We start from the raw sequence: 54,540 nt of genomic DNA on the forward strand, positions 1-54,540 counted from the left end.
AATCAGGTTTAGCCAGTTCAATTCGCTGAAGCAAATAAGGTTTAAAGGGGGATAATTTAGTCGGTTGTTGACTTCTTTTAGCATAAGTTGGCATTGTCTGTTGTTGTAAATGATGTTTTACGGTGTTACGGGATATACCCAACTCACTGGCAATTTTTCGAAGGCTTTGTCCTTGTGCAAAGCGAACATGAATATCCACAAATATCTCCTTGGTTAACATAAATTATCCGTACAAAAATGTGCGAATAATACCAAGTGGATCAGTTTTAGATGATCGTTAGTGGATCAGTTTTGCATGATCGGTGACATTAATAGAAACATTAGCCATGATTGCTATTTGCATGGTAGTGGGTAAATTAATTTCGCAATGGCTATTGGACAGTTATCAGTTTACTTTACCTATTTTTGTTTGTGTTTTATTTACTGGGGTTATCTTAAGTAATAGCTTATCATGGGTTGGTTTCTACCGAGTATTTGATCGCGCGGTTTCAGTTTTAGGCAATGTTAGTTTGTCACTTTTTTTAGCAATGGCATTGATGAGTTTAAAACTTTGGGAACTTGCTTCGTTAGCCATACCAATGCTCATTATTTTGCTGATACAAGCAATTGTCATGGGTCTTTATGCTATTTTTGTTACCTTTCCAATTATGGGCAAAAATTATGATGCAGCAGTATTAGCGGCTGGTCATTGTGGTTTTGGTTTAGGGGCAACGCCGACAGCAATTGCTAATATGCAAGCCGTAACAGAACGCTTTGGTCCTTCTCATTTAGCTTTTCTTGTCGTACCGATGGTTGGTGCTTTCTTTATTGATATTATTAATGCATTAGTGATTAAATTTTATCTATGGTTACCCATTTTTTCAGCGCCGATAATGAATGGATAACAGAAGTGTAATTGATTAATGTAACGGAGCCGCTGATTTTTAGCGGTTTTTTATTAATAACCAATTGATATGGTTAATTAATATTAAGCGTTGCTGTATTGTGAACGTTCGGGTAACCAACGTTCAATCAGAGCATTGGTATGGTTAGGATAATGTTGTTGCAAATGTTGGGCGGCATTTCTGATTTCTGGCAATAGGTCTTGATCGCGCATTAAATCAGCCACTTTGAATTCTGCATTGCCTGTTTGTCGAGTACCTAACAACTCTCCTGGGCCACGAATTTCCAAGTCTTTTTGTGCAATGACAAAGCCATCATTGCTATCTCTAAGTACCTGTAAACGTAATTTAGTCGTGTAAGTGAGTGGTGTTTTATATAGTAAAACACAATGTGAAGCAATACTTCCCCTGCCAACGCGGCCCCGTAATTGATGTAACTGGGCAAGCCCTAAACGCTCCGGGTTTTCAATAATCATTAAACTGGCATTTGGTACATCGACGCCGACTTCGATAACTGTGGTAGCGACGAGTAGTTGTAGTTTATTGGCGCTAAAATCTGCCATCACTTTTTGCTTTTCAGCCGATTTCATCCGCCCATGAACTAAGCCAATATTTAATTCAGGCAATGCGCGAGCCAGTTCTTCTTGTGTCGCTTGAGCCGCTTGTGCTTCAAGCACTTCAGAGTCATCAATTAATGTACAGACCCAATAAACTTGTCGCTTTTCTATCTGGCAGGCTTTTTTTACGCGTTGAATAACCTCATTGCGACGGGTATCAGGAATGGCTACTGTTGTGACGGGCGTTCTGCCGGGTGGTAGCTCATCGATGATTGAATTATCCAGATCCGCATAAGCTGTCATAGCCAGTGTACGTGGGATCGGCGTTGCTGTCATAATTAATTGATGGGGATAAATGCCGTGCTGCTGCCCCTTTTCCCATAGCGCCAGACGTTGATGTACACCAAAGCGATGTTGTTCATCAATGATCACTAATGCTAAGGCGTTGAATTCGACTTGCTGTTGAAAAATGGCATGAGTACCAATTATCATTGCGACTTTGCCTTTTGCAATAGCTTCTTGTTGATTTAGCCTGGATTTTCCTTTTTGTTTACCTGATAACCAACCAACTTGGATACCAAGTGGTTCAAGCCATTGGCGAAAAGTATTGGCATGCTGTTCTGCTAATAACTCGGTAGGCGCCATTAGTGCTGCCTGTTTACCATGAGCGATAGCACGAATTGCGGCAAATAGCGCTACTAATGTTTTACCAGAACCGACATCACCTTGGACTAAACGCATCATAGGGCTTGCTTTAGCCAGATCTGCTTCAATTTCACTGACAACTCTTTGTTGGGCTTTAGTTGGTGAATAGGGTAAACGTGTTAGCAATTGTTGTTTTAATTTTTCTTCTGCTGGTAGTGGCTGGGCTGAAAATTGTTGTGTTTCACTCCGAACCGTTAGCATACTTAATTGATGGGCTAATAACTCCTCAAAGATTAATCTGCGTTGCGCCGGATGTTTGCCCTTTTCCAGTATATTCAGAGGGATATCGGGTGGCGGACGATGAAGTATTTTAATAGCTTGTGGTAAGCTTATTAGCCCTTGATTAAATGGTGCTGGGATCAACTCACTGATCGCACAGCTATCAAGTAGTGTTAGCGCTTGATCAATCAGTTTGCGTAAAGTTATCTGACGTATCCCTTCAGTTATTGGATAAATTGGTGTTAGAGTATCTTGCAACTCAATCTGATCGGCATCAGGTTTTATTTTATATTCGGGATGAATAATTTCTGGTCCTAAATTGCCTCGCCGGATTTCACCATAAGCAACAATATATTTACCGGCTGCTAGACTATTCTTCATAGCGGTAGAAAAGTTAAAAAACCGCAGGGTTAATGTTCCTGAGCCGTCACTAATTTGGCAGATCATCATTCGTTTACGTCCAAAGATGATTTTAGTTTGTAATATTTTGCCGCTGACGGTTACAGTGCTGCCCGGTTGAACATCATTAATCGTATAAAGTTGAGTTTGATCTTGATAACGTAAAGGTAGATGAAAGAGGAGATCCTGGATAGTACGAAGCCCTATTTTATTGAGTTTTTCTGCTTGTGATGCGCCAACACCGTTTAGTGATGTTAATGGAATAGCATCAAGTAATTTCCCCCGCATGCAATTAGTTCTCCAGAGTGCGTTTTTTACCTGGTACTTTAGTCGATTGCATCGCTGCCCACCATGCATCACTGGCAACAATTTCGCCATGTTCGTTAATTAGTGGTCGGGGAAGTCCTTTATGTTTTGAAACGGCAGCTAATACCGGATAACCGCCCTCAAAAAGCCATTCTTGTTGTTCTTCTTCTGATAGCTGACTAAAAAGGCTGTTATACATATTGGCATTTTGTCTTTGCCGTTGCGCTTCATAAAGAATTAAAGCAGAAGCAACAGAGACATTTAATGACTGTACCATACCCATCATAGGAATATGAATATTATGATCAGCCAGCGCGAGAGCTTGTTTGGAAATACCCGTTCGTTCTTGTCCCAAAATAATACAGGTTGGTTGAGTGTAATCTATTTGACGAAAATCGATAGCTTGTTTAGTAAGATGAGCGGCTAAGATTTGCATGCCCGCAGCTTTGCAGGTAGAGATTGCCTTTTCAATAGTGGCATGGGTTTTTACTTTCACCCAATGATTACTACCAGCAGCCGCAGCAGATAAGCTTTTGGTGCTATTTTGGCACCAGATTGCATGAATTTGTGATATTCCAACCGCATCAGCGGTACGGATCACAGCAGAAATATTATGTGGCTTATGGACATTTTCAAGACAAACCGTCAGATCAGGTTGGCGCATGGCGATTATTTGGCGGATGCGAGCATAACGTTTTGAGTTCATAACTTAGTTCCGGTTACGGCTGATGCGTAAAACATCAGGCATGATACGGATTTTTTTCATAATATTAGCTAATTGAATACGATCCTTAGCGGTTAAACGAATAAATGCACAATAGACACGTCCATCTTTCTCTTCAATATTCATACTTTGAATACTAGAATTTGCACTATTAATAGCTGCGGTTAAATTAGCTAATGCCCCTTGATGATTAATCATATCGACTTTAATTTCAGCAATGAAGTTGTTATTAACGCCCTCATCCCACTCGACTTGCATAAACTTCTCTGGCTCTTTTTGATAGCCTCTGATATTACGACAAGACTCATGGTGTATAACTAAACCTTTACCTGGGCTAATATGAGCAACAATGGGATCTCCGGGAATAGGGCGACAACATTTGGCAAAGGTAATTAATACCCCTTCTGCCCCTTTAATCGGTAGTTTACTACGGTTATCACTATTATCTGTAATAACGTTATTTATACTAGCATTGCCTAATAAATTATGTGCTACAACAACACTCATAGTATTGCCAAGACCAACTTCAGCGAGCAAATCATCCATTGAGTGGAGTTTCATTCTTGCTAGTTCTTTATTGATATTTTCTTGCGGAATATCGCCTAATTTCTTGCCATTACCTAAAGCATGGTTGAGTAAGCGGCGACCTAAACTAATTGAATCTTCTCGCTTGAGGTTTTTAAGTAGTTGGCGTATTTTTGCTCTGGCTTTGGAACTAACAACGAAATTCAACCAAGCGGCATTTGGCCTTGCGCCGGGTGCAGTAATAATTTCTATGGTTTGCCCGGTACTTAACGATTGTGATAGAGGATAGGGTTGACGATCCACTCGGGCACCAACACAGGCATGGCCTATATCGGTATGTACAGCATAGGCGAAATCAACTGGGGTTGCGCCAGTAGGTAATTCGACAATTCGACCTTCGGGGGTAAAAACATAAATTTCGTCAGGAAAAAGATCAGATTTTACACTTTCAATGAATTCAAAAGAATTCCCTGCGCTTTGTTGTAGTTCCAGTAAGCTTTGCATCCAGCGTTGTGCTCTGATTTGAGCAGTTGTGCTAGATTCTGCTTGTTCTTTATATGCCCAGTGGGCAGCGACACCCATTTCGGCCATTTGATCCATATCTTCAGTACGAATTTGTACTTCAATTGGTACACCATGTGGGCCAATCATTGATGTATGTAAAGATTGATAGCCATTGGCTTTGGGGATGGCAATATAATCTTTCACTCGTCCTGGCCGAGGATTATACAAACTATGTACTTGTCCAAGAACGCGGTAACATGTATCAACATCCTTAACAATAATTCGAAAGGCATAAATATCCATAATTGAGTGGAAGCGCTGCTCTTTCAGCTGCATTTTACGATATATTGAATAGAGATGTTTTTCTCGACCAAATACTCGGCATGGGATCCTGGCTTCTAATAATCTACCTTCGATTTCTGCCAATATTTTTTGGATCATCTCTTTTCGGTTACCACGAGCTGCTTTTACTACCTCTTTAATAACTCGATAGCGATTGGGGTAGAGTGCTTCAAAGCCTAACTCTTCCAATTCAGTTTTGAGATGATGAATACCAAGACGATGTGCCAGTGGGCTATAAATTTCTAATGTTTCTCTCGCGATGCGGCGGCGCTTATCGGCACGAAGGGAACCTAAAGTACGCATATTGTGCGTTCGATCTGCGAGTTTGATTAAAATGACACGGATATCTTGTACCATGGCCATAATCATTTTGCGAAAATTTTCTGCTTGAGCTTCTTTTTTATCACGGAAATTGAGTTTATCGAGTTTTGATACCCCTTCAACTAGGCCTGCAACAGTTTTACCAAAAAGCTGTTTTATATCCTGAAAAGTTGCAGGGGTATCCTCGATAACATCATGTAGTAATGCGGCCATTAATGTTTCATGATCTAAACGCATTTCCGCTAAAATACATGCCACCGCAACTGGATGAGTTATATAAGGTTCACCACTTGAACGGGTTTGGCCTTCATGTGCATCCCGGGCAACAACATAAGCTTGTTTCAGTAACGATATATGCTCTTCTGGCAGATAGTCCTGAACGATTTGATTGAGGCTTTCAAACAGGTACAAGGTAAGCCTACCTTTTCAGTTAACGTCGACCTTCAGCAATAGCAGATACTGCTTGCATTTCTGCTGCTTCTTGTTCCTGTTCTTCTTGACGTTCACGGACATCAAGAATTTGAGCATTAATCAACCCTGATTCTATTTCACGCAGAGAAATAACAGTGACCTTATCATTTTCTTCTTTAACTAAAGGGCTTTTACCTTTAATCTGTAATTGACGCGCACGACGCGCTGCCACTAAAACTAAATCGAAACGATTACCAATTTTTTCTACCGCATCTTGAACTGTTACACGTGCCATAATATGACTCCAAAGATAAAGAAATGACCGGATATAATACTGAACCTTTACTCAGTCTGCCAATAGTTTATTAATTAAAGTATTATGTCGCTGAATCTGACGTTCTAAACGTAGACGCTCAGATCGAATAATAGATTGTAAATCGCCTAATGCAGTATTGAAATCATCATTAACAATAATGTAATCATATTCGTTATAATGCTTTATTTCAGAAACCGCTTGTGCCATACGCTGATTAATCGTTTCTTCACTATCTTGCCCACGACCACGTAAACGGCGTAGTAACTCATTTTTAGACGGTGGTAAGATAAAAATAGTGCGAGCGGAGGGCATTTTTTGGCGAATTTGCTGTGCGCCTTGCCAATCAATATCTAAAAATACATCGACACCACTATTAATAATTTCTTCGATAACTACCCGGGAAGTTCCATAATAATTGCCGAACACGCAGGCATATTCAAGGAAATCATTATGCTCAATCATTTGCTGAAATTTGCTTTCAGTAATGAAATAGTAATGTTCACCGTTTTTTTCACCAGGGCGTATCGCTCTAGTGGTATGCGAAATAGAAACTTGTGTGTCATATAGAGGCTGAGTTTTTAATAAAGCCTGAATAAGACTCGATTTGCCTGCACCACTTGGGGCAGACACAATATATAACGTTCCTTGAATCATGATGATTTCTTGATTAACTGGCTAATTAATTAATAAAATTTTTAAAAAGTACAAAAGCTCTTTAATAGTATACACATGCAATCAGTAACATACAGCTTTACTAACATTTTTAATGCAAGATCTGAATTATTTTTGAAAATACTTACCATTTTTGCAAAGCGCTTTGAGAAAAAATGATTATTAGATATCTTGATAATTATTTTCTATTTATGTCTTCCCAATAATTGAAATTGTATATTGAAAGTATTTTTCGTGAATGGAATAAATAGATGATTAAAATTATGCATGGATGCTGTTTATTATGAGATCTTTTATTTTTGTTTCAGTCTACTATTGTTGGCGCTTTTTTTTATTATTGTTTTTGTTAAATATAAACTCATCAATTGCGCAAAATATTCAATGCCCGGATTGGCCTAAATTAGTTTTACATAGGGAAATCAAAGCAATTAATTCAGAATTAAAACGCTGGGATGAAGCATATTATATTAATGGCCAAAGTTTGGTTAATGATGAAACTTACGATCAAATTTTTGCGTTATGGAAACATTGGTCAAATTGTCTTCGACTCCCGCCAGATAAAACGAATACGCTTTCTTTACCCATTAAAGGAAGAAAAACTCACCCAGTTATTCATACTGGCTTAAAAAAGATAACTGCTGATGAAATCGCTCGATGGATAGCAGGTCGTCATGAAGTTTGGTTACAACCAAAAGTCGATGGTGTGGCTGCTACATTGGTTTATAAAAAAGGAAAATTGGCTGCATTAATTAGTCGGGGTAATGGTATAGAAGGAATTGATTGGACGCCAAAAGCCGATTTTTTGCCAGCAATTCCCAAAACGATTCCAAATCATGCTACTCAATTAATATTACAAGGTGAATTATTTTGGTATCAGACTGGTCACCAACAAGCCATTGCCGGAGGAGCTAATGCTCGTAATAAAGTTGCTGGTTGGTTAATGCGTAAGAATTTATTGGTTCAACAAGAGGAACAAATTGGCATTTTTATTTGGAGTTGGCCTGATGGGCCGTCGAATATGCAAACACAATTTGCACAATTAGAAAGATGGGGTTTTCCGTTAACCAAACGCTACTCTCATTTAGTCACTAGTGTTGATCAAATTACACAATGGCAACGCTATTATTACAATCAGCCAATGCCTTTTGCAACAGATGGCATTGTGTTAAAACAACTGCCATATACTCTAGGCCAATACTGGCAAGCAGGTATAAATAACTGGTCCGTTGCTTGGAAATATCCGACTCAGAATCGGGTCGCTCAAGTTGCAGCTGTTAAATTTAATATCGGGAGAACCGGAAAAATTAATCCTATTATCGGTATTTTGCCTGGAGATGCAATACAAATATCATTATCTGGTCATGGGATCCCTAAATTTGACAAGATTGTTTGGCAAATTAAACAGCGGAAAATGCTGTCGGTACCAGAACAAAAAAATTATCATCAATTAAGCTGTTTTTATTATTCAATGAGATGCGAAAGTCAGTTTGTTGCTCGTTTAGTTTGGTTGGCGAAACAGCTTAAGATGGAAGGGATCAACGAAAAAGGCTGGTTGGCTTTAATAAGAGCTGGGAAAATAACCAATTTAATGGATTGGTCTAGGTTAACATTGGAACAAATCACTGAAGTGGCAATGTTTAAAGCTAATAAAGGAAAATTTATTTATCAACAATTTCTATCAGCGCAAAAACGTCCCTTTTCTGAATGGTTAAAAGGGCTAGGCGTACCACTACCAGAAAAACTTTTTAGCAAAATAAACTGTTGGAATGATTTATCCTCTAAAGAAATAAACAGCGCTATTTTGTCGCGTAAACAACAAAAAAAATTAGTGCAATTTATTGAGAATAAAGATGTTAAACAGCTAGTAAAGGTTTTGGGCCAACATAAAATAAATGGATTTTTTAATGAAAATTAGTCCAAGTAATAACATGCTGATTTAATTAGATATATATGGAAATCTTAATCATTATTCTCATAATTAAATACAGGTAATCCTAATCGATAACGAATGGCAAGTAGACGTCCAGTTAAACCAGCTATTAAGGTAATGATTATAACCATATCTTTAGGTAAGGGGGTATATAGTATTAATCCGATATAGAGCCATGCCGCAGCAAAAGAGATGCCAGCATATATCTCTTTTTGAAAAACAAGGGGGATTGTATTACATAACATATCACGCAGTACGCCACCGAAAACACCGGTAATGACGGCTGCAATAGCGGCGATGATATAACTATAATTCATATCGAGCGCTATTTGAGCGCCAATAATGGAAAAGACAATAAGACCAATGGCATCCAAAATTAAAAATAATCGTCGCAAATGTTTCATCATTGGTGCAAGCCAGATAGTAATAACTGCGGCACAAGCGACAATGACAATATATTCAGGATGCTTAACCCAACCTAGAGGATAGTGTCCTAATAAGATATCGCGTACAGAACCGCCCCCAATTGCGGTTGCTGAGGCAATAATAATAACGCCAAAAACATCCATTTTACGGCGACCAGCGGCTAAAGCTCCGGTCATGGCTTCAGCTGTAATTCCAATTATATAAAGTATGCTAAGTAACATAATGATTTTTTAGATACGGCAAACCTTAAGACATAAAGTTGTATTATAAAAATAAAGTATTGACTAATATTTTTGTCGTGTTCACATAATTACACTATTTTTTATCGCCCACGACAAAAGAGTGCGGATAATAAAATGACTTACCAAGAACAGCAAATTACTTTTGATAAACGCAATCACCAACTGACTAATATAAATGTATGGACATCAGATAGCCAGTGGCTAGTTTTTGATGTACGCCCAAATAGTGCTTCCTTTACAGGATTAACAATAGAAAAAGTTAATATTAAAACGCAACAACAAAAACAGATCTATTGCGCCAAAAATGGCGCGTATGTTGGTGTTGCTACAGTTAGTAGTGAAAACCCATCTAGATATGCTTTTATTCATGGCTCAGAAGATCCCGATGAAAATTGGCATTATGATTTTCATCATCGTCGAGGGGTAATTGTCAGCGATATAAAAACCAATGTAGCCGAAAATATTGAAGCTATGTGCATTACGCCGCCTTTTTTAGCGGGTGCATTGAGAGGAGGCACGCATGTTCATGTATTTAGTCCAGATAATAGCAGGCTTAGTTTTACTTACAATGATCACGTGATGCATGAATATGATTCGGCGCTTGATTTACGTAATGTGGCAATTGCGATCCCATATCATACTATTAATGTTGGCACCTTGGGGCAGAAAAAACATCAACGTGAGTATAATGGCCATTATTATTGTGTCGTGATCAGTGAAACAACGCCTATACCAAAACCGGGTAGTGATGAAATCAGCCGTGCTTATGAAGAAGGCTGGATTGGTCATAATGGGTATCAGAGAGCAAATGGGGACAAGCAACGTTGGGCGATTGCATTTATTGGTGATACTTACTCTTTACAAGGAGAAATTGTAGCAGAAATTTTTATTGTTGATTTACCTGAATCTGCTGAGAAGTATGCTATTGCCGGCAATAAGCCAATCCAGGGTACCGAAACTAGCATGCCAGCGCCACCTAAAGGGATTAAACAACGTCGTTTAACCTATACTCATCAACGTAAGTATCCAGGAGTGGTTAATCAGCCACGTCATTGGCTGCGTTCTTCACCTGATGGCAGTAAAATCGGTTATTTAATGAAAGATGATAACGGCATTGTCCAGTTTTGGCTGGTTTCTCCAGTTAGTGGCATAATGCAGCAAATAACCCAGTCTGCGTGGGATATTCAGTCAGCGTTTAGCTGGGATAGTCAAGGTCGCTATGTGGCGTTTATTTGCGATAATAGCGTAATGTTATGTGAAATTTCTGCTGGCAAACTAATTCGTTTGACTGTTCGCAGTGATGTGCCGCCATCAGGTGATGCTGTGGTGATTTCCCCCGATGACAGCAATATTGCTTATTTACGTGATATTGATGGTTATCAACAAATCTTTATTGTAGCAACCGGAATTGTTTGATTTTAAAAATTTTTGTCGTTATTGATATCAAAAGTGATAAGTTGCACTTAACATAATATCATGGGTTCTGACTTTGGTTTTTGAGTTAAACTCGGTTCCAATCGAATCGAAATGGTATACTTCAGCCTGGCCAGCATCCAGATATTTGTAACTCAAATCAAATGAAAAATCTTGATTAATCGAGTACTTGATACCTGTGCCAGCACTCCAGGCAAAGTTGTTGGTGGCATGAGAGCGTGACCAAAGGGGAATAGTAAGTGAGTTAACATTTATTTTAAAGATATTAGATGTTTTTTGACTTATATAAGCATAACCTAACCCGGCAGAGAGATAAGGTGTGAAATCGGTTGAGTTTTTAAAGTCATAATAAGCGTTAAGCATTAATGTATTTAGTTCAATTTTATTCTTAACCGTGGTATTACCAGGAAAGAAATTTTCATCATAACCTGAATAGTTATAGTCAGCTTTTGCCCGACTAGTAAAGTCTAGTTCGGTTCTGACAGGAAGGTTAAATTTTTCATAAAAATCATAACCTAAAGTGAGCCCAGCACCAAATACGGCGGTTCTATGGTTATCTCCCTTTAGTTTTTTTTCAAAGGTTACTTCATCACCGCCAATTTCCAATGTATAAAAAGTTGGATAAAATTGCCCCTTCATTTGCTGGATTGAGGCACCCATTTTTGCGCTGACGTAAACACCACTTTTACTTTCATTTGCTAGAGCAATGGATGGAATTAAACTGATAATGGATAAGGTCAATATTATTTTTTTCATTCTCTATTTCTCTAATATTAAAGTAAAGAAATTTGTGTTTATCTGCTAAAAATAAGAATAGCTGACAAATTAAAAATTACATTAGTTTATTTATAATATAATTATCAAGATAAGCAATTCCCTATGTCAGCATCCTTAAGGGGATTAAACAGCGACGTTTAACCTATACTCATCAACGTAAATATCCCGGGGTGATTAATCAGCCACGCCATTGGCTCCGCTCTACGCCTGATGGCAGTAAAATCGATTTTTTAATGAAAGATGATAACGGCATTGTCCAGTTTTGGCTGGTTTCTCCAGTTAGTGGCATAATGCAGCAAATAACCCAGTCTGCGTGGGATATTCAGTCAGCGTTTAGCTGGGATAGTCAAGGTCGCTATGTGGCGTTTATTTGCGATAATAGCGTAATGTTATGTGAAATTTCTGCTGGCAAACTAATTCGTTTGACTGTTCGCAGTGATGTGCCGCCATCAGGTGATGCTGTGGTGATTTCCCCCGATGACAGCAATATTGCTTATTTACGTGATATTGATGGTTATCAACAAATCTTTATTGTAGCAACCGGAATTGTTTGATTTTAAAAATTTTTGTCGTTATTGATATCAAAAGTGATAAGTTGCACTTAACATAATATCATGGGTTCTGACTTTGGTTTTTACATTAGTTTCTACGCCATCAAGATTGAAATAATCTACTTCAGCTTGGCCTGCATCCAGATATTTATAGCTAAGATCGAATGAAAAATCTTGACTAACTGTATATTTGATACCTGCGCCAGCACTCCAGGCAAAGTTGTTGGTGGCGTGAGAGCGTGTTTGGAGAGTTTCGGTGCTAGTTTTCCCTCCTGATATACCCAAGGTTGCTATTTGAGATGTTTTTTGGCTTAAATAAGCATAACCTAAGCCAGCAGAGAGATAAGGAGTGAAATCAGATGGATTTTTAAAATCATAATAAGCGTTAAACATCAATGTATTTGCTTCTATTTGATTTTTAATAGTATTTCTAAGAAAAAAAATGGAATTTTCTTGAGATTTTGAATAGTTGTAATCAGCGTTTGCCCGGCTAGTAAAGTCTAATTCAGCTCTGACGGGAAGATTGAAATTATCATAAAAATCATAGCCTAAAGAGAGGCCAGTACCAAATACGGCAGTTCTATGGTTATCCCCTTTTTGTTTCTCATTAATGTTGTTTGGGAAAACAATATATGGAAAAAATTGCCCCTTCATTTACAAAATAGAGGCACCCATTTTTGCGCTGATATAAACACCATTTTTACTATTATCGGCTAGTGCCAGTGGTGCAATTAAACTAATTAATGATAAAACTAAAAATTTCTTCATAATTAATTTCTATTCTATTAATAAGATATCTATTATTTTGTTAATTGTAGATAGTATTTTTTATTTTTTATTTTTTATTTTTTATTTTTTATTTTTTATTTTTTATTTTTTATTTTTTATTTTTTATTTTTTCTGTATTAATGCCGAAAAATAGATTCAGCTTTAGTTAGTAGGGCTGTGGAGTCTAAATTGATGGTTATTTTATTAGGCTTTACTAAGTAAATAGCAAAAAGGTAACAATAAGCCATGTTTTGCGCTTTATTTGGGATTGCTAATTTTATGGAATAAAAATATTTACCTGTAGCAATTAAATTTTTCGCTAACACTTTTTGCCTCTGATTGAAATAAATTTTTATTGTTTATTGTGCTAAGCATTGACAATATGAACAGTAATTTTCTTTCCCGGAGGGTTCTGTGATTGTTTTATTTGGAGGTCGTTGGCGGTATATTCGCCACTTGTTTCTTTTCCCAATCATGAACGCGCTTTTTTGGTGAGGGGGGCGATACAACTTTGTCAACCTGAAAATAATCATACGGAAGTAAAATGGTATCAAGTAGCGCAGAAAAAGGTAAATCAATCATGGCAAGGGGTTTTATCACCCAGCCGGTATCGCCATCTTTAAGTATTCGGGTATCGGCTTTGGTGCCGGAATAGTAACCTTGATGAGGACCAACATGGGTCATAATACTTGAGCAGCCGCTTAACAGTATCAAGCAGCTGAAAATATTTAAACAGATGGTATTATAGATAACGAGGATTAATCTTCTCATTAAAGGTATAAGCCTAACTTCTCCAAGCGAATATGAAATTTTAATGATAAACATTAATGTTAAAAATACCAGCTTGTGAATAGAAATAAACCTTTTTAACCATTATTTTCTGCTGTATGTCCTAGATAGAGTACAGTTAATGGAAAATTGGTTACATAAAAGTTTATTTGTCTTTGCAATGGTGATTGGTTTAAAGAGATTGATTAACAATTTATATATTTCTTTGGGGTTAGTCCAATCGCTTTTTTAAGAATAAGGTAGATAAAGATAATCCCAGGTGGTTAAAAATTCATTAATCGGTAAAGACGTGGATGATAAAAATGTTGAGCACCTTTTAGCCTTTTTCTGTAACTTATCCAGTGAATCGTCTTTCTCATCTCTTTTTTTAAAATCTGTTTACAGGTTTAAATATGAGGTATTAACAGTGTCAACTTAATGTCTTATATTCTGTCAACTGTTATAGCTGGAGTATTAATCAAATGATTAGATTATAATTAAATTAAAAAATAATAGTTCGAAATAGTGGTAAAAATATCAATTTATTATTTAATTAAAAGAACACTAAATATGCTGTAATACTTACGGTGTCAAAGATCTCGGAAAATAGATCATTTCATTCAGCAATACTCTTGAATATGATCCCGTTAACTTTACAATTCAAAGTCCTCGTTATTATTTTATCACCTCTTATCTTGTATATGATAAGAGGTTTTTTTTATCATATATAGAATTATATTTTTAATATATTTAATAAAACTATTTAATGTATGCTATTGATAGGCAATTTCAATTTCATTTGCTAAAATCGCAATCCCTTGCTCTATTTTTTCCAGTGGTAGAATATAGTTCATTCGCATACATTGATGGGCATGAGGCCAATATTGATTAAGTCCTGGGAAAAAATAATCTCCTGGCACCATTAATACACCGCGTTTTTTAAGACGTGAATAAAGTGTTTGACTATCAATTGGTAAATTTTTAAACCAAAGCCATAGAAATATTGCGCCTTCAGGTTTATGGATCAGGCAGCGACTTTCTGGTATATAACGGCGAATAATTTTTATGGTTTCAGTAACGCGTTGTTGATAAAAAGGTTTTATTACAGTTTGTGAAAGTTTCAATAGATCATTACGTTTTAGGATCGCTTGCATTAATGCTGGGCCTATACTACCGGGGGATAAACTAATGATGCCATTCATGTTACTGATCGCGCTGATAATAGTTTCGTTTGCAATAATAATACCGCAGCGACAGCCAGGTAATCCTAATTTGGATAGGCTCATAGATAAAATAATATTTTCATTCCAGATTGGTGTTGCTTGATTAAAAATAATACCTGGAAAGGGAATACCATAAGCACTGTCAATCAAAAGAGGAATAGCATGCTGTTTGGCCAAAGTATCTAATTGCATCATTTCTTCATCGGTAATGACATTTCCAGTCGGATTGGTGGGTCTGGAAACGCAAATGACACCAATATCATCGGTTATTTTCAGCGATCCAAAATTAATTCGATATTTAAATTGACCACTAGGCAGGATATCAATTTGCGGTTTATTGGCAACAAAAATATCATCATCAAGTCCAGTATCGGTATAGCCAACATATTCTGGTGTTAAAGGGAAAAGAACTTTTCGTTTTATTCCTTGTTCACAACGGCCTGCTAGGATATTAAATAGATAAAAAAAAGCACTCTGACTGCCATTAGTTAATGCGATATTTTTAGCGCTAATATTCCAGCCAATTTGCTCATTTAACGTATTTGCTAATCCTTGCAGCATGGCATCTTTTCCTTGTGGGCCATCATAGTTGCATAAGGCTTCATTGAGCTGGCCGCTTTTAGCCATATCTATCAATAATTGCTGAAAATATTGATCCATTTCAGGAATGTGTGCTGGGTTACCATCACCGAGCATAATGACATCAGGTGTGCGTAAGCCCTCATTTAGATCTTTCATTAAAAGAGAGATGCTCGATGAACTGGAAAATTTTTTACCAAATTGTGAATGTATCATGCTTTTCTTCATAACTATGCAAAGGACTAGTAAACAAACCAGCATACTATTCTACTGAAATTAATAGAATAATGGCTTGGTTAACAAATTAATTACCAGATATTATAAATTTTTTATATTTATGTGATTATAAATTTATCATAATGATATTTTTATTACTCGTTTTTTTTCTGCCGGCAAATACAATTGCTTAAATGGTCGTTAACCATACCGGTTGCTTGCATAAATGCGTAACAGATGGTGCTACCAACAAATTTAAAGCCACGTTTTTTTAAGGCAAGAGAAAGATGTTTAGAGATAACGGTATCAGTAGGTATTTCACTTTTATGTTGCCAATGATTGATTTGCGTTTTTCCATCGACAAATTGCCAGAGAAATTGGCTAAAATCCTCACCTGATTGGATCATCGTTAAGTAAGCTTGGGCATTGGTAATGATAGCATTGATTTTCATGCGATTACGCACGATACGGGGTTCTTGCATTAGACGATCGACATCCTGCTGAGTCATTTTGGCAATTAGAACGGGATCAAATTGATAAAAACAGTCACGATATAGCCAGCACGTTTTTTCAAAATAGTATACCAAGAGAGACCGGCTTGTTGACCTTCAAGGCAGAGCATTTCGAATAATCTTTGACTATCTTTTTCTGCTTTTCCCCACTCTTTATCATGATAGGCAATATATTCCTCATCGGTAGTTACCCAATGGCAACGTATTAGTGTCATTTTTTTATTACTCCTATATGAGGTATCGGATATTGATAAGTTTATGATAGGAATTTTAATCAGTATTGCTATTACTTGGCATAACAATAATATCGGTAATTTTTCTTTAAGCTATGGGATGGTATTAAACAGGTAATGCATTTGATTGCGGAAAATAGCTATTTTAATCAATTGAGAAATAGGTAAATTATCATTTATTTTAAATTTTATAAGGTTGACAATGCAATATTTAAACAAGTTTATTAGTACATTTTATTATGATCATTTTTAGTGGTTAGTAAAATAATATTGATTTTATCATTTAAATGTTAAAGTTAATCATGTGTTAGTTAATTAACCTATTTATAAACAAAAGGTTATAATAAATACATCACCTGCGAAATTAACAATTGATTATTTTAATTAAGATTATTTAATTTATTTTTTGTTATTTTAATATTTGATAAATGTAATTTGAGCTTGTTTAGCTAAAAACATTTTTTTAAATTGCCATTCAATAACCGCGGTTGCTCCTTGTGCTTTGAGCTTATTTTTAACCATAAGCCAAAAATTGACATTATCGGTATAAATAATAATTTTATAGGCGTTAGCGAGTGCATAATAATAAACAGGAGATGCTTGTTCAGCGGTGGCAGGAAAAAATGTCGAATATTGCCATTTTTGGCCACGATCAGAAGAAGCGTTGAGCTGCTGAATATGACTAATGTTCAACAGAGCTGAACGGTTAAATTCACCACTCTTTTTGTTAAGATCAATCAATGCTGACTGTGGCTGTGAAGTGCAGCTGGTTAGCATTAATAATGTCAGTATTAAAAATAATATTTTCATGTTAAATACATCTATTTATGCAACTTTAATTTAACGGCTTGCTTCTGACTAAATCATTTTTTAGTGCAATATTTTATTCTTGATCAACGAACTAAGGCCTGTTATATCATAAGGCTTAGTTAATTACCTTGATAGAGAATGAGTGAATAAATATCATATCTTACTATGTTACTATTTGGAAGCGAGTGTTTTTGTGAATTGAGTTAGCTAAGTTGTACCAAGCCATTAGTGAGTATTAATAGCAATAAAACCTAGTGTAAATTTATTAGTAATAAAACCAAATAAATATTGGTTCTTGTGACCTCTTGCGCTCCCCAAAATAGTAGATAATTGGCTACTTAGGTTGAGTAAAATAATACACTATATTAGCGTTTTTTATTATTCCATGACGGATTTGTAAAAGTTGGCAAGCTGCCTATTTGGCGCTAATTTACAAATTAACTAATATAATTAACTTTTTGATTTGAAATAACATTTCTTATCTTATATCAATTTTATTACATGATTTTGTTGAATTGACAGTGCCTTGGATCATTGTATTTAAGGTTATATGGATATAAGACAAATTTAGTCGCAATTGTTGTCATTCATTTATTATTCTATTTTTATTTATTTTTCATTAATTTTTAACAAAAAATTAACAATAATTTTTGAAAGAATATATAATAAAAAATCCATTATAATTTATGTAATTTTAAGGTAAATATTAATGAAAGTAGCGTCTAATGCTTTTAAACTTAATTATATTTCAGTGGATGATAAAGTTAGTAATAAAAAGGAGTTATTTGAAAAAAATAATAATCAAGAAATACTTAATGAAGTAAATTCAGGCGTTGTCAATTTAGATGAAAAAAATGTTAATACTAATAATCTTTCTTTAATAATAAATCAGAATATTAGTAAAGAACGAGAAATTAGAGAAGCAAGTTTACCAAAGTTTCATAACTCAATTAAAATTGATAAGCTAATAAATTTAATTATAAAAATAATATTAATAAGCAAATCGATATAAAAAATACTAATGAATATATTGAATTAAAAACGGAAATTTATAAATTAAGAAAAAAAATATCAAACGATAAAATATTAGCTTCAGGATTAGAAGACCTAACTAATGTTAATAATTTATTAAAAAAAGAGATACAAGCACATGAGTATGATGCGGCTATTTATTCTAGGATTTTAAATTTAGCACAAGAATCGACAACGATAAATCAAATATATAATATGGGGAATCAAATAAATTCAGAACCTCTATCTAGCATAAAGGGTAAAATATATGAAATTGCGAATATTATTTTATCATTTAGTGATATAAATGAAAACGAAAGTGAAGAAAACATTAATAAACAAAAAGAAATATTAATTAAAAAGTTAGATGATTTTCTTATATCAATAGATTCTTCACATTTGTTAGTTGAAAATCAATTTTTAAATACTGTGGAAAATGATATTAACAATAAGCTCAATAATATATCTTCTACACCGATTAGATTTGAATTAAATAAAATTTATCAAGAAGTAATTAACTCTTATTTTGATAAAATTGATATTAATGAACAAAGGGAGCTGCTAGTAAATATTCACAAAATAAATATTGTTACTCGGCTATTTAATGAAAAATATCGTTTTAATCAAAACAGTGATAAACATAATTTGCCAATTGAAGTTATCAGTGTTTATGCATTATGGTTACTTTATTCTATCTATGAGACTGACCAACATGCTTTTGGTAATTTATCCATAGAAGATGTTGTTAATACAGAGATAATATATAATTATATTGATGATAATAACAATATTAAATTTGATACTTTTAATATTTTTGAATATTTAACACGACATATTGAAGAAATTAACTCACCTTTAATAAATAAAAAGAATATTAATATAAAATTCCCAACAGAATATCGTGCTGAATTAATTAATTAATTAATTATTTGAATGAGGAAGCAATAAATTTAAAGAAACAAGTTGATATGCTAAAAAGTATTGATTTATTAAAACAAAAAAAAGATAAGTTACTAGAAAAAATGCCACATCTGGAAAATTATTTAGCAAAATATTTAGTCCAACAAAGTGAAAAATATAATATTAATCATACCTCCTTAGATGATCTGGTCACATTTTACTATAAATCTTATTCATTTAACCCAGAAGTGGAAAGTCTGCAAAAGTATTATTATCCTCCGATCGAAAAAACGTACACTGTGCGCGATATTTTATTAGGCAGAGAGCGAAAATGGTTATCTGAAAATCTAGATTATAAATTAGATGAAGTGTTAGGTGCGATATATCCTGCTCAATATACAAAACCACTTATTAATAAAATAAATTCTGCTAATATTCAAAATAGTTATATTGATGAAATGGAAAAAATTAAAAAAAATGATGAGATAAAAAAGCAGTTTTATGACTATTTAGAGCATGTATTAACCACTTACGGTAAAAAAGACGTTTTATACTACTTAGTGGAAAATAGCCCGGGATTGTTAGTATTTCCTGATAAAGATCGCGGACCTGTTACTGGTATTGATAAAACTATTAATGGCATTAATTCAGAAAATACGCCTGTTGCGGTAATATCCATTTTTACCGGTGAATGTCTTCATTATCCTTCATTCCGTGATTTTAAACGAGCAATTACTAAAAGTGAAAAGTTAAAATCATGGGCAAATTTTCATTTTGATAATTATAGCGAGCTTGACCATTCAAAACTTAAATTAAATAGAGAAAATATAGACTACTCTTTTTTATTTGAATCTATTATCGATTTTAATATAAAAAAAAGCAGATATATTAATCAAAACACACACTGAAGCGTTACTTATTGAATTATTTAGTCGTTTAGAAAATATAATATTTCTTTACTCTCTTTTTTCTATTGCCATGGGCCCTGTAACAGGGTTTATATACAGTTCTATTTTGGCTGCATCACCAGCATTTATGAAAGCAGCAATTAGTGATAAGGAAGAGGAATATAAAAATTATTTAAAAGAAGGGATAATGAATGTTTTAGCCGAAATTGCTGGTACTGTTACATCAGAGGTTATAACAAGATCCCTAACGAAAGTAGTTAGCCTTTATTCAGAATTTAAATTTAAAAGAAGAGTAATTCATTATGATAAAAAGGGGATGACAAGACTAATTCATGATTTTCAAAAAGATCATTTTGATATGAAGATTACTTTGTCACCAGAAAAAAACGAAAATCGAGTTTTATTGGGAGTTGAAGAAAAGTTCAACCCAAATAATCTGACCGCTGATATTCCGGCAGAAAAGTATTTAACTGAACTACATTCAAATCCCTCAATTGCGAAAAAAATTGATGAGCCAATTACAGAAGATGATTCATCAATAACTGCTATTGCGAAATATATGCACGATCATGACATGATAGATATTAGATATCGAGGGGTATCTATTTGGAATAATGCACAAGATGAAAGTCCTATGAATCATTTAACTGTAGTTGGCAAAAAAGATAATAAGGAATATGTTTTTGACTTAACTGCCCATCGTTTTAAAAATATTGACAACTCATCTTTAGATGGCCCACTTATTTTAGAGGAATCCATGTGGGAAAAAAGATACCGTGAAGCTTTCCCTAAAAAATTAATTAAATATAAAGATTTTGCTGGTGAGCAAATGGCTGTAGCAAATTTTAGATTATATTTCAATCAATCTGCTATTGACATTATTGACGTTATTGAAGGTACTAAAACATTAAACTCACCAGATTGGTATATAAAAGAACTAACAACAAAGACTGATATTAATCCTACAATTAATTATATAATTAATAAAAATCCACTTCTCAATGTCGTTCATGCAATTGAACTTCATGGTACAACTTATAAAAATAATTGGGAATATATTAGCGATGTATTATATCGTTCTCATAAAATAGATGAACAATATAAGGAGCCATTAATTCGTGGATTATCAGCAATAGCGCGAGATTCAAATGCTAAGAATATCTTTGATCCATCGATGCGTATATTGCGTAGTTACCGGCAAGTTAGAAGCATGAATGACTTAATACAAGCTAAAGCTGGAGAAATTTTATTTTTTTATACTGAGAACGACAAATTGGTTTATATGTTAGTGAGCTTAGGCAATGGCCTATTTAGTGGTAATAATAATAGTAAACTAGGCGCTTATCTCAATAATAGTAATAGCATTATTATGGCAGAACAGATTGGTAACTTTGTCGATGATAAAATAGAGCGATATGCTCCAGAATTAGGTAAATTAAAGGTATATGCAGCCCAGCCATATGGTAGCACATTGCCCCAAAACACGATTAAAGACGTTGCTCTGGAAGCTTTAAAAAAAGAATCAATCGACTCAGAGTTACCTGAGTTTATGACTCGAATTTTAGGCGATGCTCAAGAGTTAACATCTGAACAAATAGCCGTCTTTCAAGAAGATTTGCGGGCAATCTTAACGGCAGACAATAATAAAACCAGTGTTAGTAGTTTGTTAACAAATATAAAAAATATAGACAATGTTACCCAATTATCAGCATTGCCATCGGGTCGATTGATATTTTTTTATAACTCGGATTACAGTTTAAAAAGTATGATGATAAGCCTAGGAGAAGGGAAATTTGTTATTAGTCAAGGTGATCATATAGGTTTAGCGACAAAGCAATTGCATGATATTGTTTCAGTTGATCAATTTGCCCGCGTTGCGGGTGGTAGATTTAACTATACAAATATTGTTACTGGTACTATTAATTTACAACGTATAAGGCAAAAGACGCTATTAGGTCAGAATTCAGTTTTCAATTTAGAGGGAAATAAATTATTTATTAAGCCGCAGGGAAGACCTTCAATTATAAATTATATGGATTCTACCGAGTTAAGTAATATTATTGAAGGCTTAGCAATAAAATTATATGGCCTTAATAATTGGCAAAAAGTAGAGACCATTGAGTTACAATCTTGCTTTGGTGGATTAGGTTCAATTCCTTCCGGTCAAGTGATAGCACATAAATTAGATAAAACAGTAATAGTGCATGCCTTTTCCATCGAAAAGGGTTTTGTGGTAAAAAATTATGAATCAGCACCAACACCTAAAATATATGAAGCTGATGTTTATCTTAGTGATGATGATTTAAAGTTAGCCATGCAACAAAGTCTGGCAAATAGCGAGTTTTGGCAACAATTAATACTATTATTTAAAAACTCAGATAAATTAATAAATAGAGTAAACGATAACAAATTTGGATTGAAAGATGTATCAGGGCATCTTGTTTTTGATATGGCAAAATTAATTTTAAAAAAAATGGACTTAGATGATTTTTTATCTTCGCATCCAGAATATTATGGATTTAATGGTAAGGAATTTAATGATATTTTTAGGAGACTAAAAAAGATACTTGATTCTACAGAAGTTACTAATTCAGTCCAATTTGCTGAATTTATAATGAACCTCATTTCATTTAATAAATATTCATACACTATAGCAGATAAGTTTCTTAGCTCAAATCTATTAGCCGTTGAACTTATAAATAAATCCTTAGAAAATGATTCGTTAAAATAATATTGAATTATTTTAATTGATACATCGTTTATATCTTTTTTACTTTTAATATTTATTAGGAGGAGTCATGATTGAAAATTATCTAACTAAAACTTTTTCATCATATTGTAAAAAAATAATGGAACAACTTAATTATCAAAAAAGGGGATATGAGATCAAAAAAAATGAAAAACAATCTTATGATTCCTATGCAGCAAGTGAAGAGATATTGAATTCTAAAATAGCGGATAATACCACTAGTTTACCATTTAAAAAGGTTGTAATAACCTATTCATTTGGAGGTTATAACGGTAATTATGAAATTAGTTCCGTGCCAATTGAACAACAACGCTGGTTTAGCGAAGCTTTAGATGTTTGGTCTGATGTTGCTAACATTAAATTCACTTTGGTACCTAAAGTTACTCCTAGTAATATTTGCTTTAGAATTTCTTTGCACAAACCAAATGGATAAATTTCTTATTTATCAAACCAAGATATGCATTTAGATAGCATACCTTGTGTTTTTGATTTATATAAACATAATGATATATTACAACCTGAAAAGGGCAATTATGGTCAAATGGTACTAGTCCATCAAATTGGCCATGCGCTCGGTTTATCTCATCCTGGAAATTTTACTAATATCGCTTCTGATATTTATTCACCCGACTATTTGCAATGGAAAAAAGGAAGGTTAAGTTTTTGGAAAGAGGCGCGTTACCTTGAAGATACTCGCCAATATACGGTGATGAGTAATTGGAGTGAAAAATATACTAATGCTGATTTTCACGGTGCTTATCCTTATACCCCATTGATAGATGATATATACGCTATACAGCAGTTATATGGTGCTAACATGGAGGCGAGAAAAGAAGATACGGTATATGGATTCAATTCAAATACAGACAAAGATTATTATTCAATAAAAGCTAATGATAAAGTTGCTATTTTCTCTATATGGGATGCTGATGGTAATGATAGCCTTGATTTTTCTGGTTATCATCAAGATCAAAAGATAAATTTGAATCCTGATTCATTTTCTGATGTTGGTGGTTTAAAAGGAAATATATCAATAGCAAGAGACGTAATTATTGAAAATGCAATTGGTGGAAAAGGAAATGATATTATTATTGGCAATGCGTCTAATAATATTATTAAAGGTGGAGCAGGTAGTGATATTATTTATGGTGGTATGGGGCAAGATACACTTTGGGGTGAAAATAATATAGAACTATCCGCATTAACTAAAAGTATAGCCGCGATTCTTTCTTATACTTTTTTTACGCTTCCATATCAAAAACCTCAACAACCTGAACAGATAATAACAACCAATAATCTCAATAAATTACTTTTTCCTTTCTCAGAAAATGAAACACCGACTTCTAACGTTTTTGTTTATACTACTTTTGCAGAATCATTACCTACATCACCTGATATGATAATGGATTTTCGCACAAATAAAGATAAAATTGATTTGTCGGCGATTAATGTCCGTCATAATATTGCCCACAAAGACAAAAATTTTATTCATTTTGTGGAAAAATTTCGCGGTGTTCCTGGCGAAACCGTCATATCTTATAATGATAAAGACCATTTTTACCATGTTAGTATCAATGCTGATGATAATTTAGAGCCAGATTTTGTCATTAAAGTCGCTGCTGATGCTGTCGTTGCCAGTGATTTTATTGTATAAATCCTTACTCGCTCATATGAATATTGCCGAACAAAAGTATTGTAATAAGTAAAATTAGAAAATACCGCTTAATTGATAATGTTTGAATTAATTTTCAACGCTAATGATTAACTAATAATGGGGTTAATCAATCAGCTAACTTAAAATTATCAAAGATTTATACAGCTGTTTTTTCGCGTCAAATAACATCAATGTATAATCGATGCTGCATATCTGTTCGCCAAAGGGTATACTGAACCACTTTTTTAAAATCACAATCTATCTATCGCGCGAATCTAAACATGCAAAAGTTCGATACCAAAACCTTTCAGGGATTGATCCTAACATTACAGGATTACTGGGCGCGTCAAGGCTGCACCATTGTTCAACCATTGGATATGGAAGTTGGTGCAGGGACGTCGCATCCGATGACTTGCTTGCGGGCACTAGGCCCGGAGCCGATTGCTGCCGCTTATGTGCAACCCTCTCGTCGGCCAACTGATGGACGTTATGGTGAAAATCCAAATCGTCTTCAGCACTATTATCAATTTCAAGTCATTATTAAACCCTCACCAGAGAATATTCAAGAGTTATATCTTGGCTCATTACAAGCATTGGGGTTAGATCCCACGATTCATGATATTCGCTTTGTTGAAGATAACTGGGAAAATCCAACTTTAGGTGCCTGGGGTCTTGGTTGGGAAGTTTGGCTAAACGGGATGGAAGTCACCCAGTTTACCTATTTTCAGCAAGTTGGTGGTTTGGAGTGTAAACCGGTTACCGGTGAGATCACCTATGGTCTTGAGCGCTTGGCTATGTATATTCAAGGCGTTGACAGTGTGTATGATCTACTCTGGTCTGATGGCCCGTTAGGAAAAACAACCTATGGTGATATTTATCATCAAAATGAAGTTGAGCAGTCGGCTTATAATTTTGAATATGCCAATGTTGATTTTCTATTCAAATGTTTTGAAGAGTATGAAAAAGAAGCACAATATTTATTGTCGCTAGAAACGCCACTGCCTTTACCCGCTTATGAGCGTATTTTAAAAGCTGCCCATACGTTTAATTTATTAGATGCCCGTAAAGCGATTTCAGTTACTGAACGGCAACGTTATATTTTACGTATTCGCACCTTAACTAAAGGGGTTGCAGCTGCTTATTATGCTGCTCGTGAAGCACTGGGTTTTCCAATCTGTAAAAATAAGAACTAAGAGGCTGTCATTATGCAACAGACTTTCCTGGTGGAAATCGGCACAGAAGAGTTACCGCCGAAGGCTCTTCGTTTATTAGCTGAATCATTTGCGGCAAATTTTAAACATCAATTAACACAGGCTGAGCTGCCGCATGGTGAAGTGCTTTGGTATGCTTCCCCCCGCCGGTTAGCATTAAAAGTAACTGATTTGGCCGCCTATCAAGCTGATCGCGAAGTTGAGAAGCGTGGTCCGGCAATTAGTCAGGCTTTTGATGCTAGCGGTAAGCCGACTAAGGCTGCTGAAGGTTGGGCGCGTGGCTGCGGAATTAGCGTTGAACAGGTAGAACGTTTGGTTACTGATAAGGGGGAGTGGTTATTTTATCGCGCGACCAATGAAGGTCAGGCAGCGCAAGTGTTGCTTGGCGATATGGTCGTTAACGCCCTGAGTCAATTACCGATCCCAAAACTGATGCGCTGGGGAGATAAGGAAACTCAATTTGTCCGTCCTGTTCATACCGTAATTATGTTATTAGGTGATCAACTGCTTGAGGGTGAAGTATTGGGTGTTCAGAGTGGTCGCATGATCCGTGGCCATCGATTTATGGGGGAAGCTGAACTTACTATTGATTCAGCTGAGCAATACCCGGCGATATTACGTGAACGTGGTAAAGTTATTGCTGATTATGAAGAGCGTAAGGCCTTAATCAAGCATCAGGCAAATAAGGTAGCACAGCAATTAGGTGGTACTGCTGAATTGTCTGATAGTTTACTAGAAGAAGTAACATCCTTGGTTGAATGGCCAGTGGTATTAAACGCAAAATTTGAACAGAAATTTTTGTCAGTACCTGCAGAAGCTTTAGTCCATACGATGAAAAGCGATCAAAAATACTTTCCCGTTTATGATAAGGTTGGCAATTTGATGGCCAATTTTATTTTTGTCGCCAATATTGAATCTTCTGAGCCCCAGCAAATCGTTGCCGGTAATGAAAAGGTGATCCGTCCACGCCTGGCAGATGCTGAATTTTTCTTTAAAACCGATTGTAAAAAGCGTTTAGAAGAACATTTACCTCGATTGGAAACAGTTTTATTTCAAAAACAGCTGGATTCATTGCGCGATAAAACCGATCGTTTAGAAGTGTTAGCCGGCTGGATTGCGGCTAAAATTGGTGCCGATGTTAATCATGCTACTCGTGCGGGTTTGTTGTCCAAATGTGATTTGATGACCAATATGGTGTTCGAATTTACCGACACACAAGGTGTTATGGGGATGCATTATGCCCGTCGGGATGGTGAGGCTGAAGAGGTAGCGCTAGCAATCAAAGAGCAGTATCAACCTCGTTTTGCTGGTGACCAATTACCGACTAATCCTGTCGCAGTTGCATTAGCACTAGCCGATAAAATGGATACTTTGGTAGGTATTTTTGGCATTGGCCAACCGCCTAAAGGCGATAAAGATCCCTTTGCATTACGTCGTGCGGCGCTTGGCGTGTTACGTATTATTGTTGAAAAGGGTTACGATCTGGATTTATTAGCGTTAACACAGCAGACGGCTCAGTTGTATGGTGATAAATTAACCAATAAAAATGTTATCGATGATGTGGTCGAGTTTATGTTGGGTCGATTTCGCGCCTGGTATCAAGAGCAAGGATATCGCATTGATACTATCCAGGCTGTTTTGGCACGCCGGCCAACTAAACCGGCTGATTTTGATGCCCGTGTGAAAGCCGTTACCCATTTTCGGACTTTGGAAGCGGCAGAAGCACTGGCTGCTGTTAATAAACGGGTTGCCAATATTCTGACTAAGTCAGATGAGAAATTGAATGACAATGTTGCCGCTAGCGTGTTAAAAGCACCCGAAGAGGTCACCTTAGCGGCCCATTTAGTTGTTTTACAAGATAAATTAGCACCATTGTTTGCTGATGGGAAATACCAGGGCGCATTAATCGAACTGGCCTCACTGCGTGAAGTTATCGATGCTTTCTTTGATAATGTGATGGTGATGGATACTGATCAAAAAGTCAGGATCAATCGTTTGACTTTACTGAGCCAGTTGCGTGATCTGTTTTTACAGGTAGCCGATATTTCGTTATTACAGTAATTTACTTACCGATTAAAAATCCCTTGAAGGTTAATTCAAGGGATTTTTATTTATAATTAATCCTTGTCTCTGTTAGAAAAAAAACAGTCATATTATTAAAATTTATAAAAAAATTTTTATCATGACTAATGAGGGTTTTATATTAATTAGTAAATGAAGAGATTTATCACATAATATTTTTAGAAAGATCGAGTTCAATATTGCTATTAGCGTTTCGTTTATGGGGTAATACAAAGCTAAAATCAAGAAATTTACTAGATTTTAGCTTTGTTAAATCGTATTTTGGTGAAGTTAATATAAACTGATTGACAATATATGCGTTGTTTCCCTTTATGGTGACTTTTTGGCTATGATCCATAATTCCGCTATTATAAAATGTCCCATCTTTTATTTCATAAAGACCAATTTTGCTTTTTATTTTAGATTGATTATTAATATCGGCGTTATCGGCAAATATTTCTGCTATTTCTGTATTTTGGATTGTACCATTATTGTTAAATTTTCCATTTCTAATAAGAAAATGGCTATTTTTACTTTTTATTTTTTCTTGATTATCAATAGTTGAATTGATTCCAGTAATGACTAATATTTCAGTATTATTTATAGTACCGTTATTATAAAACTCTCCATTGGTTATTTCATAATGACTATTTTTATTACTGAAAAGTGTACCTGCATTATTAAATATACCATTTTTTATTGTATAATGACTATATTTGCTATTTATTGCTGAATGACTATCAATGGTTAAATTGGCATTTTTAGCTAGTATTATATTTTGCAAGATATCGTCAGTAATATTAATAAATTTGGTCGCATTAATATTATTTATAGTAGTGAAAATATTGCTGATAATATGCGTATCATGAACTGCGATGGTAATATTATTGACATTTAAATGGCTGGATTCTAACGTAACCGATCTTGCCAATAATTGTATTGTTTTAGCATCGGTAAATTTTCCTTGCTTGATATTTTTAAAATGAATGTGTTTTCCTCTTATATTATTAGTTAAGTGATTGGAGGGAATCTTAGTCTCAATTGGGTAAGTAACCAAGCTGACACGATCGGCATTAGTGAAACTACAGTGATTACTACAATTAATGCCATTAGGATTAGCAATAATTAACTGAGGCTTATTATTGCCTAAAATAGCAATATTACCATTAATGTTGGATTTTTCTGCTGAAATTACTTCAGTAATAATAATGTTAGCAGGGTTGTTAGTGGCATTATTAATTTTTATGCCATTTTCACTCACATTAAATTTATCATATTTATTATGAGAAATTTTAAACTGTCCATGAGAAACTGCGGGTAAGATATCAATTGTTAACGACTTATTCACAGAATTTAAATTAATTTTTCCGTTAGAGCTAACAATTTCAGTGGGTTGTTTTAATGGAGTGGAATTATTATTTATCCCAGATAGTTTTGACGCAAATATATTGCCAGAAAATGATATTGATACCATTATTGTTAATAAAGCTAATTTAGGGTTATTGTTTTTTGATAAACGCATGCTATATCCTTATAAAATAAATAATTTGCTATCTATAAATTTTTGGCTAATTTATTTTAACTTTTTTAAAAAGACAATTAATTTTTTTAAAACTTATTATTTTATATAGAATTTATAATATATTTAATGTGTTATTTGTATAATTCAATAATTTGTATTGATGTAAATTATGATCAATGGTGGTTTTATATTAGTGTTAATTATATTATTGTCAAAATAAATTTTCTGTTATTTACTTGCTTATTAAAAAGCATATAGTTGCTTTTTTTATCATCGTGATAGTAAATATTAACTAAAAAATTATTGACGACTTTATCATGTCGCAGTAAGATGCACACCGTTTTCGGCGAGTAGCGCAGCCTAGTAGCGCAACTGGTTTGGGACCAGTGGGTCGGAGGTTCGAATCCTCTCTCGCCGACCAGATTTCCTAGTCCTGCTTTTAGCAGGACTTTTTCATTTCTGCCTAATTAATCCTACCTATTGATTCTATAGTTTAGTTTATTATCGAACTGAATACATTAAATATAAAGCTTCAGTGTATTTTTTTCTGAATTTATTCAATAAGTATGATAATTAATTCTCCTCTTCTGGTCTTTTGTTTAATAAAGAATAAAATAGTTGCTAATTTTGATATATTTATTTTTATAAAAAATTTAATTTTATCTTTTTGTTATCTATCAGTGAAAGGAATTCACGTTCTTAATTCATAGCAAAGGAATGCTGATGAAAAAGTATTTATTTTTCTTATTATTGGCTATTTATAGTCATGGTTATGCACAAGTTGATGTTGGCAAATCACCTTTACAAGAAGCAAGGCAAGAGATCACACAACAGCAACCGGTAACTATTCCAATTAACTTAAAACAAATTAATAAAAATCAAATTTATCCCGTTGAATTTCCTTGTTTGAATATCAAATTTGTATTTTTTAATGGCCAGGAATTATTTGCTACATCATTACAGAAAAAATTATCTACATTAGCAGATAATATTATTGGTCAATGTTTAGGCGATGAGGGAGTAAAAAATTTTCTTACCAAAGTGAATTACGTATTTATTAATGCCGGCTATGTGACGACGAAAATTTCGCTACCAGAACAGAGTTTCATGTATGGTATTTTACGTATTGAACTGATCCCTGGTCTCATTTCTGATATTCGTTACGCTGATACTGGTAAAAGTCACTATTCTCTGCATACTGCTTTTCCGCAAGCAACCATTCTTAATGTTCAGGACATTGAGCAAGGATTAGAAAATTTACAGAATTCGCCTTCAACCCAACCACAAATCACTGTTGATGATGATCCTACCACGGCAAATAGTAGTATCTTAACCATTAAGCGACAGAAAAAACGGGCTATTCGCGGCCGATTTTCTCTTGATAATAGTGGTCTTAGAGATCATGCCAATCTAATGATCGATAATGTGTTAATGTTTGATAACCCCACACTATTAAATGACTTTTTCTATTTTTATATCAGTCGTGATTTAGATACCGACCATAGTCGTGGGGTTAAAATTGGCACATTCTTTTACTCACTACCTTTTCGGAACTGGCAGTTTAATTTATCAGGTAATTATCAAGATCAATATTCTGCCGATGGTATTAAAACATCGGTCGGCAATTTGTACAAAAGCAATCGTTCTAAATCATTAACTGCGCAGGGTCAATATCTGATTAAGCGACGTTATAATAGTAAGACCTACTTAAATTTTGGCACTAGTATTATGACCAATAATGGCTACATTGGTGATTATGAAATAAGTGTTTATAAGCGTAGGGCAACTTATTGGAATGTTGGTCTGAAGCATCAACAATATCTACCACGTGGTGAGCTCAATCTGGCAATGGAATATAAGCAAGGCGCTGATTGGTTTGGAGCCATGCCTTCGCCGGCAAAGGAATTAAAACGACCACAAATTTTTCAATTTTCGGCTGCTATTAATCAACCCTGGCAAATCAGTAAACAAATTTTTCTTTATGAGGCATCTGCCGCTATTCAGTTAAGTCGTTCAAAACTGGATAGCTTAATAGTAACTAATGGCATTGGTGGTAGCAATAGTGTACGTGTTGCAATGCTAACTAATACTATATCTGGCTCTAATAGTTTGCTAATTAAGAATGAAATAAGTTGGTTGACACCATTGCCCGGACATGTGCTCTATGCAACATTGGACTATGGTTCGGTTTCTGAAGATCGAGCGCGTTTTTGGCGTGATGAGTATTTGGTTGGTACATCGCTAGGACTAAAAGGCAGTTATAAACAATTGGACTATACGATTTTCGTTGGTTTCCCACTATTAAATTCGTCAGATAGCAAACAGGATCATATGGTTTCGGGTTTTCGCCTCACTTATAGTTATTGATCACTAATTAGGTATCCACTTTAGATGGATACCTGCCTGATATTAATTTTCTATTTTTATATTTCATCGTCAGTCATGAATTTATAATTTTCTGGCAAATATTGCAAAAATTAAGCAATAACTGGTTATTTATTGCTCAATTGGATGTGTAGATGAAAATAGTTGTTAATCTCTATTTAAGTTGGCTTATTTTGCGTTTATCACTAATAAATTGCAAATTAATTATATTTTATCCTATTTGTGTGAATTATAGGTTTTATCTTCGTTTCTTGGTTGCCTAAAAAAACAGCAATAAAAGTATTGACGTAGGCGGCAACTGTTGATTTATTGTTTAAGGTCGATGATAAAAATATAATTAAATCACAATATCAGTGGCACTATTTAATAAATAGCTTAAAAAATATAATAAAGTGACAACAGGGGAAGCATAATATGAAATTTTTTATGAAAAAGGCAGGGGTTTTTTCTATTAGTATCAGTTTGATTACATTAGTTATTTCTACTCATTTACAGGCAAAAACCTTAGTTTATTGCTCAGAAGGTTCACCTGAAGGATTTAATCCACAATTATTTGCATCAGGAACAACTTATGATGCCAGTTCTATCCCACTTTATAATCGACTGGTAGAGTTTAAATTGGGTACAACAGAGATAAAACCGGCATTAGCTGAACGCTGGCAAGTGAGTGATGATGGAAAAGTCTATACTTTCTATTTGCGTAAAGGTGTCAAATGGCATACTAGCAAAAACTTCAAACCAAGCCGCGAATTCAATGCTGATGATGTCATTTATACTTTTATGCGGCAAAAAGATGCAACTCATCCCTATCATAAAGTTTCTGGTGGCAGCTATGAATATTTTATTGGTATGGATATGGATAAAATCATCGATAAGATAGAAAAGGTTGATGATTATACCGTGCGTTTCACGCTTACTCGCCCTGAGGCACGCTTTTTAGCTGATATGGCAATGGATTTTGCTTCTATTTTATCGGCGGAATATGCCGAACAGATGATGAAAAAAGGTAAGCCAGAACAGGTTGATCTTGATCCGATTGGTACCGGGCCATTTCAATTAATTCAATATCAAAAAGATTCACGCATTCTTTATAAAGCTAATCGTGATTATTGGGGGGTTAAACCTAAAATTGATCGTTTAGTTTTCTCCATTACACCAGATGCTGCAGTACGTTATGCCAAGTTACAGAAAAATGAATGCCAGGTTATGGCATTCCCAAATCCAGCTGATCTTGAACGTATTAGGCAAAATAAACAAATCGTATTAATGGAACAACCGGGTCTTAATGTTGGCTATCTAGCCTTTAACACTGAGAAAAAGCCATTAGATAATGTAAAAGTCCGCCAGGCATTGACAATGGCCGTCAATAAAGATGCCATTATTGAGGTGGTTTACCAAGGGGCAGGCCAGAAAGCAAAAACGCTTATTCCATCAACAATGTGGGGATATAACCAAGCAATTAACGATCACCCGTATGATCCACAGAAAGCAAAAGCGTTACTTAAAGAAGCGGGTGTTGCAGAAGGTTCTAGTATCGATATTTGGGCAATGCCAGTACAGCGGCCCTATAACCCTAATGCCAGGCGTATGGCGGAGATGATCCAAGCCGATTGGGCAAAAGTGGGGATTAAAGCCAACATCGTTAGCTATGAATGGGGTGAATACCTTAAACGTGCCAAGAATGGAGAATCTCAAACGGTAATGATTGGTTGGACGGGGGATAATGGTGATCCCGATAACTTTTTCGCTACTTTATTTAGCTGTGCAGCCAAAGCACAAAGTATCAATTACTCCAAATGGTGTAATAAAGATTTTGAGTCTGTCATTCAGCCAGCGCGTGTGACATTCGATCATAATAAACGTATTGAATTGTATCGACAGGCTCAGGCTGTTATGCATGAGCAAGTCCCTGCTTTGATTATTGCTCACTCAACAGTATATAAGCCTATTCGTAAAGAAGTGACCGGTTTTGTTGTTGATCCGTTAGGCAAACATCACTTTGAAGTTGTTGATATTAAAAAATAAATTTTATTGTACTGAGTTGATTGTTAATTAATTACTCTATCGGGTTTACTGATAGAGTAATCATTGGTTTTGCTAGTTTGTCAATCGAATCAAATCAAACAACTTAAGTATATTAGTCAACATTTAACAGAGAAATCATCGAATGTGGCAATTTATATTTCGGCGTTTGGGTATTGTGATCCCTACGTTTATCGGTATTACCATACTGACTTTTGCGTTTATCCATATGATCCCAGGTGATCCCGTTACGATTATGGCAGGTGAACGCGGTTTAAGTCCTGAGCGTCATGCACAGATGATCTCACAATTAGGCTTGGATCAACCGTTGTGGCAACAATATTTTAATTATATTTATGATGTGTTACGAGGCGATTTGGGTGTTTCCTTAAAAAGTCGTTTGCCTGTTTGGCAAGAATTTTGGCCACGTTTTATGGCAACCTTAGAATTGGGTATCTATGCCATGATATTTGCGATTGTTGTAGGGATACCCATCGGCGTATTAGCTGCTGTTAAGCGTGGCTCTGTTTTTGATCATACCGCCATTGGAGTGTCATTAACCGGCTATTCGATGCCTATTTTTTGGTGGGGGATCATGCTCATTATGCTGGTTTCCGTACACTGGGATCTAACGCCTGTTTCAGGCCGAGTGAGTGACAGTGTTTTTCTGGATGATAGCTATCCACTGACTGGGTTTATGTTAATTGATACCTTGCTGTGGGGAGAAGCCGGCGATTTTATTGATGCACTAGCGCATTTGATCTTGCCCGCTATTGTTTTAGGCACCATACCCTTAGCGGTGATCGTGCGTATGACGCGCTCTTCAATGTTGGAAGTGCTAGGTGAAGATTATATTCGAACCGCGCGGGCAAAAGGGTTAAGCCGAGGACGAGTGATTTTGATCCACGCGTTGCGTAATGCCTTGTTGCCAGTTGTAACGGTGATTGGCTTGCAGGTTGGTACCTTATTAGCTGGTGCGATCTTGACGGAAACTATCTTCTCTTGGCCCGGTTTAGGACGTTGGTTAATTGAAGGGTTGCAGCGTCGTGATTATCCGGTGGTTCAAGGTGGGGTTTTGCTGATCGCAAGCTTGATTATATTGGTTAATCTACTGATTGATCTGTTATATGGCATCGTTGATCCACGAATTCGGCATAAAAAATAAGGAAGGCAAACATGTCTCAATTAATTGAACAACAAATAGACAAAATGCCAGCGCCATTAACACCATTACAAGAGTTTTGGCATTACTTTAGTCGCAATAAGGGGGCGGTTGCGGGCATGGGGTATATTGTCCTCATGGTCGTTATTGCTTTATTGGCTGACTTCCTTGCGCCTCATGCCCCTAATGAACAATTTCGCCAATTTTTATTGACACCACCGGCTTGGCAGGAAGGCGGCAGTTGGCAATTTATTTTAGGGACTGATGACGTCGGACGAGATCTGTTATCAAGGCTAATGCATGGTGCTCGTTTATCGTTACTGGTGGGAGGTTTAGTCGTCATTCTTTCCCTGATTATGGGTGTCTCACTGGGCTTATTCGCCGGTTATATTGGTGGTTTGGTTGATGTAACTATCATGCGGGTGGTCGATATTATGTTGGCTTTACCGAGTTTATTACTGGCCTTAGTATTAGTGGCAGTTTTTGGTCCTTCCATTGTCAATGCTTCATTGGCATTAGCTTTTGTAGCTTTACCGCACTATGTGCGATTAACGCGAGCGGCGGTATTATTGGAAATCAATCGGGAATATGTAACGGCATCTCAAGTAGTTGGTGCTAGTGCATTACGTCAAATGTTTATTAATATTCTACCTAATTGTTTTGCCCCTTTAATTGTGCAGGCTTCTCTGGGTTTTTCCAATGCTATTTTGGATATGGCAGCGTTAGGGTTTCTCGGTATGGGTGCTCAGCCACCAACTCCGGAATGGGGCACGATGTTATCGGATGTTTTACAGTTTACGCAAAGTGCATGGTGGATCGTAATATTTCCTGGTTTAGCCATTTTGCTGACAGTATTGGCATTTAATTTGATGGGCGACGGTTTGCGCGATGCCTTCGATCCTAAACTCAAGCAATAATGAGGTGATCTAATGGCATTATTAGAGATAAAAAACCTTTCGGTGCATTTTGGTGAGCAAAGTGCCCCTTTTCGTGCGGTTGATCAGATTAGTTATCAGGTAAAAGCGGGTGAGGTGGTTGGTATTGTCGGTGAATCAGGTTCAGGCAAGTCAGTCAGTTCACTGGCTATTATGGGGCTGATTGATAAGCCAGGCCATGTGATCGCCGACAGGTTAACTTTTGCTGGCCGTGATCTATTAAACATGACAGAAAAAGAGCGCTGTCAATTAATTGGTGCTGAAGTGGCGATGATTTTTCAGGATCCGATGACCAGCCTTAATCCTTGTTTTACGGTTGGTTATCAGATTATGGAAGCGCTAAAAATTCATCAAGCGGGTAGCCGTCTTGCTCGTTATCAGCGGGCGATTGATTTATTAACCATGGTTGGCATTCCTGAACCAAAATCACGGTTTGACATCTACCCGCATCAGTTATCAGGTGGTATGAGCCAGCGTGTTATGATCGCGATGGCATTGGCTTGTCGCCCTAAATTATTGATTGCGGATGAGCCAACAACGGCACTCGATGTCACTATTCAGGCACAAATTATGGAACTGTTGTTAAGTTTGCAGCAACAAGAAAATATGGCTTTAGTACTGATTACCCATGATTTAGCCTTAGTGGCACAAGCGGCTGATCATATTATTGTCATGTATGCTGGGCAGGTGGTGGAATCGGGTAAAGCCAATGATATTTACGGCTCCTCGTCACCCCTATACCCAATCACTATTGAGGGCATTACCCGAATTTGCGCTGAATAAACAGCGCTTAGCTTCGCTACCGGGTGTTGTTCCGGGGAAATATGATCGTCCGGTTGGCTGTTTACTTAATCCTCGTTGCCCTTATGTTGGTGAAAAATGTCGAACTGAGGAGCCACTATTGAATGTTATTGCTGATAGGCAAGTAAAATGTCATGTTCCACTGGATGATAACGGGAGGCCAACAATATGAATAAACTCAACTCATTAATTACTCCCTTATTAAAGGCAACGGAGCTGAAAAAATATTATCCAGTTAAAGGTGGTTTATTTTCAGCGGATAGAACACTAAAAGCCTTGGATGGCGTTTCATTTGAGCTGCAAAAAGGTAAGACATTGGCAATAGTTGGCGAGTCGGGTTGTGGTAAATCGACGTTAGGACGACTATTAACAATGATTGAAACGCCTACTGCTGGTGAACTGTATTATCTAGGACAGAATCTATTAGTTAAAGATAAAACGGCACACAAGTTGCGGCGGCAAAAGATCCAAATGGTTTTTCAAAACCCTTATGCATCGTTGAATCCACGTAAAAAAATCGCTCAAATCCTGGAAGAACCTTTATTAATTAATACTCCCCTCTCTGCTATGGAGCGTAAAGAAAAGATATTGCATATGATGGAAAAAGTAGGATTGAAGGCTGAACATTTACACCGTTATCCTCATATGTTTTCTGGCGGACAAAGGCAGCGTATTGCTATTGCTCGTGGATTGATGCTTGAGCCGGATATTGTGATTGCTGATGAACCAGTATCAGCACTGGATGTTTCTGTGCGGGCGCAGGTATTGAATTTAATGATGGATCTACAGCAGGATTTTGGTTTGTCATATGTTTTTATTTCTCATGATTTATCGGTGGTTGAGCATATCGCTGATGAGGTGATGGTAATGTATTTAGGCCGTTGTGTTGAAAAAGGCACTAAAGAACAAATTTTTAACTGTCCACGTCATCCTTACACTCAAGCATTATTATCAGCTACTCCTCGGCTCAACCCTGATTTACGTCGTGAACGGATTAAATTAACCGGTGAATTACCAAGTCCAATTGATCCACCGCCAGGTTGTGCATTTGCAGCCAGGTGTCGACATGCTTTTACACACTGTAGCCACTCACGGCCAGAGTTAAATAGCTATCATGGCCAACAGGTTGCTTGTTTTGCTGCCGATTTAAGCAATAATTTAGTGGTCACTCGCGACTAATTGTTATCTTTGTTAATTGAAGTGATAATAATATTTCTTAGTATTATTATTACTTTTTTATTATTAAGCTAATAAGCTTGTGATTATCAGATGTAGGGTAATATTTAGCTTAAATTAATTAAATAACCCACTAAATTTTTACAGCAAAAAATAAATCAGCAAAAATTATTTATAACCAGTATGATCTTTTATAATACTGATTTATTATAAATAATAAGAATATTTAAAAGCTATTTTTATTATTGAATTTTATATTAATTATAATTAATGTATTTATTATAATAATTCTATTAATAATTATATTTATGTTTTTTTATTTTATTTGACACACTACCTAGTGTTTATTTAAGATGAAAACGCTTTAGTCTAAGCGTTAATTTTATTAATTACAGGGAATGATTACATGGGAAAAAATAAATTAGGTTTTATCGCCTTAAGTATTGCTAGCATTCTTTCTTCTTTTCATACTAATGCTAGTGAAAATATTATTATTGATAATAGTAAAAAAAGAGATCTTGCGGTAGAAATTAAAAATGGCGTTGAACATATTAATATTGAAAAAGCGAATGAAAAAGGTATTTCCCATAATTATTATCAAAAGTTTAATGTCAGTGAAAAAGGCGTGGTTATTCACAATCCAAACTATTTAACGAACTCAGCAGCAAAATTTATTATTAACGAAGTCACATCTAATGAAAAAAGTTTGCTCAATGGTGAATTGCGGGTTAATGGCAATAATGCCTATTTGATGGTGGCTAATCCGAATGGTATTGAGTGTAATGGTTGTTCGTTTTCTGGGACTCAGCAACAGTTATTAGTAACAGGTAAAATTAAGTTAATTAACAATGAGGAATCAACAACACTTCCACAAGGAGATACTATTGAATATAAAAATGGCGATTTGAAAATTAATTCTTTAGCCGGAGGAAAAATTGTATTTAGCAATAGTGTTAAGCCAGTTCATGATAGAGGAGTATTAACACTTATTACTAATGAAATAGTGTTTTCTGATGGAAATCTAGAAGGAAAAATACTTAAAACCATTATTGGTAATAATGAAATCAAATTTTCACCTAAAAATCATAATTCTTATGAATCATATGTAGAATACAATTTTGCTCCCAATCAACAGATTCCCGCTAATTATTCTCTTATTCGTAAAGGAAAAGACGATAAGATGGATTTATATCGTGTAGCTGCTTATCCTGACTATGATCACTCGGTTACGGGTCACCTTGGTCAGCAGAAAAATAGCCCTTATGCAGGTTTTGTTATTAATGAAAAAGCAAGCGTAAAATTTGATGGATTAAGCATTACACAAACGGGTGATAGTCGTGTTATTAATAGAGGGCAGTTAAACGCTAAAAGGTTTTATGCCAATGTGGATAACGAGATTATTAATGTGCGAGATGCTAAATTGATGATTGGTGAAAAACGAAATGATAAATATGAAAATAAGAATTTACACAAATCGTTTATCAAATCAAAGTTATTAAAATTTGATCATGCATCTTTTAATATAAGTAATACTGAGATCAAATTTGATAATAATGAGTTTGATAGTCTTAATAGTGAGATAAATTTAAAAAATTCGATTGTTAATATGAATAGTAAAAAGTTCTCCAATGAAGACAACTATCGTAAGAATGATCAGCATCATATTGATGCAAAGCATTTATATGGTTTTATTTCACTTGATAATACTAAGTTAGTGATAAAGGGTAATGAGGTTGTGAATAAGGCGGCGGTGACGGGTGATGGTCGTCTGGAAATTAATGCAGTTTCTTATACAGGTAGAAAAAATATTAAAATAGAAGGTCAAAAAACGACTAAAATAGGGCAATCTACTATTAAAAAAAATGGGGTAGTAAATATAAAAGCTAAAGAATTGCTTGATACATATGGAAGTAAAATGGCTGCCAGTAATGGTTTAATCATTGATACACAGCAACTAAAATCTAAAGATGGTGATATTAAAATTATTAATAAAAATATTAAGCCTGTAGTTCATTTAGCAGAATTAGCTAATGAAAATTGGAAATTTGCTGATAGTAAAAAAATCGAATTGCGTTGGAAACAATTGAACAGAAAATAAATTAGTTATTTTTTATTCGGCCATTAGTTATATGAATGATAAATTTTATCAAATCGATTGAAAAACATAGTCAATATTTAAAATGAAAAATAGGTTACCAATTTTTATTATTGAAATTTATTCCTGTAATAAAACAATAATAATGTTACAAATGGTTATATTTTCTTTTTTATTTTACTTGACGAATAATATAATGCCTATTTAAGATAAAAATGCTTAAGTCTAAGCGTTAATATATTTATTAAAGGGAATAATTATATGAAACGAAATAAACTGCATTGTATCGCTTTAAGTGTTATCAGTATTTTTTATTCATTTCATGTCACTGCTAGTCAAAATATAATTGTCGATAATAGTAAGAAAAGAGATCTTAGCGTTGAAATTAAAGATGAAATTGAACATATTAATATTGAAAAAGCGGATGAAAATGGTATTTCGCATAATTACTATAAAAAGTTTAATGTGAGTACAAAAGGTGCTGTTCTTGAAAATACAAACGAAGTAGCAGCAAAAATTATTGTTAATGAAGTGACTTCAGAAAAAAAAAGTTTACTTAAAGGCGAGTTAGCTGTTAATGGTCAACCAGCAGAGCTAATTATTGCTAATCCTAATGGTATTAAATGTAGGAGTTGCTGGTTTTCAGGTTCAACAACTCAACGCTTATTAACAGGAAAAGTTTTTTATATAGATAAAAGTGCGCTAAATAGGTTTAAAAATGTGGGCTTTGATAAAGTAGAGGCGGGAGAATTACTTTTACCGACTGAAAATGGTGATATTGTATTTAAAGGTATTAATCATGTTCATAGTAGTGAAGAAGGACGTTTAGATCTTATCTCCCGCCATGTTATGATGATGGATAATAGTTCTCTATCTGCAAACACGATTTATGTCGTGATCGGTGATAATATTGTAAGAGTTTCTAATCAGAATAAATTATCCATTATTGGCAAGAGTATACCATCAACTGCAATGCCTATTACCGGTTTAGCTATTGGAAAAAATGCAGCAATTCAAGCTAAATATACAAATATTATTTTAACTGATAATAAGTCAATAAATAATTTCTGAAGATGAATAAATTTGATTTCGATATGAAAGATAACTTTATTAATGAAAAAATGCACAGTTGATTATTGGTAATAATATTAATTATAAACCAGAAGAATTATTATATTCTCTGATTAAAACTAAAAGTTTTAAGTTTGATAATGTATATTTTATATTAATCAAGTAAATGTAATATTTGATCTTGAATCATTATTTGTTAATTATGACAGCATTATAAATTTCAAAATATTTGAAGATATAATTAATCCAGATTTAATAGCAGGTAATGATAAAATTATTGGTGTAAATTATATTTTACTAAATCAACTATAAACATAGAAATATGGATCTTTTTATTAATAGCAGCCTAATTTCAACAAGAGGACAACTGATAATAAAATCAATTGGTGGTGTGGAAAATAGTGGAACTATAAACCAGTCTAGTATAGAAATCAGTAGAAAATACAATAAATATAGATGTTATTATTGTTAATAATGATAATGGAAAATAAGTCAGCAAGCGATTTAACGATCGATACAGTTAGTTTACCTCTCATCATAGCGGCTAGGGCAAAGTAGCCGCTATTTTTTCTAATCAATCAATTTCTATAAGAATAATATTCTATAAAATTATTAGAATGAAAATTCTATCACAAATATCTATAACAAATTGTATTAGTTCATTGATTAAAATAGAACAACAGTGATGAATGTTATTTTTTATAATATTTGAATAATTTTGTTTATCAACTAACGATTTTATTGATTGTAATTATAGTAAATTATTAATATGTTTTATATCATTTAAAATGATAATATCAGTAACCTGTATTAAATCACTATTATTGACCATAATGTGATTAATAAAATTCGATTGACATCAATAAACTGCTAAAAAACGTAGTGGTGAACATAAAGCCTAACATGGTAGTCTTATGGTTCTAAAAATATCACAGAGATTATCAGATTTAACCAGAGATCGGTTGTCTAACCCCCAAGGTGGTACTTTCTGTTAAAAATAAATGTGGCATTTGATGGTTAAATCAAACAATTAACAACAAGAGGTTTGCATGCAGGGCATTAAAATGCGGTATTTTATAGGTGGCGTACTCATAACTTTGTCCAGCCAACTGCCAGCAGAAACGTTGCAACCTGATCCTGCCTGGCAGCAGGGTAAATTAGATAATGGTTTTTCCTGGCAACTATTGCAAACACCACAGCGCCCAAATGATAGGATTCAATTGCGGTTAGTTGTTAAAACAGGTTCAATGATAGAAACAGCAAGTCAAAGAGGGTTTACTTATTTGATCCCCAAAATGGCACTGTTTCATAGTAAAACCTTAAGCAGTTCGCAATTACAACAGTTATGGCACAATGCGATTGATCCAGCAGCACCAATTCCGCCGGCGATTGTCTCTTATGATGTCACTCTGTATAACCTAAGCTTGCCTAATAATCGACCTGAGTTACTTAAAGACGCACTGCAGTGGTTGGCAGGCTTGGCAGCTAATTACCAATTTGATAAAAAATCATTGATGATGATAACCCAGTTGCCAAAGCATTTGGTAGTAATACACCCAGCTAATGTAAAAGATCCCTTATGGCAGTCGAGAATAAAAGGATCAACGTTAATTGGCCATGAACCGGGCGCGATGCCAGTTACGCCGGTTAAGTTGGAAGCAATCAACAAATTTGTTCAACAATGGTATACACCAGACATAATGACGCTTTATGTCGCTGGCCATGTTGATAGTCGTTCATTGATTGAAAATATTAATCAGATTTTTTCGGCAGTTAGTGGAAAGCGCTCTATGCCGGTTACTGTGGCGACTCTGCCCATTGTTACACCACAAATAATTAATTTAACCAGCTTAGATCCAGCAAAAGATACTTTATCACTGACTTGGGATTTTGGTTGGCGAACAATTAACAATTCTGAAATGTTAAAGCGTTATTGGCGTGATGATTTAGCCAGAGAGACTATTTTTCGCTCAATTAAACAGGCTTTTGACAAAAAATATGGCAAAGCTGTTGGATTGAATATGGATTGCCGTATTCAATATCAGAGAGCGAGCTGTGCATTATTAGTCTCAGCAGCACCTGAAAAAATGAAGAGTGTAACCGACAGCTTGTTAGCAGAATTATCTGCCATTAATAATAAAGGTGTTTCTCAGGCCATATTTGAGCAAATAGTCCAAGAAAAACAGCAGCAATTAGATCAGCTGTTTGCGGCTTATGCCAGAGTAAGTACTGACATATTAATTAATCAGCGACTGATTTCACAACAGAATGGTGTCATAGATATTGCGCCGGAACAGTTCCAGCGTTTGCGGCAAGCTTTTTTGGCAGAATTAACATTAGCCGTAATAACAGAGGATGCTAAACGGTTGGTTGCGCAGGAACCTACCTTTATTTTCTCTCAGCCAGCGGATAAAAGACGATTAGATATTGATCAGATTAGAAATAAGTTTAAACAGGTTCTGTGGTCGGCAGTGGCTACATCCGCAGCGGAACAGGAAGTCAATGAAGGCTCACCTGTTATCCGCACTAATTGATAATGGTAAAGAATTATAGTTTAATGCTATTACTATATGGCTATCATAAATAGGCAACTTATCATTAAAAATAAATACAGTTATGCGGAAATAGTTACTGGTGATTAATCTTTTCAGCGGTATTTATTTTACATAATTATTAGATTTTAGTTGCTAAAATTTTATTACTAATAGGTTATAGAGCGTTAGTTTTATGATTGCCTTGTTATGCAGGCTTATCTGTGGCTATCCAGGCAGCACAAAAAAGCGTCAAACGGGCAAAAAAGTAGAAAAAAGCCATAAGCCCAATAACTGAACCGAATGCTGCACCTGACGGTGAACTTGCCAGATTAGGCAATACCCAAGTCATGATAGATTTAAGTATTTCAAAGCCAATAGCAGCGATTAATGTTCCCTTTATTAGCGAAATGCGACGAAATTGCTGATGGGGTAAGATCCAAAAAATCCATAGAAAAAGTAGGTAATTTGCCATAATTGAAATGGTTAAACCGACTATTGTCCAAATTGGACGTAGCCATTCAATACTATCAAGATGCAATAGACTAACCAGTGTTGCTTGTGCTGAGCCGGCAATAGAAGTTAATGTTATGGTGATAACTAAGGCAATTAATAAGCCAATAAGAAAAAGAAAATCACGTAAGTAGCGGAAAAAAATAGATTCTTTCTCATCTTCGTTTCTTTCCCAGATATCACGAGATTGCGCCAAAATAGCTTGACGAAGGTTATTAACCCAATTAACACCGGAATAAAGTGCAATCGCTAAACCAGTCAAACCGACGGCAGTACGTTGACGAATAGCGGTATCGATGCTTCTTTCGAGTGTTTGGGCTAATGTTGGATCACTAATGCTTTTTGAAATACCACGGATCAATTTTTCCAATAGATCGGGATTAGAAGCTAGTATAAAGCCAGTTGCAGCAAAGGAAAACATAAGGACAGGGATCAAAGAGAGAAAAGAAAAATAGGTAATAGCGGCGCCAAATTGGTTGCCCATACGGTCATTAAAACGTTCTGCTGCACGGATCAAATGGGCAATAAATGGAATATTACAGATAATTTTAATCCACTTCTTTGAATAGATTAATGCTTTCTGACCACTAGCAACCCCTTTACTCAATGTGTTTTTCACCTTTTGCTCTCCTTATGCTGCATGGCTATTATGTGCTCAAAGTTATTTTTAAGCATGGCCTGTTTTTATCTAAATCCGTTTAATTTGCTGATGATTTATTGACTTGCTTTCAGTGTTTCCTCTGCCTGACGAAGTTCAGTTTTGGCTTGTTGTAGTTTTTGTTGCTGCTTACTAATTTTATTCTTATCGCCTTTTGCTTGTGCGGCTTTTAAATCAACTTCACGTTCTTTAACTTTTAAGCGTTTTTTCTCAACTTCATTTTTATTTCTTTGATATAAAGATTCAGACTTACAGTTCTGTTGTAAATTTTTTAACGCTTTTTCTAATCCATCAAGGCGATGTTGATTACCCTGTTTTTTAGCATATTCGATTTCGGTCTGTAACTTTTGCTTTTTTATTTCACAGAGATTTATTTGTTGACTTGCAAATACTGAGTAGCTGCCAAGCATAAACGCAATACAACATATTGATAATGGTATTTTTTTCATCGTATATTCACCTTTTTTATTGTTAATAGTCTATTTAGCATAATGCTATAAAGGCATTATGTCATTATTAGTGATTAATATTACTATGATAAAATGTGCGGTAATATAAGGCTAATAATGGCTATATTTTTAGCTCCCATAAAATAGTTTTTTTACATTAAATGGTAATAAATTTATGTTAAGTTATCGTCACAGTTTCCATGCAGGTAATCACGCAGATGTGTTAAAGCATATTGTACAAAGTTTGATTATTGAGTCTCTTAAGGAAAAAGAAACGCCTTTTCTTTATCTTGACACCCACGCTGGAGCTGGTCGTTATCAACTAACAACTAAGCATGCTGGTAAGACAGAAGAATATCGTGAGGGAATTGCGCGTTTATGGCAACGAGATGATTTGCCGACAGAGTTAGCTGCTTACCTAACAGTAATGACTAAACTTAATGCCAAGGGTGATCTTCATTATTATCCAGGGTCGCCATTATTGGCCAAGTTTTTGTTGCGTGAACAGGATAAACTGGTATTGACTGAATTACATCCCAGTGATTATCCCTTACTGCGAGCAGAATTTGCAAAAGATAAGCGAGCACAAGTTTTACGCCAAGATGGTTTTCAACAGTTAAAATCCAAGTTACCGCCATCAAGTCGTCGAGGCATTATTTTGATTGATCCATCTTATGAATTAAAATCAGATTATCAGTCAGTCGTTAACGCAGTTTTAGAAGGTTATAAACGGTTTGCTACAGGAATTTATGCTATTTGGTATCCGGTAGTTTTGCGCCAGCAAGTTAAGCGAATGATCCACGGACTGCAAAATAGTGGGATGCGTAAAATATTAAAGATTGAGTTAGCCGTGCGTCCGGATAGCGATCAACGAGGAATGACGGCTTCAGGTATGATCATCATTAATCCACCTTGGAAACTGGAACAACAAATCCGTATATTATTACCATGGTTACATAAAGTTTTAGTACCAGAAGGAATAGGCCATACCTGCGTAGAGTGGCTTGTACCAGAATAAATTTTTTATTCCTGATAATAGTTTGCTAGTTTTAAACGGGTTATTAATAAATAGCCTGTATAAGAATCTTCGTTAAACTGGTATTTAATTAATAAAATGGAAATAAAATAACGATGAGTGAGCATTATAATTATATTGCTATTGGTGGTGGTAGCGGTGGAATTGCTTCAATAAATCGTGCGGCGATATATGGTCAGAAATGTGCGCTTATTGAAGCAAAGGCTTTAGGTGGAACTTGTGTCAATGTTGGTTGTGTACCCAAAAAAATTATGTGGTATGCGGCACAAATTGCGGAAGCGATTCAAGCTTATGGGCCTGATTATGGTTTTAATACCACGATTAATCAATTTGATTGGCAGAAATTGATCACTAACCGGCAAAGCTATATTAATCGTATTCATCAATCTTATGAGCTTGGTTTGACTACGAATAATGTTAAGGTAATTAATGGGTTTGCGCGCTTTATTGATACTCATACCATTGAGGTTAATGGCAGCAAGTTAACCGCAGATCATATTCTGATAGCTACCGGTGGGAGACCTATTTGGCCTGATATTCCTGGAGCGGAATATGGTATAGACTCAGATGGTTTTTTCCAATTGACATCATTACCTAAGCGAGTTGCCGTTGTGGGTGCAGGTTACATAGCTGTCGAATTAGCTGGCGTGTTGCATGCTTTGGGTAGTGAGACCCATTTGTTTGTTCGTCAGCATGCGCCTTTACGTCATTTTGATCCTATGGTGGTTAAATCACTGGTGGGAATTATGAAAAATGAAGGGCTAACATTGCATACTGAATCTATTCCTAAAGCCCTTATTAAAAATTCTGACGGTAGTTTAACTTTACAGTTAGAAAATGGTAAAGCCCAAACTGTTGATACCTTAATATGGGCAATTGGCCGTGAGCCAATGACCGACAATTTGGATCTTGATTTGGCTGGTATAGAACGAGATAGTAAAGGCTATATTAAAGTTGATAAATTCCAAAACACAAATGTAGAAAGAGTGTATGCAGTCGGTGATAATACCGGGGCGATCGAATTAACCCCAGTTGCAGTAGCGGCTGGTCGTCGATTATCAGAACGTCTATTTAATAATAAACCTGATGAGTATCTGGATTATACCAATATACCTACAGTGGTATTTAGTCATCCGCCAATAGGCACAGTGGGTTTGACCGAACCACAAGCAAAAGAAAAATTTGGTAGCGATAAAATTAAAGTATACCAATCTTCTTTTGTTTCAATGTATACAGCGGTAACGACTCATCGCCAACCCTGCCGAATGAAGTTAGTTTGTGTTGGCGAGGAAGAGAAAATTGTCGGTATTCATGGTATCGGTTTTGGCATGGATGAAATCTTACAAGGTTTTGCGGTTGCGTTAAAAATGGGCGCCACTAAACAAGATTTTGATAATACCGTGGCAATTCATCCAACGGCAGCTGAAGAGTTTGTTACTATGAGGGGTTAGCTTAGAAAACCCACCATATAATGAGTAGACCCGAAATTACAATTAAGTAATTTCGGGTCATAGGCTTTCGCTTGATGCTGAGGAACTGACACCGCGACGAAGGCGGGAGAAGAACCATCTGCTAGCTACATTTCAAACCATATGCCAAATGTTTAGAGTTGTCAATTGTTTTTGAAATAAAACAAAGACTTTTGCTTCATTGTGTGCAAACATTAGCACAGTGAGTTTAGAACATCAAAAAAATTATGCCATTTAATTACGACTATGATGAGCCAAGACGGCTTATTACACAAAGTAGACTATCTAGCTACAGTACTTCGATTGCTACAGAAAACGATGCACAACTTTTTGGAGCCTACAGTTGGAACCTTGCTGTTGTCGGTGCATTTTATCCACTACTACAGATCATAGAAGTGTCTTTGCGAAACGCCATCAGCAATGCTGCAAAACTAAAAGCAGAACAAGCTGGGGTCAATGGTTTTGGTTCGACAACCTTCCTTCTTGGCAGGAGAGTAATGATCAAGGTCAACCGATTGCGGCAGAGCAAGTTAAAAAGTTCAAAAGAAAAATTAAAGCTGCAAAAAGAGCAGCAAAAAAAGCATTGGAAGATAAAGGGGAAGTCGACCCTACACCAAACCATGATCAGATTATCGCTCAGACTGATTTCTCTACCTGGGAATATATTCTAGATAAGCACTACTACGACGGTTCTAACAATAGTTATATGTGGCCGACAGGCCTAATTAAAGCCTTCAAGAAGCTCCCAAGAACAATTGAAAGTAACCCTATGTTTCATCAACGAGATATCATTCGTAGAAGAATAGAGGAAGTTCGTTATTTCCGGAATCGTGTATCGCACAATGAATCCACGTGGCGACTATCTGATGTAGGAGAAAAAGAAGACATCATATCTCTGCTGACAACTAGGCTTGACAAGATGATGGAGCTTCTTTTTTGGATTTCTCCTAAATTCCAGAGATACGTAAAAGACATCGGGATCGAAGCCAGAATTAGACAAGTGCTACACATAACTGAGTTAGAGCGTTACATGCATATCTACGAAAATATTGAGATTTCTGATATTGATGGATTGCTTGTCCTAACAAAAAGGGTCAATGAGACAAACATTCGTAGCCACTTTAATGTTAGTGGTGAAAATGGAATTTTAATGCCTCACAACACACATTTGATTCAATGATCTGTTGTTTTACTCGCAAACGAAAACCCTGGAAAATGACATCCTTACAAGACATTATTAGGCAAAATTGAGCTAAAACATAAAATTTCGGGAAAATGCTTACGAGCTTTATGATTAAAGGTTTTACAGAAATCTTCCAGATTTCAGGTGTGGTAGTAAGCTAGCACCATGAAAAAATCTCTGTTTTGTCAGTGGTTATTTTCATTGATGGATTTTCTAAATGGTGTGTGAAAGCAATATTCAATAAATCAGAAGTTGGCATTTTTTACCAACTTCTGAAGATTAACGGTTAACTCCGAACAAAGGCCAATAAATCCGTATTGATAGTATCGGCATCTGTAGTAGGCATGCCATGTGGAAAACCCGTATAGGTTTTCAACGTGCCGTTTTGTAATAATTTTGCCGCTAACGGAGCGGAGGATTCATAAGGTACAATCTGGTCATCAACACTATGCATTACTAGAACTGGGATAGTAGTAAGTTTCAAATCTTCGGTAAAATCTGTCTGTGAAAGAGCGACAATACAATCATAATGCGCTTTGGCACTGCCCATCATGCCCTGACGCCACCAATTCCAAATAATGCCTTCCGATGGTTTGGCATTCGGTCGATTGTAACCATAGAATGGTCCAGCCGGGAGGTCATAATAGAATTGTGCTCGATTGGCTGCTAACTTAGCCTGCATATCATCGAAAACAGATTTGGCTAATCCTTTCGGGTTAGTGTCGCTCTGTATCATGATTGGAGTAACCGCGCTAATAAGCACTGCTTTAGAAACACGATCTTCTCCATGTCGAGCGATGTAGTGAATAACTTCACCACCTCCAGTAGAATGGCCTACATGAATAGCTTTCTGTATGCCAAGATGGTTCACTACAGCGGCAACATCATCAACGTAATGATCCATATCATGTCCATCCCAGACTTGGCTGGAACGCCCATGGCCGCGACGATCATGCGCTACCACACGGAAACCTTGTGCTAAGAAAAATAACATTTGGTTATCCCAATCGTCAGAACTTAATGGCCAGCCATGATGGAAGAAGATCACTGGAGCATCGTGTGGCCCCAGTCTTTATAGAAAATTTCAACTTTATCTTTTGTGGTTATATATCCCATGCCTAATCCTTATACTTGTTTGTGGTTTTAAACAAAAATAGCTTGATTATTTGGCTAATTTTTATGTAGTTTCAAGTGTCTTGGAGAGTAGCCTAATAAAAGTTTGGCTTTTGAAAAGATACTAGCTAAGTATGGCAATATTTAATCTCAGGATAATTTAAGCGTGTTCTGGGTTGGCTAAAAGCGTACTTAAATAATTTTAATAATAGCTTAATTAAGATAAGTTTCTAATGTAGAAAGGGTTTATCTTTATTAAAAGATTGATCATCGAATTATATATGTTATGGGGCTATTTAGTTACTTACAAATATAAATAAATAGAATTTTTTATTGTAATAGGTGTAAACGCTGTAGCATTAATTACTTAATATCTTGAACATCAATACCCAACAATTTTTTCAGACTTGTTTTTATAAGCTATCTTAGATTAGTCCAGAATAACCCAATATTACTGTTGATTATATTTTTTATCTAGAGCTTATAATAAAACTTATGTTAATAAATATAATCTATTTTGTTACTTATCATTGCTTTTATTTGATTCTAACCAATTGGCTATATAATCGGCGATCTGTTCAGGAGAGTTAATATCCAATTGCAGAAGTTGGGTAGTCTGTTTGTTATCACTTGCAACTGCTATTACGTGTTGATCCAAAATATCCACAAAGGGACGGTTAGTTGTCGCTCGGTATAGCGCAATTTTAGGAATACTTTCTTCTTTAAATCCTTCAACTAAAATTAAATCGGTCTGTTGTGGATCAAATTGATTGGCTAAATAAGTTAAATCAAGGATGGGGTTTTCGGGTGTTTCAGTCATTAATGCCCAACGCTGTTGACAGGCAATTAATGTTTGCTTGGCACCTGCTTGGCGTAATTGGTAGCTATCTTTATTCGGCTTATCAATGTCCATGTCATGGTGGGTATGTTTGATAACCCCAACTTGAATATTCTTTTTACCGAGTAAAGGAATAACTTTCTTTAATAGCGTTGTCTTTCCTGTACCACTATAAGCTGTAATTCCAAGTAGTGGAATTGCATTTTTATTTATCATTTGTTTGCTGTTGCTCCCATTTATAGCATTCTGCCAATGTATTCAGATTAACAAAATTTACTGCCGAAGCGCAAATTTTTTTCATAAAAGACATTACCTTATGCTGATGTTTAATTAAATTTTCTTCTAGTGCCGGGATAACAGAACGATGGAGTAATGCAAAAGTTGGATGGTTTGAACCGGCGCTAGTGACATAACTGCCCACATTTTCTTTGCGGCCTTGCCAAAGTTTCATCACTAGGTTATCGGGGAAATCAGGTACATCACAAGGTACAAAAACGACCCAAGATGTTTGAGCTGCATGAAGAGATGCTAACATGCCGGCTAAGGGGCCAGCAAAATTGACTATGGTATCACCAATAACAGGATATCCTGCTTGTTGATATTTGGTAATATTTCGATTGGCATTAATGAGAAGATAATCAACTTGTGGCAACAGTTTGGAAATTGCGTATTGGTAAAGAGGTTTGCCTGCAATCTGGATTTGCCCTTTATCGCACCCATTCATTCGACGGGCTTGTCCACCTGCTAATATTACGCCAGTAACTACAATTTTGACCATACTCAATTTACCTATTTATGCTGAATTCTTTAATGCAATCATTTAGTTAATCTTGTTATAAAGAACATTTTATATTACGGGAAAAAAGAATGAAATATTCTAATATTTTAATATTTTAATATTTTAATATTTTAATATTTTAACGAATTTTTAATGAAAGAATTGGGTTTATTAAAAATGTTTTTAATATTTTGTTATTTATATTGATTATATAGAGGTTGGATATTCAAAATTAGCGGTAAAATAAATTATTGCAATTTCAGAACGGCATAATACTTTCGATTGGAGTGCTACTTACAGCAGCTTGATTGTTTCTGATAGCCATATCAATATATCAATAATTATTTGGAAGGTAATAAAATCAAAAGCAAAAATCACTAGATTGAGTAATGTTTATAATCCTATGATTCTTTAATAATACTTATTCTTGTACCACTTTCGCCCATCAATATTCCATTACTACCATCGACATCAAATTGGTAAATCAACCCTTTTTCCGTTAGTTTTATGTTACGTAATTTTATTATTTTTAACACTTTTTCATTATAAAAAACAGCCATGCCGGGTTTTAATCGCTGAAAAGTTGTTTTACGTTTTGGTTGTACATTAAACATAGTCACTTACCTAAAATATTTTTGTCTTAATGTATTTGAATAATTCATCCTAAAAATTTCTATAAAGTATTTGCATACCTGCTTGTATTAAATTTTGAGAACAAATTTATATATTATAGAAAAAATTAACATTCACATAATTTTATACCTCTACTATTTTAATGATGGACATTTAAATAAATTTCCCAAGTGTTGACGAAGTTTTTAATTAAAAATTAATTTATAATATTTAATGAACGACTATTTTAATATTCATTTTCAGATATCTTGTAATTATAAAGCAGTGTATTATATGGGTAAATACCTAGATTTTAGGTATTGTTGGGGATGAAAATTATTAATATAATTGATGATTTAATTATTTTATGGGAATAAATTTTGTTACAGATTGCGCTTGCTCAGATTGATACAATTTTGGGTGATAAGGAAAGTAATTTATTAAAAATAGCAAAATTATGTAAAGAGGCGGCATCAAAGAATACGGATATTATCTGTTTCCCTGAATTAGCAACAACTGGCTATTCGCCAGAATTATTAGGTACTGAATTGTGGTCGCTTAGTGAGTCGAAGGGCGAAGAAACTGACCAGTTATTGAGTAAACTCTCAACACATTTAAATTTAACCATTATATGTGGATTTATTGAACGTGGAGAAATTTTAGGTAAAATTTTTAATTCAGCAGGTATTTGGACGCCAAACAATGAAAGTTGGATTGGAACATTTCAAAAAACGCATTTGGTTAATCATGAAAGAAGTTGGTTTACTGCAGGTAAGAATATACCTATATTTGACACGCCAAAGTGCCGTATTGGTCTAATGATTTGTCATGATGCCGGTTTTCCTGAACTCGCTAGAATTCTAACCTTGCAAGGCGCAGATATTCTGTTTCTTCCTGCTGCCTGGCATAAAGAAAATAAAGATATTTGGTCGATAAATTGTGCCAGCCGAGCTTTGGAAAATGGCATTCATTTGGTGGCTGTAAATAGATGGGGCAAAGAAAAAGATCTCAATTTCTTTGGAGGCAGTCAATTAATAGGAGCACGCGGACAGTCGTTAAAAGTAGCATCTTATGATGATGAAGATCTTGCTTTTTGCGAGGTTGATTTTAACTTACAAGCAAAAAGCAGATTAGAAATACCTTATTTGCGGGATAGGCGGACAGATATTTATTCTATCGAATATTTATCTGAAAAATAATCGATTTATTTTTTTTGAAAAAAAGTGCATAGTATCCAATATGTGATACTTGCGCTTAATAAAGAATTTAGTGATGGTATGCCAACGTCAGTTGTAGCGCCAACAACGCTGCCTAATAGACAGGAGATAATGGCATTCCATCCGACTAAAGGTATGGATGTTAAGCTTGGTAGTTCACCCGTTTGTCTAGAAGAATCGAGTATTTTACGATTAGTATGAATGATATAATAATCAATCAACATTACGCCAATAATAGGAGGAAAAAGGATACCGAGAAATGTAAGGAAAGTGACAAATTCCTCTAAGATACCTAAAACAGATAAAATAGTTCCTATACACCCCAAAGTAATTGTTAACCAAACGTAAGGCAACTTTTTGCCAGTTAGTCCTTCAACAGCACTAGCAACCCCTAATGATGAAGAATAAAGGTTCAAGTCATTAATTTTTATAGCTGATAAAATAACCGTAAGAAGACCTATCCAGCCGGCTGTTTGTCCCATAATTGTCACAACATCATGTGTGTTCAGTGCATGGGCAATTAATATTGCAATACCATTAACAATAAATTCACCGATGACAATCGATGTTAATGTCATCCAAAAAACATGCTTACTACTTTGACAATAGCGGCTAATATCTGGTGTAGTGAAAGCGCCAGTCATACATCCACCAACAACGGCCGTGATCGCAGCACTTAGACTCATTGCTGTACCGGTAGGTGTAGTCGTGATTAAATTGATGATATTATGATCTTTTACTAATAAAAAGAAAATCCAGCCTACTACTAGACTGAATAGTGGCACAGAGATTTTTGCTGTCCAATTTAAAGCCTTAACGCCGAAAGCAACTAACGTTGTTAGGCTGTGTCCCTTAATTGCTTGAGCTATAGTATCCATCTGTTTCTACGATACTTTGAATTATGGCTCGCTACGATCTTTCTGATGAAGCATGGGCAATCATTGAGCCCTTGTTGCCAACCGTTTTGACATCTTCGCGGGTCGGTCGGCCGTGGGCAGAACATCGCAAAATCGTCAACGGCATGTTCTGGATACTGTGTTCAGGCGCCCCATGGCGTGATTTACCTGAACGTTACGGCCCATGGAAAACCGTTTATAACCGTTTCAACAGATGGTCAAAGGATGGAACT

42 protein-coding genes, 1 tRNA gene and 5 pseudogenes are annotated in these 54,540 nt (G+C 35.3%); 27 read left to right on the top strand and 21 right to left on the bottom strand.

Going from position 1 to position 54,540, the window contains the following annotated elements:
* Positions 1-220: helix-turn-helix domain-containing protein (locus G468_RS0104825; RefSeq protein ID WP_034249334.1), on the bottom strand; the 220-nt coding region annotated here is incomplete at its 3' end.
* A gap of 79 nt (positions 221-299) precedes the next feature.
* Here G468_RS0104825 and G468_RS19710 point away from each other — a divergent pair.
* Positions 300-884 (top strand): annotated as a pseudogene (locus G468_RS19710) (sodium/glutamate symporter); the annotation flags it as partial.
* Positions 885-967: 83 nt separating this feature from the next.
* On the opposite strand, the gene recG reads toward G468_RS19710, so the two are convergent.
* From recG to gmk, 5 genes are read right to left on the bottom strand one after another with little or no spacing between them, the layout of a single operon-like run.
* The gene (gene recG, locus G468_RS0104835) at positions 968-3,049 is read right to left on the bottom strand and encodes an ATP-dependent DNA helicase RecG (protein WP_026822163.1); all 2,082 of its coding nucleotides are present in this window, start codon (positions 3,047-3,049) and stop codon (positions 968-970) included.
* Positions 3,050-3,053: 4 nt separating this feature from the next.
* Positions 3,054-3,773 carry a tRNA (guanosine(18)-2'-O)-methyltransferase TrmH gene (gene trmH / locus G468_RS0104840; RefSeq protein WP_026822164.1) on the bottom strand — a complete coding sequence of 240 codons (720 nt, stop codon included), beginning with the start codon at positions 3,771-3,773 and terminating at the stop codon, positions 3,054-3,056.
* 3 nt (positions 3,774-3,776) lie between these two features.
* Positions 3,777-5,894 (bottom strand): bifunctional GTP diphosphokinase/guanosine-3',5'-bis pyrophosphate 3'-pyrophosphohydrolase, encoded by a 2,118-nt coding sequence (spoT, locus tag G468_RS0104845; protein WP_026822165.1) that lies wholly within the window; start codon positions 5,892-5,894, stop codon positions 3,777-3,779.
* 19 nt (positions 5,895-5,913) lie between these two features.
* Entirely contained in the window at positions 5,914-6,189 is a 276-nt protein-coding gene (gene rpoZ / locus G468_RS0104850) for a DNA-directed RNA polymerase subunit omega (RefSeq protein ID WP_026822166.1), read from the bottom strand.
* Positions 6,190-6,240: 51 nt separating this feature from the next.
* Entirely contained in the window at positions 6,241-6,864 is a 624-nt protein-coding gene (gene gmk, locus G468_RS0104855) for a guanylate kinase (RefSeq protein ID WP_026822167.1), read from the bottom strand.
* 301 nt (positions 6,865-7,165) lie between these two features.
* Here gmk and G468_RS19715 point away from each other — a divergent pair, with 301 nt between their 5' ends.
* Entirely contained in the window at positions 7,166-8,797 is a 1,632-nt protein-coding gene (locus G468_RS19715) for a DNA ligase B (RefSeq protein WP_051296946.1), read from the top strand.
* A 44-nt stretch (positions 8,798-8,841) separates the two neighbouring features.
* On the opposite strand, the gene G468_RS0104865 is transcribed toward G468_RS19715, so the two are convergent.
* A complete protein-coding gene (locus G468_RS0104865; RefSeq protein ID WP_026822168.1) occupies positions 8,842-9,459 on the bottom strand; it encodes a trimeric intracellular cation channel family protein in 618 nt (205 codons plus the stop codon).
* A gap of 135 nt (positions 9,460-9,594) precedes the next feature.
* Here G468_RS0104865 and G468_RS0104870 point away from each other — a divergent pair, with 135 nt between their 5' ends.
* A complete protein-coding gene (locus G468_RS0104870) occupies positions 9,595-10,896 on the top strand; it encodes a YidR family protein (protein WP_026822169.1) in 1,302 nt (433 codons plus the stop codon).
* A 27-nt stretch (positions 10,897-10,923) separates the two neighbouring features.
* On the opposite strand, the gene G468_RS0104875 is transcribed toward G468_RS0104870, so the two are convergent.
* The gene (locus G468_RS0104875) at positions 10,924-11,670 is read right to left on the bottom strand and encodes an outer membrane protein (protein WP_026822170.1); all 747 of its coding nucleotides are present in this window, start codon (positions 11,668-11,670) and stop codon (positions 10,924-10,926) included.
* 140 nt (positions 11,671-11,810) lie between these two features.
* Here G468_RS0104875 and G468_RS0104880 point away from each other — a divergent pair.
* A pseudogene (locus G468_RS0104880) lies at positions 11,811-12,245 on the top strand (TolB family protein); the annotation flags it as partial.
* 27 nt (positions 12,246-12,272) lie between these two features.
* Here G468_RS0104880 and G468_RS19720 read toward each other — a convergent pair.
* The 5 genes and pseudogenes from G468_RS19720 to G468_RS0104910 all read right to left on the bottom strand — a co-directional run bounded on the left by G468_RS19720 (position 12,273) and on the right by G468_RS0104910 (position 17,351).
* Complete coding sequence (locus tag G468_RS19720; RefSeq protein ID WP_051296947.1) at positions 12,273-12,896, bottom strand: outer membrane protein; 624 nt, start codon at positions 12,894-12,896, stop codon at positions 12,273-12,275.
* 537 nt (positions 12,897-13,433) lie between these two features.
* Positions 13,434-13,694, bottom strand: a complete 261-nt coding sequence (locus tag G468_RS25265; protein WP_338023311.1) for a YceK/YidQ family lipoprotein — start codon at positions 13,692-13,694, stop codon at positions 13,434-13,436.
* Between the two features lie 857 nt (positions 13,695-14,551).
* A complete protein-coding gene (locus G468_RS0104900; protein ID WP_026822174.1) occupies positions 14,552-15,796 on the bottom strand; it encodes a valine--pyruvate transaminase in 1,245 nt (414 codons plus the stop codon).
* 155 nt (positions 15,797-15,951) lie between these two features.
* Positions 15,952-16,523: pseudogene (locus tag G468_RS19725) on the bottom strand (DNA-3-methyladenine glycosylase I).
* A 432-nt stretch (positions 16,524-16,955) separates the two neighbouring features.
* Positions 16,956-17,351, bottom strand: a complete 396-nt coding sequence (locus G468_RS0104910; protein WP_026822175.1) for a hypothetical protein — start codon at positions 17,349-17,351, stop codon at positions 16,956-16,958.
* 709 nt (positions 17,352-18,060) lie between these two features.
* Between G468_RS0104910 and G468_RS0104915 the strand changes: the two genes are divergently transcribed.
* From G468_RS0104915 to glyS, 8 genes are all read left to right on the top strand, one after another.
* Positions 18,061-18,363: a hypothetical protein gene (locus G468_RS0104915; protein WP_026822176.1), complete on the top strand. Its 303-nt coding sequence runs from the start codon at positions 18,061-18,063 to the stop codon at positions 18,361-18,363.
* Between the two features lie 215 nt (positions 18,364-18,578).
* Positions 18,579-19,283: a hypothetical protein gene (locus G468_RS0104920; RefSeq protein WP_026822177.1), complete on the top strand. Its 705-nt coding sequence runs from the start codon at positions 18,579-18,581 to the stop codon at positions 19,281-19,283.
* Between the two features lie 8 nt (positions 19,284-19,291).
* Positions 19,292-20,170, top strand: coding sequence for a hypothetical protein (locus G468_RS0104925; RefSeq protein ID WP_135677395.1), 879 nt, complete (start codon positions 19,292-19,294; stop codon positions 20,168-20,170).
* A gap of 106 nt (positions 20,171-20,276) precedes the next feature.
* A complete protein-coding gene (locus G468_RS22270; protein WP_051296948.1) occupies positions 20,277-22,901 on the top strand; it encodes a hypothetical protein in 2,625 nt (874 codons plus the stop codon).
* Positions 22,902-22,968: 67 nt separating this feature from the next.
* Positions 22,969-23,352 (top strand): zinc metalloprotease, encoded by a 384-nt coding sequence (locus tag G468_RS22275; RefSeq protein ID WP_051296949.1) that lies wholly within the window; start codon positions 22,969-22,971, stop codon positions 23,350-23,352.
* Between the two features lie 108 nt (positions 23,353-23,460).
* Positions 23,461-24,573 (top strand): M10 family metallopeptidase C-terminal domain-containing protein, encoded by a 1,113-nt coding sequence (locus tag G468_RS19735; protein WP_162143407.1) that lies wholly within the window; start codon positions 23,461-23,463, stop codon positions 24,571-24,573.
* 281 nt (positions 24,574-24,854) lie between these two features.
* On the top strand, positions 24,855-25,766 hold the full coding sequence (gene glyQ, locus G468_RS0104940; RefSeq protein ID WP_026822179.1) for a glycine--tRNA ligase subunit alpha: 912 nt from the start codon (positions 24,855-24,857) through the stop codon (positions 25,764-25,766).
* 9 nt (positions 25,767-25,775) lie between these two features.
* Positions 25,776-27,845, top strand: coding sequence for a glycine--tRNA ligase subunit beta (glyS, locus tag G468_RS0104945; RefSeq protein WP_026822180.1), 2,070 nt, complete (start codon positions 25,776-25,778; stop codon positions 27,843-27,845).
* A gap of 166 nt (positions 27,846-28,011) precedes the next feature.
* Here the strand turns inward: glyS and G468_RS0104950 are convergent, their stop codons facing one another.
* Entirely contained in the window at positions 28,012-29,367 is a 1,356-nt protein-coding gene (locus G468_RS0104950) for a filamentous hemagglutinin N-terminal domain-containing protein (protein WP_026822181.1), read from the bottom strand.
* 344 nt (positions 29,368-29,711) lie between these two features.
* On the opposite strand from G468_RS0104950, the gene G468_RS0104955 reads away from it, so the two are divergent.
* The 10 genes and pseudogenes from G468_RS0104955 (at position 29,712) to G468_RS0105000 (ending at position 43,548) form a co-directional block, all read left to right on the top strand.
* Positions 29,712-29,788, top strand: a tRNA-Pro gene (locus G468_RS0104955).
* A gap of 302 nt (positions 29,789-30,090) precedes the next feature.
* Positions 30,091-31,734, top strand: coding sequence for a ShlB/FhaC/HecB family hemolysin secretion/activation protein (locus G468_RS0104960; protein ID WP_026822182.1), 1,644 nt, complete (start codon positions 30,091-30,093; stop codon positions 31,732-31,734).
* Between the two features lie 444 nt (positions 31,735-32,178).
* Positions 32,179-33,777, top strand: a complete 1,599-nt coding sequence (gene dppA, locus G468_RS0104965) for a dipeptide ABC transporter periplasmic-binding protein DppA (RefSeq protein ID WP_407062043.1) — start codon at positions 32,179-32,181, stop codon at positions 33,775-33,777.
* 142 nt (positions 33,778-33,919) lie between these two features.
* Complete coding sequence (dppB, locus tag G468_RS0104970) at positions 33,920-34,939, top strand: dipeptide ABC transporter permease DppB (RefSeq protein ID WP_026822184.1); 1,020 nt, start codon at positions 33,920-33,922, stop codon at positions 34,937-34,939.
* 11 nt (positions 34,940-34,950) lie between these two features.
* Positions 34,951-35,853 carry a dipeptide ABC transporter permease DppC gene (gene dppC, locus G468_RS0104975; protein WP_026822185.1) on the top strand — a complete coding sequence of 301 codons (903 nt, stop codon included), beginning with the start codon at positions 34,951-34,953 and terminating at the stop codon, positions 35,851-35,853.
* Between the two features lie 12 nt (positions 35,854-35,865).
* Positions 35,866-36,844: pseudogene (gene dppD, locus G468_RS19740) on the top strand (dipeptide ABC transporter ATP-binding protein).
* Entirely contained in the window at positions 36,841-37,851 is a 1,011-nt protein-coding gene (locus G468_RS0104985) for a peptide ABC transporter ATP-binding protein (protein WP_026822186.1), read from the top strand. Before dppD ends, G468_RS0104985 begins: the two are co-directional and overlap by 4 nt.
* 403 nt (positions 37,852-38,254) lie before the next feature.
* Positions 38,255-39,946: a two-partner secretion domain-containing protein gene (locus G468_RS0104990; RefSeq protein WP_026822187.1), complete on the top strand. Its 1,692-nt coding sequence runs from the start codon at positions 38,255-38,257 to the stop codon at positions 39,944-39,946.
* Positions 39,947-40,204: 258 nt separating this feature from the next.
* Positions 40,205-41,014 (top strand): two-partner secretion domain-containing protein, encoded by an 810-nt coding sequence (locus G468_RS22280; protein ID WP_026822188.1) that lies wholly within the window; start codon positions 40,205-40,207, stop codon positions 41,012-41,014.
* 1,064 nt (positions 41,015-42,078) lie between these two features.
* Positions 42,079-43,548 (top strand): insulinase family protein, encoded by a 1,470-nt coding sequence (locus tag G468_RS0105000; RefSeq protein ID WP_246067298.1) that lies wholly within the window; start codon positions 42,079-42,081, stop codon positions 43,546-43,548.
* Positions 43,549-43,753: 205 nt separating this feature from the next.
* Here G468_RS0105000 and yhjD read toward each other — a convergent pair whose 3' ends face one another.
* Both yhjD and G468_RS0105010 read right to left on the bottom strand, forming a co-directional pair.
* A complete protein-coding gene (gene yhjD / locus G468_RS0105005; protein ID WP_026822190.1) occupies positions 43,754-44,677 on the bottom strand; it encodes an inner membrane protein YhjD in 924 nt (307 codons plus the stop codon).
* 95 nt (positions 44,678-44,772) lie between these two features.
* Positions 44,773-45,165 carry a DUF1090 domain-containing protein gene (locus tag G468_RS0105010; RefSeq protein ID WP_026822191.1) on the bottom strand — a complete coding sequence of 131 codons (393 nt, stop codon included), beginning with the start codon at positions 45,163-45,165 and terminating at the stop codon, positions 44,773-44,775.
* A 175-nt stretch (positions 45,166-45,340) separates the two neighbouring features.
* On the opposite strand from G468_RS0105010, the gene G468_RS0105015 reads away from it, so the two are divergent.
* The 3 genes from G468_RS0105015 to G468_RS0105025 all read left to right on the top strand — a co-directional run bounded on the left by G468_RS0105015 (position 45,341) and on the right by G468_RS0105025 (position 48,850).
* Positions 45,341-46,183: a 23S rRNA (adenine(2030)-N(6))-methyltransferase RlmJ gene (locus G468_RS0105015; protein WP_026822192.1), complete on the top strand. Its 843-nt coding sequence runs from the start codon at positions 45,341-45,343 to the stop codon at positions 46,181-46,183.
* Positions 46,184-46,296: 113 nt separating this feature from the next.
* Positions 46,297-47,652 (top strand): glutathione-disulfide reductase, encoded by a 1,356-nt coding sequence (gene gorA / locus G468_RS0105020; protein WP_026822193.1) that lies wholly within the window; start codon positions 46,297-46,299, stop codon positions 47,650-47,652.
* A 361-nt stretch (positions 47,653-48,013) separates the two neighbouring features.
* A complete protein-coding gene (locus G468_RS0105025) occupies positions 48,014-48,850 on the top strand; it encodes a hypothetical protein (protein ID WP_026822194.1) in 837 nt (278 codons plus the stop codon).
* Positions 48,851-49,139: 289 nt separating this feature from the next.
* Here the strand turns inward: G468_RS0105025 and G468_RS19750 are convergent.
* The 4 genes and pseudogenes from G468_RS19750 to G468_RS0105045 form a co-directional block, all read right to left on the bottom strand.
* Positions 49,140-49,969 (bottom strand): annotated as a pseudogene (locus G468_RS19750) (alpha/beta fold hydrolase).
* Positions 49,970-50,486: 517 nt separating this feature from the next.
* Positions 50,487-51,017 carry a molybdopterin-guanine dinucleotide biosynthesis protein MobB gene (gene mobB / locus G468_RS0105035; protein ID WP_026822195.1) on the bottom strand — a complete coding sequence of 177 codons (531 nt, stop codon included), beginning with the start codon at positions 51,015-51,017 and terminating at the stop codon, positions 50,487-50,489.
* Positions 51,010-51,582 (bottom strand): molybdenum cofactor guanylyltransferase MobA, encoded by a 573-nt coding sequence (gene mobA / locus G468_RS0105040; protein ID WP_026822196.1) that lies wholly within the window; start codon positions 51,580-51,582, stop codon positions 51,010-51,012. The genes mobB and mobA overlap by 8 nt, the downstream gene beginning before the upstream one ends.
* A gap of 401 nt (positions 51,583-51,983) precedes the next feature.
* Complete coding sequence (locus G468_RS0105045; protein WP_026822197.1) at positions 51,984-52,196, bottom strand: hypothetical protein; 213 nt, start codon at positions 52,194-52,196, stop codon at positions 51,984-51,986.
* A gap of 378 nt (positions 52,197-52,574) precedes the next feature.
* Here G468_RS0105045 and G468_RS0105050 point away from each other — a divergent pair, with 378 nt between their 5' ends.
* Complete coding sequence (locus tag G468_RS0105050; RefSeq protein ID WP_026822198.1) at positions 52,575-53,393, top strand: nitrilase-related carbon-nitrogen hydrolase; 819 nt, start codon at positions 52,575-52,577, stop codon at positions 53,391-53,393.
* 5 nt (positions 53,394-53,398) lie between these two features.
* Here the strand turns inward: G468_RS0105050 and G468_RS19755 are convergent, their stop codons facing one another.
* The gene (locus tag G468_RS19755) at positions 53,399-54,289 is read right to left on the bottom strand and encodes a cytosine permease (protein ID WP_051296951.1); all 891 of its coding nucleotides are present in this window, start codon (positions 54,287-54,289) and stop codon (positions 53,399-53,401) included.
* A 23-nt stretch (positions 54,290-54,312) separates the two neighbouring features.
* On the opposite strand from G468_RS19755, the gene G468_RS0105060 reads away from it, so the two are divergent.
* Positions 54,313-54,540 (top strand): transposase (locus G468_RS0105060; protein WP_026822199.1); only part of this gene is annotated, 228 nt, incomplete at its 3' end.

The sequence above is a fragment of the Arsenophonus nasoniae DSM 15247 genome (genome assembly GCF_000429565.1).
GTDB lineage: Bacteria > Pseudomonadota > Gammaproteobacteria > Enterobacterales > Enterobacteriaceae > Arsenophonus > Arsenophonus nasoniae.

What these genes read in the sequence shown, in the direction of transcription:
- recG (WP_026822163.1), bottom strand. Translation starts at nt 3,049, where the DNA reads ATGCGGGGGAAATTACTTGATGCTATTCCATTAACATCACTAAACGGT.
- trmH (WP_026822164.1), bottom strand. Translation starts at nt 3,773, where the DNA reads ATGAACTCAAAACGTTATGCTCGCATCCGCCAAATAATCGCCATGCGC.
- rpoZ (WP_026822166.1), bottom strand. Translation starts at nt 6,189, where the DNA reads ATGGCACGTGTAACAGTTCAAGATGCGGTAGAAAAAATTGGTAATCGT.
- gmk (WP_026822167.1), bottom strand. Translation starts at nt 6,864, where the DNA reads ATGATTCAAGGAACGTTATATATTGTGTCTGCCCCAAGTGGTGCAGGC.
- G468_RS19715 (WP_051296946.1), top strand. Translation starts at nt 7,166, where the DNA reads ATGAGATCTTTTATTTTTGTTTCAGTCTACTATTGTTGGCGCTTTTTT.
- G468_RS0104865 (WP_026822168.1), bottom strand. Translation starts at nt 9,459, where the DNA reads ATGTTACTTAGCATACTTTATATAATTGGAATTACAGCTGAAGCCATG.
- G468_RS0104870 (WP_026822169.1), top strand. Translation starts at nt 9,595, where the DNA reads ATGACTTACCAAGAACAGCAAATTACTTTTGATAAACGCAATCACCAA.
- G468_RS0104875 (WP_026822170.1), bottom strand. Translation starts at nt 11,670, where the DNA reads ATGAAAAAAATAATATTGACCTTATCCATTATCAGTTTAATTCCATCC.
- G468_RS19720 (WP_051296947.1), bottom strand. Translation starts at nt 12,896, where the DNA reads ATGAAGGGGCAATTTTTTCCATATATTGTTTTCCCAAACAACATTAAT.
- G468_RS25265 (WP_338023311.1), bottom strand. Translation starts at nt 13,694, where the DNA reads ATGACCCATGTTGGTCCTCATCAAGGTTACTATTCCGGCACCAAAGCC.
- G468_RS0104900 (WP_026822174.1), bottom strand. Translation starts at nt 15,796, where the DNA reads ATGATACATTCACAATTTGGTAAAAAATTTTCCAGTTCATCGAGCATC.
- G468_RS0104910 (WP_026822175.1), bottom strand. Translation starts at nt 17,351, where the DNA reads ATGAAAATATTATTTTTAATACTGACATTATTAATGCTAACCAGCTGC.
- G468_RS0104915 (WP_026822176.1), top strand. Translation starts at nt 18,061, where the DNA reads ATGAAAGTAGCGTCTAATGCTTTTAAACTTAATTATATTTCAGTGGAT.
- G468_RS0104920 (WP_026822177.1), top strand. Translation starts at nt 18,579, where the DNA reads ATGGGGAATCAAATAAATTCAGAACCTCTATCTAGCATAAAGGGTAAA.
- G468_RS22275 (WP_051296949.1), top strand. Translation starts at nt 22,969, where the DNA reads ATGATTGAAAATTATCTAACTAAAACTTTTTCATCATATTGTAAAAAA.
- G468_RS19735 (WP_162143407.1), top strand. Translation starts at nt 23,461, where the DNA reads ATGGTACTAGTCCATCAAATTGGCCATGCGCTCGGTTTATCTCATCCT.
- glyQ (WP_026822179.1), top strand. Translation starts at nt 24,855, where the DNA reads ATGCAAAAGTTCGATACCAAAACCTTTCAGGGATTGATCCTAACATTA.
- G468_RS0104950 (WP_026822181.1), bottom strand. Translation starts at nt 29,367, where the DNA reads ATGCGTTTATCAAAAAACAATAACCCTAAATTAGCTTTATTAACAATA.
- G468_RS0104960 (WP_026822182.1), top strand. Translation starts at nt 30,091, where the DNA reads ATGAAAAAGTATTTATTTTTCTTATTATTGGCTATTTATAGTCATGGT.
- dppA (WP_407062043.1), top strand. Translation starts at nt 32,179, where the DNA reads ATGAAAAAGGCAGGGGTTTTTTCTATTAGTATCAGTTTGATTACATTA.
- dppB (WP_026822184.1), top strand. Translation starts at nt 33,920, where the DNA reads ATGTGGCAATTTATATTTCGGCGTTTGGGTATTGTGATCCCTACGTTT.
- dppC (WP_026822185.1), top strand. Translation starts at nt 34,951, where the DNA reads ATGTCTCAATTAATTGAACAACAAATAGACAAAATGCCAGCGCCATTA.
- G468_RS0104985 (WP_026822186.1), top strand. Translation starts at nt 36,841, where the DNA reads ATGAATAAACTCAACTCATTAATTACTCCCTTATTAAAGGCAACGGAG.
- G468_RS0104990 (WP_026822187.1), top strand. Translation starts at nt 38,255, where the DNA reads ATGGGAAAAAATAAATTAGGTTTTATCGCCTTAAGTATTGCTAGCATT.
- G468_RS22280 (WP_026822188.1), top strand. Translation starts at nt 40,205, where the DNA reads ATGAAACGAAATAAACTGCATTGTATCGCTTTAAGTGTTATCAGTATT.
- G468_RS0105000 (WP_246067298.1), top strand. Translation starts at nt 42,079, where the DNA reads ATGCGGTATTTTATAGGTGGCGTACTCATAACTTTGTCCAGCCAACTG.
- G468_RS0105010 (WP_026822191.1), bottom strand. Translation starts at nt 45,165, where the DNA reads ATGAAAAAAATACCATTATCAATATGTTGTATTGCGTTTATGCTTGGC.
- G468_RS0105015 (WP_026822192.1), top strand. Translation starts at nt 45,341, where the DNA reads ATGTTAAGTTATCGTCACAGTTTCCATGCAGGTAATCACGCAGATGTG.
- gorA (WP_026822193.1), top strand. Translation starts at nt 46,297, where the DNA reads ATGAGTGAGCATTATAATTATATTGCTATTGGTGGTGGTAGCGGTGGA.
- mobA (WP_026822196.1), bottom strand. Translation starts at nt 51,582, where the DNA reads ATGGTCAAAATTGTAGTTACTGGCGTAATATTAGCAGGTGGACAAGCC.
- G468_RS0105045 (WP_026822197.1), bottom strand. Translation starts at nt 52,196, where the DNA reads ATGTTTAATGTACAACCAAAACGTAAAACAACTTTTCAGCGATTAAAA.
- G468_RS19755 (WP_051296951.1), bottom strand. Translation starts at nt 54,289, where the DNA reads ATGGATACTATAGCTCAAGCAATTAAGGGACACAGCCTAACAACGTTA.